Origin of the sequence: Bacillus sp. FSL K6-1000, from assembly GCF_038630785.1 — a bacterium.
Lineage (GTDB): Bacteria > Bacillota > Bacilli > Bacillales > Bacillaceae > Bacillus > Bacillus safensis.
In genome coordinates, this window is record NZ_CP152042.1 from 1,555,132 (window position 1) to 1,612,802 (window position 57,671).

At 41.6% G+C, this 57,671-nt stretch carries 56 protein-coding genes (2 of these 56 only partly in view); all 56 read left to right on the top strand.

Annotated elements, in window-relative coordinates; genetic code table 11:
• Positions 1–475: the end of an ADP-forming succinate--CoA ligase subunit beta gene (gene sucC / locus MHI46_RS07900; protein ID WP_024426972.1), read on the top strand. 686 nt of this gene lie to the left of the window's left edge; 475 of the gene's 1,161 nt are visible here — the last part of the coding sequence; its start codon lies beyond the left edge, outside the window; it ends in the stop codon at positions 473–475.
• A gap of 22 nt (positions 476–497) precedes the next feature.
• Positions 498–1,400: a succinate--CoA ligase subunit alpha gene (gene sucD / locus MHI46_RS07905; RefSeq protein WP_007499624.1), complete on the top strand. Its 903-nt coding sequence runs from the start codon at positions 498–500 to the stop codon at positions 1,398–1,400.
• Between the two features lie 63 nt (positions 1,401–1,463).
• Positions 1,464–2,366: a DNA-processing protein DprA gene (gene dprA, locus MHI46_RS07910; protein WP_251180742.1), complete on the top strand. Its 903-nt coding sequence runs from the start codon at positions 1,464–1,466 to the stop codon at positions 2,364–2,366.
• A gap of 193 nt (positions 2,367–2,559) precedes the next feature.
• Positions 2,560–4,635, top strand: coding sequence for a type I DNA topoisomerase (gene topA, locus MHI46_RS07915; protein ID WP_058837708.1), 2,076 nt, complete (start codon positions 2,560–2,562; stop codon positions 4,633–4,635).
• 70 nt (positions 4,636–4,705) lie between these two features.
• Complete coding sequence (gene trmFO / locus MHI46_RS07920; protein ID WP_034317774.1) at positions 4,706–6,010, top strand: FADH(2)-oxidizing methylenetetrahydrofolate--tRNA-(uracil(54)-C(5))-methyltransferase TrmFO; 1,305 nt, start codon at positions 4,706–4,708, stop codon at positions 6,008–6,010.
• 62 nt (positions 6,011–6,072) lie between these two features.
• Positions 6,073–6,990, top strand: coding sequence for a tyrosine recombinase XerC (gene xerC / locus MHI46_RS07925; RefSeq protein ID WP_058837707.1), 918 nt, complete (start codon positions 6,073–6,075; stop codon positions 6,988–6,990).
• Positions 6,991–7,004: 14 nt separating this feature from the next.
• Entirely contained in the window at positions 7,005–7,550 is a 546-nt protein-coding gene (gene hslV / locus MHI46_RS07930) for an ATP-dependent protease subunit HslV (RefSeq protein WP_024424181.1), read from the top strand.
• 16 nt (positions 7,551–7,566) lie between these two features.
• Positions 7,567–8,967: an HslU--HslV peptidase ATPase subunit gene (hslU, locus tag MHI46_RS07935; protein WP_039178511.1), complete on the top strand. Its 1,401-nt coding sequence runs from the start codon at positions 7,567–7,569 to the stop codon at positions 8,965–8,967.
• A 34-nt stretch (positions 8,968–9,001) separates the two neighbouring features.
• The gene (gene codY / locus MHI46_RS07940) at positions 9,002–9,781 is read left to right on the top strand and encodes a GTP-sensing pleiotropic transcriptional regulator CodY (RefSeq protein WP_007499612.1); all 780 of its coding nucleotides are present in this window, start codon (positions 9,002–9,004) and stop codon (positions 9,779–9,781) included.
• Positions 9,782–10,068: 287 nt separating this feature from the next.
• A complete protein-coding gene (gene flgB / locus MHI46_RS07945) occupies positions 10,069–10,458 on the top strand; it encodes a flagellar basal body rod protein FlgB (protein ID WP_039178512.1) in 390 nt (129 codons plus the stop codon).
• Positions 10,458–10,910, top strand: a complete 453-nt coding sequence (flgC, locus tag MHI46_RS07950) for a flagellar basal body rod protein FlgC (RefSeq protein WP_024424179.1) — start codon at positions 10,458–10,460, stop codon at positions 10,908–10,910. The genes flgB and flgC overlap by 1 nt, the downstream gene beginning before the upstream one ends.
• Before the next feature lie 11 nt (positions 10,911–10,921).
• Positions 10,922–11,239, top strand: a complete 318-nt coding sequence (gene fliE, locus MHI46_RS07955) for a flagellar hook-basal body complex protein FliE (RefSeq protein WP_039178515.1) — start codon at positions 10,922–10,924, stop codon at positions 11,237–11,239.
• A 49-nt stretch (positions 11,240–11,288) separates the two neighbouring features.
• Positions 11,289–12,881 (top strand): flagellar basal-body MS-ring/collar protein FliF, encoded by a 1,593-nt coding sequence (fliF, locus tag MHI46_RS07960; protein ID WP_039178517.1) that lies wholly within the window; start codon positions 11,289–11,291, stop codon positions 12,879–12,881.
• A gap of 11 nt (positions 12,882–12,892) precedes the next feature.
• Positions 12,893–13,909, top strand: coding sequence for a flagellar motor switch protein FliG (gene fliG, locus MHI46_RS07965; protein WP_039178520.1), 1,017 nt, complete (start codon positions 12,893–12,895; stop codon positions 13,907–13,909).
• Positions 13,902–14,666 carry a flagellar assembly protein FliH gene (fliH, locus tag MHI46_RS07970; protein WP_039178522.1) on the top strand — a complete coding sequence of 255 codons (765 nt, stop codon included), beginning with the start codon at positions 13,902–13,904 and terminating at the stop codon, positions 14,664–14,666. The genes fliG and fliH overlap by 8 nt, the downstream gene beginning before the upstream one ends.
• Positions 14,663–15,979 carry a flagellar protein export ATPase FliI gene (gene fliI, locus MHI46_RS07975; protein ID WP_047202160.1) on the top strand — a complete coding sequence of 439 codons (1,317 nt, stop codon included), beginning with the start codon at positions 14,663–14,665 and terminating at the stop codon, positions 15,977–15,979. Before fliH ends, fliI begins: the two co-directional genes overlap by 4 nt.
• Positions 15,980–15,987: 8 nt before the next feature.
• On the top strand, positions 15,988–16,431 hold the full coding sequence (gene fliJ / locus MHI46_RS07980; protein ID WP_024424173.1) for a flagellar export protein FliJ: 444 nt from the start codon (positions 15,988–15,990) through the stop codon (positions 16,429–16,431).
• Between the two features lie 12 nt (positions 16,432–16,443).
• Entirely contained in the window at positions 16,444–17,145 is a 702-nt protein-coding gene (locus MHI46_RS07985) for a MotE family protein (protein WP_342503212.1), read from the top strand.
• On the top strand, positions 17,146–18,474 hold the full coding sequence (locus tag MHI46_RS07990; RefSeq protein ID WP_251180745.1) for a flagellar hook-length control protein FliK: 1,329 nt from the start codon (positions 17,146–17,148) through the stop codon (positions 18,472–18,474).
• Complete coding sequence (gene flgD, locus MHI46_RS07995) at positions 18,474–18,920, top strand: flagellar hook assembly protein FlgD (RefSeq protein ID WP_039178531.1); 447 nt, start codon at positions 18,474–18,476, stop codon at positions 18,918–18,920. The genes MHI46_RS07990 and flgD overlap by 1 nt, the downstream gene beginning before the upstream one ends.
• Before the next feature lie 17 nt (positions 18,921–18,937).
• Positions 18,938–19,732 carry a flagellar basal body rod protein FlgG gene (flgG, locus tag MHI46_RS08000; RefSeq protein ID WP_039178534.1) on the top strand — a complete coding sequence of 265 codons (795 nt, stop codon included), beginning with the start codon at positions 18,938–18,940 and terminating at the stop codon, positions 19,730–19,732.
• 37 nt (positions 19,733–19,769) lie between these two features.
• Positions 19,770–19,985, top strand: coding sequence for a flagellar FlbD family protein (locus MHI46_RS08005; RefSeq protein ID WP_008344794.1), 216 nt, complete (start codon positions 19,770–19,772; stop codon positions 19,983–19,985).
• Complete coding sequence (gene fliL / locus MHI46_RS08010; protein ID WP_024424168.1) at positions 19,982–20,410, top strand: flagellar basal body-associated protein FliL; 429 nt, start codon at positions 19,982–19,984, stop codon at positions 20,408–20,410. The genes MHI46_RS08005 and fliL overlap by 4 nt, the downstream gene beginning before the upstream one ends.
• 32 nt (positions 20,411–20,442) lie before the next feature.
• Positions 20,443–21,441 carry a flagellar motor switch protein FliM gene (gene fliM, locus MHI46_RS08015; RefSeq protein ID WP_024424167.1) on the top strand — a complete coding sequence of 333 codons (999 nt, stop codon included), beginning with the start codon at positions 20,443–20,445 and terminating at the stop codon, positions 21,439–21,441.
• Entirely contained in the window at positions 21,431–22,549 is a 1,119-nt protein-coding gene (gene fliY / locus MHI46_RS08020) for a flagellar motor switch phosphatase FliY (protein WP_342503213.1), read from the top strand. Before fliM ends, fliY begins: the two co-directional genes overlap by 11 nt.
• A gap of 27 nt (positions 22,550–22,576) precedes the next feature.
• Positions 22,577–22,939, top strand: coding sequence for a response regulator (locus MHI46_RS08025; protein ID WP_007499584.1), 363 nt, complete (start codon positions 22,577–22,579; stop codon positions 22,937–22,939).
• An 18-nt stretch (positions 22,940–22,957) separates the two neighbouring features.
• A complete protein-coding gene (gene fliZ, locus MHI46_RS08030) occupies positions 22,958–23,617 on the top strand; it encodes a flagella biosynthesis regulatory protein FliZ (RefSeq protein ID WP_039178546.1) in 660 nt (219 codons plus the stop codon).
• Positions 23,610–24,275: a flagellar type III secretion system pore protein FliP gene (gene fliP, locus MHI46_RS08035; protein ID WP_008354479.1), complete on the top strand. Its 666-nt coding sequence runs from the start codon at positions 23,610–23,612 to the stop codon at positions 24,273–24,275. Before fliZ ends, fliP begins: the two co-directional genes overlap by 8 nt.
• Positions 24,276–24,291: 16 nt before the next feature.
• Positions 24,292–24,561: a flagellar biosynthesis protein FliQ gene (gene fliQ / locus MHI46_RS08040; protein ID WP_003211206.1), complete on the top strand. Its 270-nt coding sequence runs from the start codon at positions 24,292–24,294 to the stop codon at positions 24,559–24,561.
• Between the two features lie 6 nt (positions 24,562–24,567).
• The gene (gene fliR, locus MHI46_RS08045; RefSeq protein WP_024426982.1) at positions 24,568–25,347 is read left to right on the top strand and encodes a flagellar biosynthetic protein FliR; all 780 of its coding nucleotides are present in this window, start codon (positions 24,568–24,570) and stop codon (positions 25,345–25,347) included.
• Positions 25,344–26,432: a flagellar biosynthesis protein FlhB gene (gene flhB / locus MHI46_RS08050; protein WP_039178554.1), complete on the top strand. Its 1,089-nt coding sequence runs from the start codon at positions 25,344–25,346 to the stop codon at positions 26,430–26,432. Before fliR ends, flhB begins: the two co-directional genes overlap by 4 nt.
• Before the next feature lie 29 nt (positions 26,433–26,461).
• Positions 26,462–28,495, top strand: a complete 2,034-nt coding sequence (flhA, locus tag MHI46_RS08055) for a flagellar biosynthesis protein FlhA (RefSeq protein ID WP_039178556.1) — start codon at positions 26,462–26,464, stop codon at positions 28,493–28,495.
• Positions 28,495–29,613, top strand: a complete 1,119-nt coding sequence (gene flhF / locus MHI46_RS08060; protein WP_260775932.1) for a flagellar biosynthesis protein FlhF — start codon at positions 28,495–28,497, stop codon at positions 29,611–29,613. The genes flhA and flhF overlap by 1 nt, the downstream gene beginning before the upstream one ends.
• Positions 29,607–30,512 carry a MinD/ParA family protein gene (locus tag MHI46_RS08065; RefSeq protein WP_342503247.1) on the top strand — a complete coding sequence of 302 codons (906 nt, stop codon included), beginning with the start codon at positions 29,607–29,609 and terminating at the stop codon, positions 30,510–30,512. The genes flhF and MHI46_RS08065 overlap by 7 nt, the downstream gene beginning before the upstream one ends.
• Positions 30,509–31,582 carry a chemotaxis response regulator protein-glutamate methylesterase gene (locus MHI46_RS08070; RefSeq protein WP_327842465.1) on the top strand — a complete coding sequence of 358 codons (1,074 nt, stop codon included), beginning with the start codon at positions 30,509–30,511 and terminating at the stop codon, positions 31,580–31,582. Before MHI46_RS08065 ends, MHI46_RS08070 begins: the two co-directional genes overlap by 4 nt.
• A 5-nt stretch (positions 31,583–31,587) precedes the next feature.
• Positions 31,588–33,615, top strand: coding sequence for a chemotaxis protein CheA (locus MHI46_RS08075; RefSeq protein ID WP_268474374.1), 2,028 nt, complete (start codon positions 31,588–31,590; stop codon positions 33,613–33,615).
• Positions 33,616–33,639: 24 nt separating this feature from the next.
• Entirely contained in the window at positions 33,640–34,101 is a 462-nt protein-coding gene (locus tag MHI46_RS08080; RefSeq protein ID WP_024424157.1) for a chemotaxis protein CheW, read from the top strand.
• A 12-nt stretch (positions 34,102–34,113) separates the two neighbouring features.
• The gene (locus tag MHI46_RS08085) at positions 34,114–34,740 is read left to right on the top strand and encodes a chemotaxis protein CheC (protein WP_342503214.1); all 627 of its coding nucleotides are present in this window, start codon (positions 34,114–34,116) and stop codon (positions 34,738–34,740) included.
• Positions 34,740–35,240, top strand: coding sequence for a chemotaxis protein CheD (locus tag MHI46_RS08090; RefSeq protein WP_039178568.1), 501 nt, complete (start codon positions 34,740–34,742; stop codon positions 35,238–35,240). The genes MHI46_RS08085 and MHI46_RS08090 overlap by 1 nt, the downstream gene beginning before the upstream one ends.
• Positions 35,241–35,264: 24 nt before the next feature.
• Positions 35,265–36,032, top strand: a complete 768-nt coding sequence (locus MHI46_RS08095; protein WP_024424154.1) for a FliA/WhiG family RNA polymerase sigma factor — start codon at positions 35,265–35,267, stop codon at positions 36,030–36,032.
• 21 nt (positions 36,033–36,053) lie between these two features.
• Positions 36,054–36,593: a Swarming motility protein SwrB gene (locus MHI46_RS08100; RefSeq protein WP_342503215.1), complete on the top strand. Its 540-nt coding sequence runs from the start codon at positions 36,054–36,056 to the stop codon at positions 36,591–36,593.
• A 155-nt stretch (positions 36,594–36,748) separates the two neighbouring features.
• Positions 36,749–37,483 (top strand): 30S ribosomal protein S2, encoded by a 735-nt coding sequence (rpsB, locus tag MHI46_RS08105; protein ID WP_024426991.1) that lies wholly within the window; start codon positions 36,749–36,751, stop codon positions 37,481–37,483.
• Between the two features lie 91 nt (positions 37,484–37,574).
• A complete protein-coding gene (tsf, locus tag MHI46_RS08110) occupies positions 37,575–38,456 on the top strand; it encodes a translation elongation factor Ts (RefSeq protein ID WP_034281801.1) in 882 nt (293 codons plus the stop codon).
• Between the two features lie 135 nt (positions 38,457–38,591).
• Entirely contained in the window at positions 38,592–39,314 is a 723-nt protein-coding gene (gene pyrH, locus MHI46_RS08115) for a UMP kinase (protein WP_008344767.1), read from the top strand.
• 1 nt (position 39,315) lies between these two features.
• Complete coding sequence (frr, locus tag MHI46_RS08120; protein ID WP_024424150.1) at positions 39,316–39,873, top strand: ribosome recycling factor; 558 nt, start codon at positions 39,316–39,318, stop codon at positions 39,871–39,873.
• Between the two features lie 129 nt (positions 39,874–40,002).
• Positions 40,003–40,785, top strand: a complete 783-nt coding sequence (locus MHI46_RS08125; protein WP_039178577.1) for an isoprenyl transferase — start codon at positions 40,003–40,005, stop codon at positions 40,783–40,785.
• A 12-nt stretch (positions 40,786–40,797) separates the two neighbouring features.
• Positions 40,798–41,592, top strand: coding sequence for a phosphatidate cytidylyltransferase (locus tag MHI46_RS08130; protein WP_024424148.1), 795 nt, complete (start codon positions 40,798–40,800; stop codon positions 41,590–41,592).
• A gap of 39 nt (positions 41,593–41,631) precedes the next feature.
• On the top strand, positions 41,632–42,783 hold the full coding sequence (dxr, locus tag MHI46_RS08135) for a 1-deoxy-D-xylulose-5-phosphate reductoisomerase (RefSeq protein WP_342503216.1): 1,152 nt from the start codon (positions 41,632–41,634) through the stop codon (positions 42,781–42,783).
• A 6-nt stretch (positions 42,784–42,789) separates the two neighbouring features.
• Complete coding sequence (gene rseP / locus MHI46_RS08140) at positions 42,790–44,055, top strand: RIP metalloprotease RseP (RefSeq protein ID WP_087975441.1); 1,266 nt, start codon at positions 42,790–42,792, stop codon at positions 44,053–44,055.
• An 80-nt stretch (positions 44,056–44,135) separates the two neighbouring features.
• Positions 44,136–45,833, top strand: coding sequence for a proline--tRNA ligase (locus MHI46_RS08145; protein WP_342503217.1), 1,698 nt, complete (start codon positions 44,136–44,138; stop codon positions 45,831–45,833).
• Between the two features lie 133 nt (positions 45,834–45,966).
• Complete coding sequence (locus MHI46_RS08150) at positions 45,967–50,220, top strand: PolC-type DNA polymerase III (protein ID WP_235354813.1); 4,254 nt, start codon at positions 45,967–45,969, stop codon at positions 50,218–50,220.
• Positions 50,221–50,644: 424 nt separating this feature from the next.
• Positions 50,645–52,495: a glycoside hydrolase family 9 protein gene (locus tag MHI46_RS08155; protein WP_342503248.1), complete on the top strand. Its 1,851-nt coding sequence runs from the start codon at positions 50,645–50,647 to the stop codon at positions 52,493–52,495.
• A gap of 32 nt (positions 52,496–52,527) precedes the next feature.
• A complete protein-coding gene (locus MHI46_RS08160) occupies positions 52,528–54,633 on the top strand; it encodes a glycoside hydrolase family 48 protein (protein WP_260775935.1) in 2,106 nt (701 codons plus the stop codon).
• A gap of 91 nt (positions 54,634–54,724) precedes the next feature.
• On the top strand, positions 54,725–55,954 hold the full coding sequence (locus MHI46_RS08165) for an endo-1,4-beta-xylanase (RefSeq protein WP_260775936.1): 1,230 nt from the start codon (positions 54,725–54,727) through the stop codon (positions 55,952–55,954).
• Positions 55,955–55,978: 24 nt separating this feature from the next.
• The gene (locus tag MHI46_RS08170) at positions 55,979–57,112 is read left to right on the top strand and encodes a cellulase family glycosylhydrolase (protein WP_260775937.1); all 1,134 of its coding nucleotides are present in this window, start codon (positions 55,979–55,981) and stop codon (positions 57,110–57,112) included.
• Positions 57,113–57,419: 307 nt separating this feature from the next.
• A protein-coding gene (locus tag MHI46_RS08175) for a hypothetical protein (protein ID WP_059374830.1) crosses the window boundary here: on the top strand, positions 57,420–57,671 show its 5' portion. Its footprint extends 342 nt past the window's final position; the window shows 252 of its 594 coding nt (coding positions 1–252); it begins with the start codon at positions 57,420–57,422; its stop codon lies off the right edge, out of view.

The following is a 57,671-nucleotide window of genomic DNA, read 5'->3' on the forward strand; positions in this document are numbered from 1 at the left end:
ATTAGAATACCGTGACCTTGATGAAGAGGATCCAAAAGAAATTGAAGCATCTAAATATGACTTAAGCTACATTTCTCTAGATGGAAATATTGGCTGTATGGTCAATGGAGCAGGTCTTGCGATGTCTACAATGGATATCATCAAGCATTACGGCGGGGACCCTGCAAACTTCCTAGATGTTGGCGGCGGTGCAACAGCTGAAAAAGTAACGGAAGCATTTAAAATCATCTTATCTGATCAAAATGTAAAAGGGATTTTCGTGAACATTTTTGGCGGCATCATGAAATGTGATGTCATTGCAGAAGGTGTTGTTGAAGCGACGAAACAAGTCGGCTTAACATTACCACTTGTTGTACGTCTGGAAGGAACAAACGTTGAATTAGGGAAGAAAATCCTGAGTGATTCAGGCTTAAATATCACTTCTGCTGAGTCTATGGCTGACGGGGCAGAAAAGATTGTATCTTTAGTCAAGTAGAGCAGAAAGGCAGGGAACCTAAATGAGTGTATTTATTAATAAAAATACGAGAGTAATTGTTCAGGGGATTACCGGTTCAACCGCATTGTTCCATACAAAACAAATGATTGAGTACGGAACAAATATTGTTGGCGGTGTCACACCTGGAAAAGGTGGAACTGAAGTAGAAGGAGTTCCTGTATTTAATACTGTATCTGAAGCAGTTCAGACAACTGGAGCGAACGCTTCTGTTATCTATGTACCAGCACCATTTGCGGCAGATGCCATTTTAGAGGCTGTTGACGCAGAAGTCGATCTCGTCATTTGTATCACAGAACATATTCCAGTTCTGGACATGGTCAAAGTGAAGCGTTACATGGAAGGTAAGAAAACAAGACTTGTTGGACCAAACTGCCCAGGTGTCATCACACCTGAAGAATGTAAAATTGGTATCATGCCTGGCTACATTCATAAAAAAGGTCATGTGGGTGTTGTTTCTCGTTCTGGAACGCTTACATATGAAGCGGTACATCAGCTTTCAGAAGCTGGCGTTGGTCAATCGACAGCTGTAGGCATCGGGGGGGACCCGGTAAATGGGACAAACTTTATTGATGTGTTAAAAGCATTCAATGAAGATCCTGAAACGCATGCTGTGATTATGATCGGTGAAATCGGTGGTACGGCTGAAGAAGAAGCAGCTGAATGGGTAAAAGCAAATATGACTAAACCAGTCGTAGGCTTTATTGGCGGTAAAACGGCGCCTCCAGGAAAACGTATGGGACATGCTGGTGCCATTATTTCTGGTGGTAAAGGAACAGCTGATGAAAAAGTAAAAACAATGCGTGAATGTGGAATTGAAGTGGCAGAAACACCATCTGTCATGGGAGAAACGTTGATTAAAGTATTAAAAGAGAAGAATCTCTTCGAAGCTTGTAAAACGCATTAATGACACAAGAAGACTTGTTCTTTGACAAGTCTTCTTCTTTCTATCTTAAACTGGAGGAATGGTATGTACAACGTGTCCGAAAGAATGATTTTTCACCGCTTAAAAGGCCTCATCTCACCCTCATTACTTACAAAATGGTGGAAAGTCGATCCTGAGCTATATATAAATGAAGAAACACATCATTTTAAACAGGATCGATCATTACAAACGATCGACTTTACCCGCTTAAAACAAGCTGAAGAAAATGAATTCCCCATTTTTCAACACATCGTTCAAGCCTATTTAAAGCAAAACATTCACATGATTCCCATCACATCACCCTTATATCCAAGCACACTAAAAAATATTTATGATCCTCCCCCTGTGTTATTCCTAAAAGGAAACGTATCATATTTAAATGAAGAAAAAAGTTTAGGTGTAGTCGGCACGCGACTTCCATCGTCTTATGGAGAAGCATGTGTGAAAAAAATTGTTGGTGAGCTTGTCAAAGAAGAGTGGATGATTGTTAGTGGGCTAGCTAAAGGAATCGATGGACTGGCACATAAAGAGTGCATCAGGGAAAAAGGGAAAACGATCGGCATTATAGCCGGCGGCTTTCAGCATTTATACCCAAAAGAGCATGCGCAAATGGCTCAATACATGGGCGAGCATCATTTGCTTTTGTCAGAGCATCCGCCTTATGTCAAACCAGAAAAGTGGCATTTTCCAATGAGAAATCGTTTAATTAGTGCGTTGACGAGAGGAACCATTGTCATTCAGTGCAAAGAAAAGAGCGGTTCTCTTATTACAGCCTATCAAGCACTTGAGCAAGGAAAAGAAGTATTTGCGGTTGCCGGATCGATCTTTGATCCTAATTCCACAGGGCCGGCAAGACTCATTCAGCAGGGGGCAAAGCTTGTTCATTCCACAAAGGATATTTTAGATGAATTCTCCTTCCGCAGCGTTCAATATACTGAACTCTCATAAAAATATCGTTTGACAAAAGACATCGGAATATTTAATAATAGTGAGGATTTAAGTTTACACTTTGTTTTTCGTGTTTATAATGATGTTCATCATAAAGAATTTTTAACGATTGCCTGTTAGATAGGTGCAATTAACATAAATATGAATTGTGAAATGTATAAAGAGAGAACACCTCTTAAGGGGGATTTTGAGTATGGCTGATTATTTAGTCATCGTTGAGTCGCCAGCAAAGGCGAAAACGATTGAGCGTTATTTAGGAAAAAAGTATAAAGTAAAGGCTTCAATGGGACACGTAAGGGATTTACCGAAAAGTCAGCTCGGTGTTGACACTGAGCATGACTTCGAACCGAGATATATTACGATTCGCGGGAAAGGCCCAGTTTTAAAGGAATTAAAAACAGCGGCGAAAAAAGCAAAGAAAGTCTTTCTCGCGGCTGACCCCGATAGAGAGGGAGAAGCGATTGCTTGGCATTTAGCACATAGCCTTGACCTTGACCTCTCTTCTGACTGCCGTGTTGTTTTTAACGAGATTACAAAAGATGCGATTAAAGATTCCTTTAAGCATCCTCGTATGATCGATATGGACTTAGTTGATGCACAGCAGGCAAGACGAATTTTAGATCGTCTCGTTGGGTACAAAATCAGTCCGATTTTATGGAAGAAAGTGAAAAAGGGCTTAAGTGCTGGCCGTGTTCAATCAGTTGCACTCCGACTCATTATTGATCGCGAGAATGAAATTAATGAATTTAAACCAGAAGAATACTGGACAATTGACGGTACATTCCTCAAAGGAAAAGAAAGCTTCGAAGCAAGTTTCTTTGGCCTCAACGGGAAAAAGCATCCACTGAAAACAAAAGAAGATGTAAAAGAAATCCTTTCGAAATTAAAAGGAAACAAATTCTCTGTAGAGAAAGTAACGAAAAAAGAACGTAAACGTAATCCAGCTGTTCCGTTTACGACTTCTACTTTACAGCAAGAGGCTGCAAGAAAATTAAACTTCCGTGCAAAAAAGACGATGATGATTGCACAGCAATTATATGAAGGAATTGATCTTGGTAAAGAAGGTACAGTCGGTCTCATCACTTATATGAGAACGGACTCAACACGTATTTCAAATACGGCGATTGAAGAAGTATCTGCTTTCATTGATCAGACGTACGGCAAGAATTTCTTAAATACAACAAAACGAACGGCTAAAAAGAATGAAAACGCACAAGATGCTCACGAAGCCATCCGTCCGACTTCTACGTTAAGAAAACCGGCAGATGTCAAGCATGTGCTAAGCCGTGATCAGCTTCGCCTGTACAAATTGATTTGGGAACGATTCGTGGCAAGCCAAATGGCGCCGGCTGTTCTTGATACAATGAGTGTGGATCTTGATCATAATGGTCTTACTTTCCGTGCGAATGGAAGTAAAGTGAAATTCCCTGGGTTTATGAAGGTTTATGTAGAAGGGAAGGACGACCAGCTCGAGGAAAAGGACAAAATGCTTCCTGATCTGAAAGAAGGGGATACAGTCCTTTCAAAAGATATCGAACCTGAACAGCATTTCACACAGCCGCCTCCACGCTACACAGAGGCAAGATTGGTCAAAACACTTGAAGAGCTCGGTATAGGCCGTCCATCTACGTATGCACCAACATTAGATACGATTCAAAAGCGCGGTTATGTCGCGCTTGATAATAAACGATTTACTCCGACAGAGCTTGGAGAGATTGTACTCAACTTAATCATCGAATTCTTTCCTGAAATCATTAACGTTGAATTTACAGCGAAAATGGAAAAGGAACTTGATAGTGTTGAAGAAGGTACGATCGAATGGGTTCGTATTATCGACAGCTTCTATCAAGACTTTGCAAAACGGGTAGAAAAAGCTGAAGCAGAGATGCAAGAAGTTGAGATTGAGCCGGAATACGCAGGTGTTGATTGTGAAGAGTGCGGACATCCGATGGTGTACAAAATGGGTAGATACGGCAAGTTCATGGCGTGCTCTAACTTTCCTGACTGCCGTAACACAAAACCAATTGTCAAAGATATCGGTGTCAAATGCCCGTCATGTCATGAAGGAAACATTGTTGAACGAAAATCGAAGAAACGCCGCATTTTTTACGGCTGTGATCGTTTTCCAGAGTGTGAATTCGTTTCTTGGGACAAACCAATTGAAAGAAAGTGTCCAAAATGCGAAAATATGCTTGTAGAGAAAAAGCTGAAAAAAGGCGTTCAAGTTCAATGTGTGAACTGTGATTATAAAGAGGAACAACAAAAATAGCGGTGAGCAACCTTGTTCACCTGCTTTTTTATGTCATCAAACAGAACTTACGAAATAGGAGAGTTGTCCAATGAGTCAATTTGTAAATGTGATCGGAGCCGGTTTAGCTGGAAGTGAAGCTGCATGGCAAATCGCTAAACGAGGAATTAAAGTCAATTTATACGAAATGAGACCTGTGAAACAAACGCCGGCTCACCACACAGATAAATTTGCGGAGCTTGTATGCAGCAACTCACTGCGTGCGAACGCTTTGACGAATGCAGTAGGTGTATTAAAGGAAGAAATGCGTCATTTAGATTCAGCCATTATCGCAGCAGCAGATGAAAGCTCAGTTCCTGCAGGCGGCGCGCTTGCAGTAGACCGTCATGAATTTGCAGCAAACGTGACAGATCGCGTGAAAAATCATCCGAATGTTACGGTCTTTCAAGAAGAAGTGCAAAGCATTCCAGAAGGTCCGACAATTATCGCGACTGGCCCGCTGACATCAGAAGCACTTTCAAAAGAATTAAAATCGTTAACAGGAGAAGAATATCTCTATTTCTACGATGCAGCGGCACCTATTCTAGAGAAAGATAGCATTGATATGGATAAGGTGTATTTGAAATCACGCTATGACAAAGGGGAAGCCGCATATTTAAACTGTCCAATGACAGAAGAAGAATTCGATCGTTTTTATGAGGCGCTCATTTCTGCTGAAACTGTGCCATTAAAAGAATTTGAAAAAGAAATCTTCTTTGAAGGCTGTATGCCAATTGAAGTCATGGCGAAAAGAGGAAAGAAAACGATGCTGTTTGGCCCGATGAAGCCAGTAGGACTGGAAGATCCGAAAACAGGAAAAAGACCTTACGCTGTTGTTCAATTAAGACAGGATGATGCAGCAGGTACTTTATATAACATCGTTGGCTTCCAGACACATCTAAAGTGGGGCGATCAAAAGGAAGTATTCCGTTTGATTCCAGGCCTTGAAGAAGCAGAGATTGTTCGTTACGGGGTAATGCACCGTAATACATTTATTAACTCGCCAAGCCTTTTAAGACCGACTTATCAGTTTAAAAATAGAGATGATCTATTCTTTGCCGGACAAATGACAGGCGTTGAAGGGTATGTCGAGTCTGCAGCTTCCGGACTTGTGGCTGGCATTAACGCCGCTCGTTTTGTTAAAGGGGAAGAGCTTGTGACACTTCCTGAGGAAACGGCGATTGGCAGTATGGCTTATTACATCACGTCGACAAACAAGAAAAGCTTCCAGCCGATGAATGCAAATTTTGGTTTGCTGAAAGATCTAGGTGTTCGAATTAAAAACAAACAAGAACGTTATGCAGAGTACGCTAAGCGCGCAATCGAAACTATTCAAACTATTTCGAAATCTCTGTAGTAAAACATTGCACGGAAAGCAAGATATGTGATACCATTTAAAAGCCTTAAAGAGGTGTAAAAATGACGAATAAACAGCGTCTTGTCCACTTATTCATTGAATATCTGCAAATTGAAAAAAACTATTCAGCTTTAACGATCTCAGGATATACAGAAGCCATTGAAGAGTTTGTCAGATTTATGAACATTCAAGGAATAGACGGTTTTGAAGAGGTATCCTATCAAGATACGAGAATTTATTTAACAGAAGCTTATGAAAAAGGCCTGACAAGAAGAACGATTAGTAAGAAAGTCTCTGCGCTTCGCAGCTTTTATAAATTTTTATTAAGAGAACAGCTTGTGAAAGAAAATCCTTTTTTACTCGTTAGCTTACCAAAACAGGATAAGCGGATTCCTTCATTTTTGTATGAGGAGGAACTAAAAGAGCTTTTTACAGTTTCTGATGTCAGCACACCGCTTGGGCAAAGAAATCAAGCCATTTTAGAACTTCTTTATGCAACAGGTATGAGGGTCAGTGAGTTATGTTCATTAAAAGAATCTGATCTTGATTTATCGATGGATACAGTGCTTGTTCATGGGAAAGGCAGCAAGCAGCGGTATGTTCCTTTCGGGTCATATGCTCATGAAGCGCTCATTACTTATTTAGAGGATGGAAGGCAGAAGCTGAAATCTAAGGGGAAAGACCGCGCTGATGCACATGTGTTTTTGAATCAGCGCGGGGCGCCTCTTACAGACCGAGGTGTTCGATTCATTCTCACTGAATTAATGAAAAAGGCGTCAGGTACATTACATATCCATCCTCACATGTTAAGGCACACCTTTGCCACGCATCTCTTAAACGAGGGGGCGGATTTGAGAAGTGTTCAAGAACTTCTCGGTCATTCAAATTTATCATCTACACAGGTGTACACGCATGTATCAAAAGATTCTTTAAGAAACACGTACATGTCTCATCACCCAAGGGCTTTTAAACGATCCTAAAAGGAGGTTTTTTCATGTCATCATTTCATGCAACAACCATCTTTGCCGTTCAACATAAAGGAAAAAGTGCAATGGCTGGCGACGGTCAAGTTACTTTCGGGCAGGCTGTCGTGATGAAACACACAGCAAAAAAAGTGCGCCGTCTTTTCGGAGGCAAGGTGCTTGCAGGTTTTGCAGGTTCAGTAGCAGATGCTTTTACACTCTTTGAAAAGTTTGAAACAAAGCTTGAAGAATATGGTGGCAACTTAAAGCGGGCAGCCGTAGAACTAGCGAAGGAATGGCGAAGTGATAAGATGCTAAGGCAGCTTGAGGCCATGCTCATCGTCATGAACAAAGAAAGCATCCTGCTCGTCTCTGGAACTGGAGAGGTCATCGAACCAGATGATGGGATTTTGGCCATTGGCTCAGGCGGAAACTATGCGCTTAGCGCCGGGAGAGCACTCAAAACCCATGCAGGCGATCATCTCTCAGCGAGAGAAATTGCAAAGGCCGCTCTTGAAACGGCCGGAGAAATCTGTGTCTACACGAACGATCAAATCACTTTAGAAGAGCTTGAATAGAAAGGACATGAGACGTATGGAGAAAAAGCCGTTCACCCCAAGAGAGATAGTTGAAAAGCTCGATCAATACATCATTGGTCAGCTTGATGCGAAAAAAGCAGTGGCGGTGGCTTTAAGAAACCGTTACAGAAGAAGTCTTTTACATGATAAGCTAAAGGATGAAGTCGTTCCTAAAAATATTTTAATGATCGGCCCTACAGGTGTGGGGAAAACAGAAATTGCCCGAAGAATTGCTCGAATTTCTGGTGCGCCTTTTATTAAAGTGGAAGCGACGAAATTTACTGAAGTGGGTTATGTTGGCCGTGACGTAGAGTCAATGGTGAGAGATTTAGTTGAAACAGCGATTAGACTCGTCAAAGAAGAAAAAATGAAAGATGTTCAAGATGAAGCAGAAAAACAAGCAAATAAACGTCTAGTTCATTTACTTGTTCCTGGTAAGAAAAAAAGCCAGTCTGTAAAAAATCCTTTTGAGATGCTGTTTGGCGGTTCAGATGAAGATGACCGTGATCGAGATCATTCAAATGAAGAAGTGGAACTCGAATCGACAAGAAAGCGAATTGCTCATCAGCTGGCGATGGGAGAACTTGAAGATCATTACGTCACGATCGAAGTAGAAGAACAGCAGCCTTCCATGTTTGATATGCTTCAAGGCTCGGGTATGGAGCAAATGGGTATGAACATGCAGGATGCGCTCGGCAATCTCATGCCTAAAAAGAAAAAACGCAGAAAGCTGACTGTCAGAGAAGCAAGAAAGGCGTTAACGGCTGAGGAAGCTTCAAAACTGATTGATATGGATGAAGTCAGTCAGGAAGCGGTCTACAAAGCAGAGCAGCAAGGAATTATTTTTATCGATGAAATCGACAAAATCGCCAAAAGCGGCGGTGCATCATCTGCAGATGTTTCTCGTGAAGGGGTTCAGCGTGATATTTTACCGATTGTAGAAGGTTCAACTGTGATGACGAAATATGGTGCCGTTAAAACTGATCATGTGCTTTTTGTTGCAGCAGGTGCATTTCATATGGCAAAGCCATCAGATTTGATTCCCGAGCTTCAGGGGCGCTTCCCAATTCGTGTAGAATTAGATAAATTAAGTATAGAAGACTTTGTGAAAATCTTAACGGAACCAGATAATGCATTATTAAAGCAATATAAAGCTTTACTTGAAACAGAAGGTATATCTCTTGAATTTTCTGACGATGCTATTCATAAGATTGCCGAAGTGGCTTATCATGTCAATCAGGAGACAGATAACATCGGTGCAAGAAGGCTTCATACCATACTTGAGAAGCTGCTTGAAGAGCTTTCATTTGAGGCGCCTGATATTACGATGGAGACAGTGACCATTACCCCTCAGTATGTCGAAGAGAAGCTAGGAAAGATTGCAAATAACAAAGATTTAAGTCAATTTATACTTTAACAAATGAATAAAGTAATCTAGGAGGATCATTATTATGGCGTTACTACAAAAAACAAGGATTATTAACTCAATGCTGCAAGATGCAGCGGGGAAACCAGTTAATTTCAAAGAAATGGCAGAAACACTGAGAGATGTCATTGATTCAAACATTTTCGTATTAAGCAGAAGGGGAAAGCTTCTTGGTTACTCCATTAATCAACAGATCGAAAATGCACGTATGAAAAAAATGCTTGAAGATCGTCAGTTCCCTGAAGAATATACAAAGAGTCTATTCAATGTCCCAGAAACGTCTTCAAACCTTGATATTAACAGTGAATATACAGCTTTCCCGATTGAGAACCGTGACTTATTCCAATCAGGTTTAACAACAATTGTTCCAATTATCGGCGGAGGAGATCGTTTAGGTACGTTAATCCTGTCCCGCTTACAAGATACATTCACAGATGATGATTTAATTCTTGCTGAATACGGGGCAACAGTTGTTGGAATGGAGATTCTTCGCGAGAAAGCAGAGGAAATCGAAGAAGAAGCAAGAAGTAAAGCGGTTGTCCAAATGGCGATTAGCTCTCTATCATACAGTGAGCTTGAAGCGATTGAGCACATTTTTGAAGAGCTTGATGGAAACGAAGGTCTTCTTGTCGCAAGTAAAATTGCAGACCGTGTAGGGATCACTCGTTCAGTGATCGTAAACGCCTTACGTAAGTTAGAAAGTGCAGGCGTAATCGAATCTCGTTCTCTTGGAATGAAGGGAACGTACATCAAAGTGTTAAACAACAAATTTTTAATTGAACTCGAAAATTTAAAATCTCATTAATCAAAAACCCTTTTTGGCCGAAATAAATGCTGAAAAGGGTTTTTTATGTGAAAAAATGAGGATTTGTCCGAAAAATGTCACTCTTTTTTCCAAGAAACCCCTTACAAATCTGTAGTGCTTTGAATCTAGGCCTTTATACCTATTCGTAAAATAGATATATATTACGAGTTTTTTTTACATATACATCATAGACTTTAATCCTATTATTTCTTACAATGAACATATGGTTTTACAAATCTCGACATGATTAAATGGAATGAAATACATATGATTGGAGGTATATGGTTTTGGATATATTTTCTGGAACGATAAGCAACCTTGAGAATGCCTTGGGCAGAGCGAATGTTAAGCAAAAAGTCATAAGCAATAATATCGCGAATATAGACACACCGAACTACAAGTCGAAAAACGTCGCATTCCATGACATGCTAAATGATGCATCGAACAAATTAGATGCTAAAAAAACATACCAAGGTCACATTGATTTTTCGAAAACAGGGTCTAATTATTCAGTTGTTTCTAGTAACCGTACTTCATATCAAGAAAACGGAAATAATGTCGATATTGATCAAGAGATGAGTGAACTCGCTAAAAACCAAATTCAGTATAATGCTTTGGTGGAAAGAATGAGCGGGAAATTTAATTCTCTTAAAACAGTTTTGACAGGAGGTAAGTGATGTCGATTTTTTCAGGAGTGAACGCTTCGGCCTCAGCATTAACGGCACAGAGGCTCAGAATGGACGTTGTATCCTCAAACCTTGCAAATATGGATACAACAAGAGCTAAACAGGTTGATGGCAACTGGGAGCCTTATAGACGTAAACTTGTCACATTACAGCCGTCAGGTGAATCATTTTCATCTATATTGAACTCAAGTATGAATTCGAGCGGCAAATTAGGAAACGGCGTCAAAGTAACAAAGATTACAGAAGACGAAACTCCATTCAACCTTCAATATGATCCTACAAATCCCGATGCCAATGAAAATGGATATGTTCAAACACCAAATGTCGATCCATTAAAAGAAATGGTCGACCTCATCAGCAGCTCAAGATCATATGAAGCAAACGTGACTGCTCTAAATGCGAACAAAAGCATGCTGATGAAAGCTTTAGAAATAGGAAAGTAAGGTGAAAAGAATTGGTTAATGCAATATCTCCTTTCCAGCTTCAAACCGCTCAGCAAGCAAGTGAATTGACGAATGCATCGTCCTTGCAGGCGGCTGCACCTAAAAGTCAAACGAATTTCTCTGATGTGCTGAAGAATTCCATTGAGGCATTAAATCAATCACAGCTGAAATCAGACCAGTATACAAATGCGCTTGCACAAGGAAAAGATGTCAATCTCGATGAAGTCATGATTGCCTCGCAGAAAGCGAGTGTCACACTCACAGCTGCGACAGAGTTTCGAAATAAAGCAGTCGAAGCGTACCAAGAGATTATGAGAATGCAGATGTAGGAGGTGCTGGTGGACAAAAAAAGACTGAATGGAATGACCGGGGGTTAAGATGAATCGTACTTTAATGCAATTAAGAACAAAAACAGTTGAGTTTTGGCGAAATCGATCAAAATTACAAAAAATACTCATGATTGGCGGCGTTGCTGCCCTAGCAATCATTATTACGGTTGTTAGCATCTTTGCTTCTTCTGAAAAAATGGTTCCGCTCTTTAGAGACTTGTCTGAGGCAGAAGCTGGACAAATCAAACAGGAACTAGATGGCAAAAACGTTAAATCGGAACTTGCAAACAATGGAACAACGATTCTCGTTCCAGAAAAGCAAGCAGACTCTTTAAAAGTAACACTCGCATCTGAAGGGCTTCCTAAGACAGGCAACATTGATTATTCCTTCTTTGCAAACAATTCAGGCTTCGGTTTAACAGATAATGAATTTGATGTTCTGAAAGTAGACGCAACTCAGACAGAACTATCCAATCTGATCAATACAATTGATGGGATTAAAGATTCAAAAGTGATGATTAACCTGCCAAAAGATTCCGTTTTTGTTGGAGAAGAGCAAAGTAATGCATCAGCATCCATTGTGCTGCAAGTTGAGCCTGGCTACACGCTTACGCCGCAGCAAGTAAAAGGCCTTTATCATCTTATTTCAAAAAGTGTGCCGAATTTAAAAACAGAAAACATTGTCATTATGGACCAAGATTCCAACTACTACGACTTAAACACCAGTTCCGATTCTTATGCAAGTGGAATGGATGCACAGCAGCAGAAAAAAGAGGAAATCGAAAAGAATCTTCAAAGAAAAATTCAGCAGCTGCTCGGAACAATGATGGGTCAAGATAAAGTGGCTGTATCGGTCACAACAGACATTGATTTTACTGAAGAAAAAAGAAAAGAAGACCTTGTAGAACCTGTTGATAAAGAAAACATGCAGGGGATTGCTGTCAGCGCTGAAAAGATTGCTGAAACATATTCAGGCAATGGAGCAGCAGCTGGAGGCACCGCTGGAACAGGTGACGATGATGTCACAAATTATCAAGGTGCCGATGGAGCGAATGGAAGCGGAGATTACGAAAAGAGTGAAGATCGTATCAATTATGAAGTCAACCGCATTCATAAAGATATCAAAGAAAGCCCTTATAAAATTAGAGATGTTGGCATTCAAGCGTTGGTCGAACCACCAACTGCAAACGATGCAAACTCTTTAACAGCTGAAAGACAAGATGATATCAAAAAGATTCTTTCAACGATCATTAGCACATCGATTGATAAAGAATACACAAATGGTCAAGCGCTCACTCAAGCAGACTTAGATAACAAAATCGTTTTATCTGTATCAAAATTAGACGGTAAACAGCAAACTGCGGCAGATAACCCTTCAAACAATATTCCAATCTGGGTTTATATTGTAGGCGGTGTGCTCCTACTTGCAATTATCGCTCTTATCATTCTTCTTGTACGTAAGCGTAGAAGAGATGAGGAAGAAGAGTTTGAGTTTGATGAACGTACACCAATCGATGTTCCTGATATCGACACTGAACCAGAAACAGAAGAAATGGTGAGAAAAAATCAGCTTGAAAAAATGGCAAAAGAAAAACCAGAAGACTTTGCTAAATTGCTACGCAGCTGGCTGTCCGAGGATTAGGAGGAATACACATGTCGAGAAAAGATCCAAATCGACTAACAGGCAGACAAAAAGCAGCAATCCTAATGATTTCCTTAGGGCTAGACGTGTCAGCATCTGTATACAAACATCTGTCTGAAGACGAAATAGAAAAATTAACATTAGAAATTTCCAATGTACGAAGTGTAGATACTGCTAAAAAAGATGAAATCATCGAAGAGTTTCACAGCATTGCCATCGCGCAGGACTACATATCGCAGGGCGGTCTTATGTACGCAAGACAAGTGCTTGAAAAAGCGCTTGGTGAGGACAAAGCGGACAGCATCTTAAACCGGTTAACATCCTCTCTTCAAGTAAAACCATTTGATTTTGCTCGAAAGGCTGAACCAGAACAAATTTTAAACTTTATCCAGCATGAGCATCCACAAACGATTGCGCTCATCCTTTCCTACCTGGATCCAGTGCAGGCTGGGCAAATTTTATCTGAATTAGGCGAGGAAGTACAAACTGAGGTTGCAAGACGTATTGCCTTAATGGACCGCACATCTCCAGAGATCATCAATGAGGTGGAACGCATTCTTGAACAAAAGCTGTCTTCAACCTTTACGCAGGACTACACGCAAACAGGCGGAGTCGAAGCGGTTGTGGAAGTGCTAAATGGTGTAGACCGTGCTACGGAGAAGACCATTTTAGACACACTTGAAATTCAAGATCCTGAACTTGCTGATGAAATTAAGAAACGTATGTTTGTCTTTGAAGATATTGTCACTCTTGACAGCAGAGCGATTCAGCGCGTCATCAGAGATGTTGAAAATGATGACTTATTGCTCGCACTCAAAGTGGCAAGCGAAGAGGTCAAAGAAATTGTCTTCCGCAACATGTCACAGCGGATGGTCGAAACATTCAAAGAAGAAATGGAGTTTATGGGGCCTGTCCGGCTTAGAGATGTCGAGGAAGCACAAACCCGTATTGTCAGCATCGTAAGACGACTTGAGGAAGCTGGAGAAATCGTCATAGCTCGAGGCGGAGGAGACGATATCATTGTCTAGGATTATCAAACATGAAACATCTGTTATTCCTGAACAAGGACGGCAAACGATTCCTTTACAGCAAGTGGAGTTTAAAAGAGAACATCACGAAGAAGAGCTTGTCAATGAAACCGAAGCATCGCAGCTTGTACTTAGTGATGCAGAAGATCAGGCGAGCCGCATCTTAGACCAAGCAAACAGTGAGCTGGAAAAAACAATGGCTGAAATCAATCAGCGCAGAACTGATTTTGAAGAAGAAAGAATACAGCTCATTGAAGAAGCGAAACAAGCAGGTTATCAAGACGGCTTTCAAAAGGGCGAAGCAGATGCAAATTTGCAGTACCAAGCTATTCTTGATCAAGCAAATGACATCGCCGGTCTTGCAAGGCAGGACTACGAAGAAAAAATTGAAAGCTCTGCTGAGCAAATTGTGGAACTTGCTTTTGAACTCGCTAAACGCGTTTGGAATGCAGCTGAGGAGACGAAAGATCAATTTTTGGCTCTTGTGAAGCAGGTCATTTCAGAAGTGAAAGAATATGACGATATTTCCATCTATGTTGACCCTGAACATTACGAGCATGTGATGGAATATAAAGACGAATTGATTAGAATCCTTCAAAAGGATACACATCTTGCCATTTACTCGGATGAAAAAGCGCCAAAAGGAACTTGTTACGTAGAAACAAGTTTTGGAAAAGTGGAAGCGAGTGTTGATACCCAATTGAATCAGCTGAAAGAAAAATTATTAGAAGTCATTGATTCAGGTGATCACAAATGAAAATGGATGTGTTAAAAGAAACGATTGAAACCGCTGATCCTTATAAACGATTTGGAAAAGTCAACCGAGTGGTTGGGCTGATGATTGAATCTAAGGGGCCGGAGAGTTCGATCGGTGACGTGTGTCTCATTCATAAAAAAGGGAGCAAGCACCATCCGATAAAAGCAGAGGTCGTAGGGTTTAGAGATGAAAACATTCTGCTCATGCCTTATGTAGAAGCATCCAATATTTCACCAGGAAGTCTTGTGGAAGCGACGGGTGAGTCGCTGAAGGTCAAAGTAGGGACTGGATTAATAGGTGAAGTCGTTGATGCCTTCGGTGATCCGCTTGATGGCAGTATGCTTCCAAAGGGACTTGCACCTGTTTCGACAGATCAATCACCCCCAAATCCGATGGACAGACCGCCTATTCGAGAAAAGATGGGTGTCGGCGTTAGAGTCATTGATAGTTTGCTCACAGTTGGCACTGGTCAAAGGATCGGGATTTTTGCCGGAAGTGGTGTTGGAAAAAGTACCTTAATGGGGATGATTGCAAAGCAGACAGAAGCAGACCTCAATGTCATTGCCCTTGTTGGAGAGCGTGGCCGTGAAGTTCGTGAGTTTATTGAAAAGGATTTAGGTGCTGAAGGACTGAAGCGATCAATTGTTGTCGTCGCAACTTCTGACCAGCCTGCACTGACGAGACTGAAAGCTGCCTATACTGCAACAGCCATTGCGGAATATTTCAGAGACAGAGGCAAAAATGTCATGTTCATGATGGATTCTGTTACGAGGGTTGCCATGGCGCAAAGGGAAATAGGTCTTGCAACTGGCGAGCCGCCAACAACAAAAGGATATACACCATCAGTGTTCGCTATACTGCCAAAATTGCTCGAACGAACTGGGACAAATCAGCTTGGTTCGATCACAGCGTTTTACACAGTTCTTGTTGATGGGGACGATATGAATGAACCGATCGCTGATACAGTGAGGGGGATCCTGGATGGCCACATTGTCCTTGATCGTGCTTTAGCCAACAAAGGACAATTTCCCGCTGTTAATATTTTGAAAAGTATCAGCCGTGTCATGAGCAATATCGCAAGTCATGATCACAAGGAAGCGGCTAACCGGTTCCGCCAGCTTTTATCCACTTATCAAAACGCTGAAGACCTCATTAATATAGGAGCATATAAAAAAGGCTCCTCCAAAGATATTGATGAGGCCATGCAGGCTTACCCTCATCTGATTTCATTTTTGAAGCAGGATGTAGATGAGGCTGTATCTATTGAAGACAGTGTGAGTTTATTGCTCAGTTTGATGAATAGAGAGGATTGACAAAAACAGTGAGATATCAATACAAATTTCAAAAGCTCTTAGAACTGAAAGAAAGTGAAAAAGACAAGTCACTTGCAGCGTACCAACAATCCGTTTCGGCATTTGAGCAAGTCGCTGAAAAACTCTATGAAAATATGAGTAAAAAAGAGCTAATGGAAAAAAGCAAAGAAGAAAAGCTGAGAAGTGGAATGAGTGTTCAAGAAATGCGTCATTACCAGCAATTTGTGACCAACTTAGATAACACCATTCAGCATTATCAGCAGCTTGTGATCATGAAACGTCATCAAATGAATGAAAAACAATCTGATTTAACTGAAAAAAACATTGAGTTTAAAAAGTTTGAAAAAATGAAAGAAAAGCAATTTGAAAAGTTTTCCCTTGAACATAAGGCAATTGAAATGAAAGAAATGGATGATATCTCTATCAGCCAATTCATGTTTCAAGGACATTAGGAGTCGAGATGAATGCCTAAGAAGGAAAAAACGAAGGAATCAGGCGGCGGGAAATTTCAATGGATCTTGTTTATTGTCATCATCCCATTGATTGTGCTTGTGATTGTCACTGGCACGATCCTTTATATGGCAGGTTTTGATCTAAAGAAACCGCTCCAAAACATTCCGGTGATCAGCAGCTTAGTTGGTTCAGATGACACCTCAAAAACGTCATCTTCACCTAATGATCAAAACGATGCAGAGTTGAAAGAACTGAAAAAGACCATTAAAGAGCAAAAAAATGAGCTCGAAATTGCACAAAAAGATTTGAAAACAAGTGATGAAGAGATTAAAAGACTGAATCAAAAAATCAACTCACTTGAAAAAACATCTGAAAATGATGCAAAGAATACGTCAGCCAATGACAGTTCATCGAATAACAGCTCATCAAATAATACGTCAGGTAATAACTCGGCAGAAGAGTCCTCTGATGCAGCGGCATCCTCTAATCAGCAGACAAAAGGAAAGATCGCCAGCATTTATGAAAGCATGGACCCAGGGAAATCCGCCAAAATTTTATCAGAACTAAGTGATAAAGAGGCATTAAAAATCCTTGAAGAGCTGAGCAAAAATAAACTGACAGACATTTTAGCAAAATTGACACCTCAGAAGGCAGCAACGTTTACAAAAGAGCTTGCCAAAAAAGAAGAACGTGAAAATGGGGGTGGACAATAAGTGAAGCTATTGGATATTGCAGCCTTACAGCAATCTTCTCAAGGTCTCTCGGGACTAAAGGGAGGCGGCGGCGCGGCAACTGCCAGCGGTTTGTTTAAACAATTACTTAGCGGAGCAGGTGCCCAAAGCGGTCCTGTTGATGCTGAGACAGCCGCTTCTGCCTCTCTTTCTATCAATGATGCGATGCAGATCATTGAAAAATGGATGCAATCACCTGAAGAAGGAATGAGCGAAGACCTACTAAGTGCGCTTCAAACACTACAAGGTCAAACACTTGAAGCAACTGATCTCAAGTCACTTGAAGAATTATTTCAAAAAATGGAATCTTCCATGTACGGTGATCAAGCTGAAAAGCCAGGTTCTGAACATAGTGAACAACTCATACAAGTCCACTTTTTCATCTATCAATTGCTCAATCAACAGCCGCTCAGCTTTGATGCGAAACTTGTACAGGATATTGAAGGAAAAGGTCAAGACTTCATCGACTTTCTTTCGAAAAACGGGGTAGATGAGAAACTCATTCAGCAAGTAAAAGAGCAGTTCTTCTCGCAGGGTTCAGCACCAAAACTGAATTCGATGACTCAAAGTGAGCTAAAGCACTTTAATCAGTTAATCGATCATATGATGGCGAGTGCGAAAGGATCTGACAAAGAGTGGAAAATTTCATTAGGAGAGTTGAAGGAACTGGTCTCTCCAAAACAAGAATCTACTCTCGCTTCTCCGGCAAAAGGGAATGCATCTCTTGAGTGGCTCATCAAAAAAGAAGTCGTGAAAGGACAAAGCACTGCTGCGCCAGCTTCTGAAAAAATAATGACCCACTCGCTTCTGCCAGGTCATAAGCAGTTTTTCCATCTGCAGTCAGCGGCTCCTGTTCAGCAGACACAAACGACTGATGAAAAGCCAGGAACAGTTGATCAGCAAATTCTAAACACGTGGAAGCAAATGAAATTCACGCCGTTTGGCAATTCAAGCGGACGGTTTACCGTTCGATTAAATCCTGAAAATCTTGGATTTATTACCATTCAGCTAACGAAACAAAACGGTATGTATGCGAGTAAAATTACTGCCTCGACGCAAGCAGCAAAAGAGCTGTTAGAGCATCACCTTCCGCAGCTCAAGCAGGCGCTTCCGAATATGTCGGTTCAAGTGGACCGTTTCCATATACCGCTTCAATCAAATGAGCAGCCGTTATTTGGACAGTTTAGTGAAGAAAACAAGCAGCAGCAGCCAAAAGGACAAAATTTCCAGCAGACTGATGAACAGGAAGCAGAATTCCAAGATGTTCTGGATGCTCTTGTTGGGTCAGATGAAGAAGAGGAGGAGATTTAATGGCAACAGTTGATGCTACGAATAGAACAGCCGCACAAACAGACACTTCTTCAAAAGCAGAAAAGAAAACAGATACGCTCGGCAAAGATCAATTCTTGAAAATTTTGCTCACACAGCTTCAAAACCAAGATCCGACAAATCCGCTTGATGACCGTGAGTTTGTCACGCAGCTTGCCACTTTTTCATCTTTAGAACAGCAAACCAATATGAACGATTCGATCACTAAGCTGAATCAGCTCATGTCTACATTTGTTGCACACCAAGATCCGTTTACGACGTATGTAGGCTGGATTGGTAAAGAAGTATCGGGCAAGCTGGATGATAAAGAGATATCGGGCACTGTGAAGTCTGTTAAAAACATAGACAATGAATACTTGCTTATTTTGGAAGATGGAACGAAAATCAGCCCTTGGGACGTTACAGCAGTTGGAGAAAAAACGAAGTAATTCGAGGAGGAAAATAAATGTTACGCTCACTTTACTCAGGAATTAGCGGAATGAAAAACTTCCAAACAAAATTAGATGTGGTAGCCAATAACGTAGCCAACGTCAATACACACGGATACAAAAAAAGCCGTATCACGTTTAAAGATATGGTCAGTCAAACCATTTCAAGCTCAGGTGGACCGACGAACAATTCTGGTTCGATCAACTCAAAACAAGTTGGTTTAGGATCATCTTTATCTTCTATTGATAAAATCATGAAACCAGGCTCTTCTCAAAATACAGACGAACCATATGATTTCTATATTAATGGAGATGGATTTTTCCGTATTCAAAAGCAAGGTGAAATCCTATTTACAAGAACAGGGAACTTCAAACCTGATTCAAATGGGGATTTGGCAACACCTGATGGAAACTATCTACTTGGCATGGATGGACAAAGAATCAACATTCCAAGCGACAATGTGTCAAGTGTCAGTGTTGGGCCAGATGGGACCGTTTCTGTTGTTGAGAACAACGTTTCTCGTACTGTTGGGCAAATATCACTTGTGTCATTCAGTAATGCAGGAGGATTAGATAAGATTGGGGATAACCTATATCGCCAAACGCTCAGTTCCGGTGCACCAAGTAATGCCATCGCTCCTGGAACTCAAGGAACAGGTGAACTTCAAACAGGGAAACTTGAAATGTCAAACGTTGATTTAACAGACGAGTTTACCGAAATGATTATCGCGCAGCGCGGATTCCAATCGAATGCAAAGACGATCACAACTTCTGATGAAATTCTGCAAGAGCTTGTGAATCTGAAACGATAGGAGGTAGGGGGAGCGGATGATCGCTTCTCTGCTTAATATGATTGAAGTGACAAGATTAAATGGCAAAGGATTTATGCTGAACGCTCTCCATATCGAGCAAATCGAAAGTTTTCCAGACACGACCATTACTTTGGCCAATGGAAAGAAATTCGTTGTGAAAGAAGATGAAGAGCAGCTTCAAGAGAAAATCATTTCTTTCTACAGAAAAATCCAAGTCATTTCATTGAATCAAGGAATAGAGGAATTTGAATGAAGAAGAAATTAGTCGTAGTAATGCTAATCATGATTATTGCCATCGTCGGAATTGGAGCAGGCATCTTTTTTCTGCTGAATGGGTCAGACGAAGCAAAAGCTGAAAAAGAGCCAACAGCAGATGAAGTCGTAAAAGCTTCTGTTGAAATTCCTGAGATTATCACCAATTTAAAATCTGAAGGAAATGCTGTCAAACTTGTCCTGAATATTGAAACGGACTCTGAAAAGGCAAAATCAGAGCTTGAGAAAAGAAGTTTCCAAGTAAAAGATGCTGTAATCGACATTTTATCAGACACGAATGCAGATGAACTTGATGGCAAAAAAGGCAGAGAACATTTTAAAACACAAGTCAAAAACAAAGTGAATAACTATTTGCAAGATGGCAAGGTGAAAGAAGTATATATAACCTCCTTTAATCTGCAATAGAGGCGATTAATTAACGCGACGGAGGTGAAGAAATGTCAGGAGAAGTGCTTTCCCAGAATGAGATCGACGCATTATTATCCGCCATCTCAACAGGCGAAATGGATGCAGAAGAGCTGAAAAAAGAAGAAACGACGAAAAAAGTGAAAGTGTATGACTTTAAACGTGCACTGCGCTTTTCAAAAGACCAGATTCGAAGTTTAACAAGGATTCACGATAACTTCGCTAGACTGCTCACCACGCATTTTTCAGCGCAGCTAAGATCATATATTCAAATTACTGTCAGCTCGGTTGACCAAGTACCATACGAAGAATTTATTCGTTCGATTCCTAATATGACATTATTAAACTTATTTTATGTCAGCCCGCTTGAAGGAAGGATCATGCTTGAAGTAAACCCAACAATCGGCTATGCGATGATGGACAGGCTGATGGGCGGGATTGGCATTAGTCATAATAAGACAGAATCACTTACAGAAATTGAAACAAAGATTATCTCAAACATGTTTGAGGGAGCTTTGGAAAATTACAGAGAAGCGTGGCAGTCCATAACCGACATCGAGCCTGAAATGGCAGATTTCGAGGTAAATCCCCAGTTTGTTCAAATGGTGTCACCAAACGAAACAGTTGTCGTCATTTCGCTTAATACACAAATTGGCGAGGTAAGCGGGGTTATTAACCTTTGTATTCCTCACGTTGTATTAGAGCCTATTATTCCGAAGCTGTCTGTACACTACTGGATGCAGTCTGAACGAAATGAACCAAAACAGCAAGAGACAAAGGCCATTGAAAAACGGATTATGAAGGCAAAAATACCGGTAGTCGCAGAGCTGGGACAATCGGAAATGACGGTGGAAGAGTTTTTGAATTTGGAAATTGGTGATTGTATTGCCTTGGACAAACCAGTAAATGCGCCTCTTACTGTTATGGTCGGAAATAAACCGAAATTCTTGGGACAGGCCGGCCGCGTGAATCGGAAACAGGCGATTCAAATTCTAGATCACGACATAAGAGGTGAAGAAGATGGAGAATAACGGAAGTAAATTATCACAAGACGAAATCGATGCGCTCCTTAAAGGAGGCAGCAATGACGATATAGAGCCTGATACAATCCTTTCTGCAATGGAGCAAGATGCCATTGGAGAAATCGGTAATATTTCATTTGGCAGCTCTGCAACAGCACTTTCAACCCTATTAAATCAAAAAGTGGAGATTACAACTCCAACGGTTACAGTAATTCAAAAAAGTAAGCTGAATGAGGAATTTCCTCATCCGTATGTCGCTATTGAAGTGAATTATACAGAGGGCTTCAGCGCAAGTAACCTGCTTGTTATCCAGCAAACAGATGCAGCAGTCATTGCGGACTTAATGATGGGCGGAGACGGCACAAATGCTGACCCTTCTTTAAGCGAAATTCATTTAAGTGCAGTGCAAGAAGCGATGAACCAAATGATGGGTTCTGCTGCGACGTCTATGTCGACAGTCTTTAATAAAAAGATTGATATTTCTCCGCCGCGCGTCGAATTACTTGATGTGAAAGAAGGAGAAGGGACAGACCGCATTCCAGCTGAAGAAATGCTTGTCAAAGTATCCTTCAGATTAACAATAGGTGAACTGATCGATTCAAATATTATGCAGCTTTATCCTATTACATTTGCGAAGGATTTAATCGCAGAATTAACAGTCCCTGCGCAAGAAGAAGAGCCTGTTCAAGAAGCTCAAGTGAGCACACCTGAACCTCAGCCGGCAGCACCGCAAACGCAGTCTGCCCCAGTGCAGCAAGCAGCACCGCCGAAAAGACAGGCGAAGCCGGCAGCACCTGTAAATGTGGCGCCAGTCGAATTTGAAGCGTTCAGTGAGCCTCAGCATACAACAAGCCAGCTTGGAAATCTTGATATGCTGATGGACATTCCGCTTTCCATTACGGTGGAACTTGGAAGAACTCAGCGCAGTGTGAAAGAAGTTCTTGAGCTTTCAGCTGGAAGTATCATTGAACTGGACAAACTTGCTGGTGAGCCAGTAGACATTCTAGTTAACAAACGAATCGTCGCCAAAGGGGAAGTCGTTGTCATTGATGAGAACTTTGGTGTTCGTGTGACTGACATTCTAAGCCAGTCAGAAAGACTTTCTAATTTAAAATAAACAAACATACAGGGAGAGAATAAGTAAATGGCTACTAAGGTATTAATCGTAGATGATGCAGCATTCATGAGAATGATGATCAAGGATATTCTTGTAAAAAACGGATTTGATGTAGTAGGAGAAGCAGAAAACGGCGCACAAGCAGTTGAAAAATACAAAGAAACATCTCCTGATCTTGTCACAATGGATATCACAATGCCAGAAATGGACGGAATCACTGCACTAAAAGAAATTAAACAAATCGATGCTTCTGCAAAAATCATCATGTGTTCTGCAATGGGACAGCAGTCAATGGTTATTGACGCGATCCAAGCAGGCGCAAAAGACTTTATCGTGAAGCCATTCCAGGCAGACCGTGTACTTGAAGCAATTAATAAAACGTTAGGCTAAAAAAGGGTGTAAGATTTGTTGAAAAAACGTTTGATATGTATAGCAATGATCAGTTTTATGCTTTTCTTGACGATGCAGCCTGCCTCACTGTTTGCTGAAACGAAAGATCCTGAGAATGGCACAGTGAATGACTGGCTCAAAGATGAGAAAGAAAGCAAAAAGGATACAGAGAAGAAAACCACTGACAATCAAACGAATCCGGCAGAAGAAGTTCCCTCTTCTTCTGTCTCCATTATGGATTTTGTCAAAATGATTGGTGCCTTACTATTTGTCATCCTGCTTATTTATGGATTGGTGAGATTTGTTGGTAAGCAAAACCGCTTACTCAAACCATTTCGCTATGTTGAAAATATTGGCGGAACGACAGTCGGACAAAACCGTTCAGTCCAGCTGATCAAGGTGGGCAAACGAGTATTAGTTGTCGGCGTAGCAGATTCAATCCAGCTGCTAAAAGAAATTGATGATGAACAAGAATGTGAAGCAATCGTAAAACAATATGAAGAAGCGATGGAGAGTAAGACCGATTTACCAAAAATGGTTCAAAAATTCACCTCGCAGGTAAAGAAACATGATCAGCCGACCACTTCTTCTTTTTCAGCCAATTTAAAGGCGCAGCTAGCCGAATTGAAAAAGACCCAATCAGAAGTCAGAAAGAAAGGCCCGAAACAAAATGAATGAGTTTATCGATTTATTTAATTCCAGCGGTGCAGGAAATATTAGCACATCTGTCCGTCTTCTATTACTTTTAACTGTATTTTCGGTTGCACCGGGCATTCTCATTTTAATGACGTGTTTTACACGGATTGTGATTGTTCTTTCATTTGTCAGAACATCACTTGCAACCAACTCAATGCCGCCAAACCAAGTGCTTGTTGGACTTGCTTTGTTTCTCACATTTTTTATCATGGCACCCACGTTCTCACAGATTAATAAAGAGGCGCTCACGCCGCTTTTAAATGATGACATCACGTTAAATCAGGCATATGAAAAAGCCGAAGTGCCTATTAAAGAGTTTATGAGTAAACATACAAGACAGAAAGATTTGGCTTTATTTCTTAGCTACGCAAAAATGGATACACCTGAATCGATTAAAGATATTCCATTAACGGCGATGGTTCCCGCTTTTGCCATCTCAGAATTAAAGACGGCATTTCAAATTGGTTTTATGATCTTTATTCCATTTTTAATTATTGACATGGTGGTCGCAAGTGTTCTGATGTCAATGGGGATGATGATGCTTCCGCCGGTTATGATATCACTCCCTTTCAAAATATTGTTATTTGTTTTAGTCGATGGATGGTATTTGATAGTTAAATCTTTGCTGCAAAGCTTTTAGAGTAGGTGCTTAAAACATGAGTTCAGAATTTGTCATTACGATGGCTGAAAGATCAGTGTATGTAGTATTGCTTGTGAGTGGGCCGCTTCTAGCGCTCGCACTCATTGTGGGACTGATTGTCAGTGTGTTTCAGGCGACAACCCAAATTCAAGAACAGACGCTTGCGTTTATTCCTAAGATTGTTGCAGTACTCATTGGACTCGTTGTGTTTGGTCCATGGATGCTTTCAACAATTGTGTCTTTTACGACAGAACTGTTCTCGAATTTAGATCGATTTGCAGGTTAAGCAGAGATGTCAATCATAGAATTATTCCCTGCTTTTCTTTTAGTTTTTATTCGGATCACCGCTTTTTTTGTGACAGTACCGCTTTTAGCGCATAGAACGATCCCAGCTGTACACAGAGTTGGATTCTCACTGTTTTTAGCTGTCATTAGTTTTAGCACCATAAAAGAACCGCCAGCACTTGACATCGACGGTCTTTATATGATGCTTGCGGTGAAAGAAGCAATGGTCGGTCTGCTGCTTGGGCTGATTGCATACATCATGGTGTCCGCTGTTCAAATTGCCGGCTCATTCATTGATTTTCAAATGGGTTTTGCGATTGCCAATATTATCGATCCGCAAACAGGGGCGCAGACGCCGCTGATGGGACAGTTTTTTTATACGGTCACACTGCTGTTGATGCTGGCAACAAACGCACATCACCTGCTGCTTGATGGAATCTATTACAGCTTTCAATACATTGCAGTTGATCAATACGCGCTGAATTTCGGCAGTGAATCCTTTGCTTACTTTATCGCAAAGAGCTTCAACCAAATGTTTATCATTGCCTTTCAAATCTCGGCACCTGTAGTGGCAAGTCTGTTTTTAGTCGATTTGGCACTGGGGATTGTGGCACGTACAGTTCCGCAAATGAACGTTTTTGTGGTCGGACTTCCTATTAAAATGGGTGTGAGTTTTATTATGATCATCATCTGTATGGGCGTCATCTTCGGTGTTGTCCAAAATACATTTGAAACGATTGTACTCACCATGAGGAATTTCTTAGCATTGGTCGGTGGTTCGTCATGATGACAAGGCTTAGACTAGACTTGCAATTTTTCGCAGGTGAAAAAACAGAAAAAGCAACGCCGAAAAAAAGACGGGATTCACGTAAAAAAGGACAGGTTGCCAAAAGTACCGACGTCAATACAGCCATCTCATTTCTATTAATCTTTTTATCATTCTTTTTTATTGGGCCTTTTATGAAAGAGCGGATTATCGCGCTCATTGAACGTTTTTATTCAACAACTATGCTAATGAAGGTTAGCACATCTAATATTCATCAATTATTCTTGGAATTGCTTCAGGAAACAGGGATCCTCCTTATGCCAATCCTTGGTGTTGGTATGCTGGCAGGCGTTCTCAGTAACTATTTACAAGTCGGCTTTCTCTTTTCGACAGAAGTGATTCAACCGAAATTAGAAAAGCTTGACCCAATCAAAGGATTTAAACGAATATACAGTATTCGAGCCCTCGTAGAGCTATTAAAATCCATTTTGAAAATTGGCTTTGTTGGCTTTGCGACATTTATTGCTCTTTGGATGCACTTTGATGAAATTCTGCGGCTTCCTTTATTAACAGCAGAGGAAACCCTTCATTTCGTCGCAAATATGACCTTGATTATGGGGCTGTATGCTGCTGGTGCTCTTCTGATCTTGGCAGGGCTTGATTATATGTATCAGAAATTTGATTATGAAAAAAACTTGCGGATGTCCAAACAAGACATCAAAGATGAGTATAAAAAATCAGAGGGTGACCCGCTCATCAAATCAAAGATTAAACAGCGTCAGCGGGAAATGGCCATGAGACGGATGATGCAGGAAGTCCCAAAAGCGGACGTCATCATTACAAACCCAACCCACTATGCCATTGCTTTAAAGTATGACGAAGAAAAAATGGACGCGCCCTATGTTGTAGCAAAGGGAACGGATATTTTGGCTTTGAAAATTAGAACGATTGCGAAAGAACATGATGTCATGACTGTAGAGAACAGGCCGCTTGCCCGCGCGCTCTATGATCAGGTCGACATCGACCAAGCGGTGCCAGAAGAATACTTTAAGGCTATCGCAGAAATTTTAGCTTACGTCTATAAAACGAAACAAAAGATTTTATGAATTTTTGGTTTTAAAAGGAGAGAACAGGCATGTCAGCAAGAGATTTATCTGTTTTATTCAGTGTTATTTTAATTGTGGCGATGCTGGTCATACCGTTTCCGCCCGTTTTATTAAGTATTTTAATCATTATTAATATTTCTCTTGCGCTTATCGTGCTTCTCACCACAATGAACATGCAAGAACCACTGCAATTTTCAATTTTTCCATCATTGCTTTTGCTCTTAACGCTGTTTCGTTTAGGGCTTAACATCTCTACAACACGTTCTATTCTTTCAACAGGAGATGCTGGGAAAGTTGTCGAAACGTTCGGTTCATTTGTTGTTGGAGGAAATATCCTCGTTGGTCTTGTTGTTTTCCTTATCCTGATCATCATTCAGTTTATTGTTATCACAAAAGGGGCAGAGCGTGTATCAGAGGTTGCGGCAAGATTTACACTCGATGCGATGCCTGGTAAACAAATGAGTATTGACGCAGATTTAAATGCAGGAATGCTGACAGAAAGTGAAGCAAGAAATCGCCGTGAAAAAGTAGCGAGAGAAGCAGACTTTTATGGAGCGATGGATGGTGCCAGTAAGTTCGTTAAAGGGGACGCCATCGCAGGTATTATCATCGTCATCATCAATATTATATTTGGAATCATTATCGGGATGCTTCAGCAAGGCATGTCGATTCAAGAATCAGCTTCACACTTTACCCTATTAACGGTAGGAGACGGAATCGTTTCGCAAATTCCGGCACTCCTCATTTCAACGGCGACAGGGATTGTTGTGACTAGAGCAGCTTCTAATGGAAACCTTGGGTCAGACATTACAGGTCAGCTCTTCGCATTCCCAGCCATGCTTTATGTGACAGCGGGCACGATCTTCCTTCTTGGGCTGTTTACGCCAATCGGCATACTTTTGACAGGGCCGATCGCAGGTTTACTTGCACTTGGCGCATACATGATGTCGAAAAACAAACAAGACCAAGAAGAAATTGAAGAGGTACTGGAGGAACAGGCAGAGGTAGAAGAGATGAAAAGTCCAGAAAGCGTTATTCATCTCCTGCAAATGGATGCCATTGAATTTGAATTTGGCTACGGCCTCATCCCGCTCGCTGATGCAAACCAGGGCGGTGACCTGTTAGACCGAATTGTGATGATCCGAAGGCAGCTTGCCCTCGAACTGGGTCTTGTCATTCCAGTCGTCCGGATCCGGGACAATATTGCACTGAACCCAAATGAATACCGATTGAAAATTAAAGGGAACGAAGTAGCAAAAGGGGAGCTGCTGCTTGATCACTACTTAGCGATGTCCCCAACGCCTGATGATGATCCAATTGAAGGGATTGAAACAATCGAACCATCCTTTGGACTGCCGGCTAAATGGATATCCGAAGCAGAAAAAGATCAGGCTGAGATGCTAGGCTATACGGTTGTGGACCCAGCATCTGTCGTGTCTACTCACATCACAGAGAAGATTAGACAAAACACACACGAACTGCTCGGACGCCAAGAAACGAAGCAATTAATCGATCATCTGAAAGAAAGTTATCCTGTCTTAGTGGATGAGGTAACGCCAAATCCGCTGGCAGTCGGTGATATTCAAAAAGTACTGGCGAAGCTGCTGAAAGAAAAGGTCTCTATCCGAAACCTTGTCACCATTTTTGAGACGCTTGCAGACTACGGAAAATTAACGACTGATACAGATTTATTAACAGAGTATGTCAGACAGGCCCTGGCAAGACAGATTACCGCACAGTATGCAAGAGAAGATGAATCACTCAAAGTCGTGACATGCTCAGGCCGAGTAGAAAAGGTGATTGCAGACAGCGTTCAGCAAACAGAGCATGGCAACTACTTATCGTTAGATCCAGAATCCTCTGAAAGTGTGATTCAATCAGTGGCGAGAGAAATTGAACAGCTTTCGCTTCGTCAGGAAACGCCGGTTCTATTATGCTCTCCTCCTATAAGAATGTACGTGAAGCAGTTGTTAGAAAGATATTTCCCAGATTTACCGGTACTATCTTATAACGAACTAGAAGCGAATGTGGAAGTACAGAGCATCGGAGTGGTGGATATCTAATGAAAATGAAAAAAATCACAGCAAATTCTATGCAGGAGGCAACGATTCAAATCAGGCAGCAGCTTGGGAAAGATGCCGTTATTTTAAATTCCAAAACCGTTGTCAAACGCAAACTGTTTGGTTTAAAGAAACAGCAAATGGTCGAAGTGATTGCAGTGCTGGATCAAGATTTCGAAGAAAGAGCTGGTAAAGGGTTAAACCCTGTGCCGCCTCTTCCAGTGTTACCAAAAAAGGAACAAGTTCAAAAGCAGCCCGAAGAGCCATCCTTTGCTCCCAAAGCGGCGAAACCAGCGCATACTCATACTCAGCCTTTAGAATATGTGAGGAATGAACGGCATGCTGGTATTCTGCCTGAACCTCTCGTAGCAATCGATCAAAAGCTAAAGGATCAAGGTCTTGATGATGCCATTCGAGACGAATGCCTGAAAGGTCTTTTAACAAAGGGCGCGGTTAAAGAAGATCACATAGAAAAAGAACTTGAACAACTGCTGACAGATATGCTGCCAGCTAAAACCTCTGATGAGCCGATGATTTCTTCAAAATACATTGTACTGTTCGGTTCAACTGGAGCTGGTAAAACGACAACGATTGCAAAGCTGGCTGCTAAAATGGCCATTCAGCAGCAAAAAAAGATCGCTTTTATTACAACCGATACGTACCGCATTGCTGCGATCGAACAGCTGAAAACATATGCTGAACTGCTGAATGCACCGCTTGAGGTTTGTTATTCGAGAGAGGATTTTGTAAAAGCGCAAGAGACCTTTAAAGAGTATGATCATATTTTCATCGATACAGCAGGCCGTAACTTTAAAGAAGAAGCGTATATCAAAGAGCTGACCGACATTATTCCATTTGATGAGAGCATTCAAAGTTTTCTCGTGATGAGTGCTACATCAAAATATCAAGACATGAAAGCCATGGTCAAGCGCTTTGAACACGTTCCAATCGATCAATTCATTTTTACAAAAGTAGATGAAACGGACACGATGGGAACCATTTTTCAAATCATTGCTGACTCTCAAATCAAACTTGGTTTTTTAACAAATGGCCAAAATGTGCCTGAGGATATTCTTGAAGGTTCTCCCCGTGAACTTACAAGGATGGTTTTACAATCATGAAGCCCGACCAAGCAGAAGGGTTAAGAAAACTAGTTCAGCAGAGTCAAATGATCACACCGGCTCCTCTTAACGTCAGCGGACAGGCAAAAACCATTGCCGTTATGAGCGGCAAAGGCGGGGTAGGTAAATCAAATTTGACACTGAATATGGCACTGTCTATCGCAAGCACAGGCAAAAGAGTGTTAGTGATCGATCTTGATTTTGGGATGGGGAATATTGATATTTTACTAGGGAAAACATCGACTAGTTCTATATTAGATGTTCTCGTTAGAAAAAAATCCTTCCAAGCAGCTATGACAAAAGGAACGGATAACCTATATTACATTTCTGGCGGAAGCGGCCTTGAACAGCTGTTTTCTTTAGATAAAGATCAATGGTCGTTCTTTTTGGAAGAGATGGAAAAAATGATCCAGGGCTTCGATTGTATTTTCTTTGATATGGGTGCCGGCCTGTCAAAAGATCAGCTGCCATTTGTCTTATCAGCAGGAGAAGTAGTCGTTGTGACTACGCCAGAGCCAACATCCATCATGGATGCCTACAGCGCGATTAAACACTTAGCTATTCATCAGTTTGAACGGTCTGTGCAAATCATTGTCAACCGGTGTAAAACCCCGTCAGAAGGGTCTGAAACCTACCGGAAATTAGCAGGAGTGGTCACAAGTTTTCTTCACAGAAAACTTGTATTCGCTGGCGCTGTGCCTGATGATCCTGCGGTTCCTAAAGCAGTATCAGAACAAATTCCATTTTATATGAAGCAGCCTCATTCAAGGCTGAGTAAAACCATTAAGATGCTGGCAGAAACACTATATCATCAGCAGATAAGAGAGGCACGGAGAGAACAGCATACGTTTATAGATAAGTTGTCCTCTTTTTTTAAAAGGAGGAAGGTGGACTCATGATTAGAGTGCTAGTAGTAGATGACTCGGCCTTTATGAGAAAACTCATTAGTGATTTTCTAAGTGCTGAGCAAGAAATTGAAGTCGTCGGAACGGCGCGAAATGGGGAAGATGCCTTAAAACGGATCAAGGAACTGAATCCAGATGTTGTCACATTAGATGTGGAAATGCCTGTTTTAAATGGAACAGAAGCATTAAAACAAATTCTGGCTGAACACGACCTTGCCGTAATTATGGTGTCAAGCCAGACAAAACAAGGAAAAGATTTAACCATCCATTGCTTAGAACTCGGTGCTTTCGACTTTGTGACAAAACCTTCGGGAAGTATTTCGCTCGATTTGCACAAAGTGAGAGGGCAAATTGTAGAGCGGGTACTTGCGGCAGGACTGTCAAGGAAACGCACTGAAGAGAAGGTGTCTCCTAAGCCGGTGATAAAGCCGCCAAGTCCAGTGGCTGCACCCCGTCTGCAAACAGTAAAAGGCGCCTCACTCCGAAAGATTATTTCTATTGGAACATCTACAGGAGGGCCAAGGGCACTTCAACGAGTCGTAACGAAGCTGCCTAAGGACATAGAGGCACCTATATTGATTGTGCAGCATATGCCGGCAGGATTTACGGCATCACTTGCTGCTAGGTTAGACCATTTATCACAAATTACGATTAAAGAAGCGCAAGATGGAGACATCGCGAAAAATGGAGTGGCTTACATAGCTCCTGGTGGATTGAATATGTCACTTCATGACCAAGGGGGATCACTTGTTATCAGGCTGTCCCCTGAAGACACGGAAAGCCGGCACAAACCATCTGTTAACTATTTATTTGAATCCATCAGCAATATAAAGGGTTACGAGAAAATCGCTGTCATTATGACAGGCATGGGCAGTGACGGTACGGAAGGTGTCAAAAAAATGGTCGCAAGCGGTCATACGAAAGTCATTGCAGAAAAAGAAGAATCATGTGTTGTTTTCGGAATGCCTAAATCAGTCATTAAAGCAGGCCTTGCACATGAAACAAGGCATGTGGATGACATCGCACATGCAATTATAAGCTCCATGAAAAAAGAGAGGGCGTGAACACGTTGGATGTAAACCAATACTTAGATATCTTTTTAGATGAAAGCAGAGAACACTTACAAACTTGTAATGAAAAACTTCTTGATTTAGAAAAGAACCCAACCGACTTGCAGCTAGTGAATGATATATTCAGAGCAGCTCATACATTGAAAGGCATGAGTGCAACGATGGGCTTTGATGATATGGCTCACTTAACGCATCATTTAGAAAACATGTTTGATGCTATACGTAATGAACAAATGATTGTCACTCCTGAGTCAATGGATACGATGTTCGAAGCACTCGATCATCTTGAAGCAATGGTTCAATCGATTGCAGAAGGAGGAGACGGGAAACGTGATGTCACTGAGATTAGTAAAAAGCTAGATGTGACAGGAAGCCATGCTGAGGCAGCTTCTAGCGTTGAAACAGCAGATGCATCAGCAGCTGCTAATGACTTAGATTATAACGAATTTGAACGAACGGTTCTTGATGAAGCGAGAGAGCAAGGCTTCAAATGCTATGAACTCAACGTGACATTAAGCGAAGCGTGCTTACTAAAAGCCGTTCGTGTCTATATGATTTTTGAAAGACTAAATGAAGCAGGCGAGGTTGTCAAAACCGTTCCGAATGCAGAGCTGTTAGAATCAGAAGATTTCGATTCAGAATTCAGCATTTCTTATCTTTCTAAACTGCCGATGGACGAAGTGCAGAAAATCGTCACGGCGATCTCAGAGGTTGAGAAGGTTGAGATCTCTGAAGTCTCCGCATTTGATGAAGCAGCTCCGGCTGAAAAACAAGAGGCGCAGCCTGAACAGAAAAAAGAAGAAGTCTCCGTTCCTGCTGCGAAAGCGCCAGCAAATGATGCACCAAAAGCAAATGGCAATAACGGTGCAGCTGCCGGCGGAACAAAAACAATTCGTGTCAACATCGACCGTCTAGATTCTCTAATGAATCTATTTGAAGAACTTGTGATTGATAGAGGCCGATTAGAACAGATTGCCAAAGAACTAGAAAATAACGAACTCACAGACACAGTCGAAAGAATGACACGTATTTCTGGAGACCTGCAATCAATCATCCTGAACATGAGAATGGTACCTGTGGAAACTGTCTTTAACAGATTCCCGCGTATGATTCGTCAATTGACGAAAGAGCTTAATAAGAAAATCGAACTTATTATTGAGGGTGCTGAGACAGAGCTTGATCGAACAGTGATCGACGAGATTGGAGATCCGCTCTTGCACTTACTTAGAAACAGTCTAGATCACGGGATTGAATCACCAGAAGAACGTGTGAAAAAAGGCAAGCCGGAAAAAGGTACGGTTCTATTAAAAGCGTATCATAGCGGAAACCATGTCTTCATTGAAGTAGAAGATGATGGAGGCGGGATTAACCGTAAAAAGGTGCTTGAAAAAGCATTAGAGCGCGGAGTTATTACAGAAAGAGAAGCAGAAACGCTTGAAGATCATCAAATTGATTCATTGATCTTTGCAGCAGGATTCTCTACAGCTGACACGATTTCTGACATCTCAGGCCGCGGTGTAGGTCTTGACGTTGTGAAAAACAAACTGGAATCACTTGGCGGATCTGTGAGTATTAACTCAACAGAGGGACAGGGCTCCCTATTCTCGATCCAGCTTCCGCTGACACTATCGATTATTTCCGTTCTTCTTGTAAAACTGGAAGAGGAAACATTTGCGATTCCGATTTCTTCTATTATTGAAACGGCTGTCATTAAGAAAAGTGACATCTTGCAAACGCATGATCGTGAAGTGATTGATTTCCGCGGATTTATCGTACCGGTCGTGTACTTGAAGAAACAATTCCACGTACCAAATGCGAATGAATTAGAGGAAGAGCTGCACATCATTGTTGTTCGTAAAGGAGACAAGCTGACAGCATTTGTGGTCGATTCATTTATTGGTCAGCAAGAGGTTGTGTTGAAATCACTAGGAGATTATCTGCCAAACGTATTTGCGATATCCGGCGCAACGATCCTAGGTGACGGTCAAGTTGCACTCATCGTTGACTGTAATGCACTGATCAAGTAAAAAACAATAGAGGAGCGGTCTGAAATGAGTACAGATATCAAAACTGGCGAAAAGATGATTGTGTTTATCGTAAACAAAAAAGAATACGCCATTTCAGTATCAGAAGTAAAGTCCATTGAAAAATGGCAGCAGCCGACAAGAGTTCCTGGCGTTGCCCCTTATATATGCGGTGTTATTAATTTACGCGGTGTCGTGACACCTGTCATTGACCTGAGAGTCAGACTTGGTTCTACTGACAACGAGATTACAGATGAAACAAGAATGATCATTGTACAAGTAGGTGACATTGAAGTCGGCTGGATTGTTGATGAAGCAAATGATGTCATAACCGTCCATCAGGAAGAAGTAGAATCTTCTCCTGAATCTGCTGAAAAAGAAGGACAGTCATGGGTGACAGGTATTATTAAGCATGATCAGCGTCTTTTCAATATCATTCATGCCGGTGCTGTCCTCGACAAGAGCGTTCAAGGTGCACCTGTTCATTAAGGGGGATGTGAAATGAGCATTTTCAACGAAATTAAAGATGAACAGCTAGATATTTTAGGAGAGGTTGGGAATATCGGGGCAGGCCACGCAGCGTCTGCTCTTGCCAACCTATTGGATCGTAAAATTGATATGGCTGTTCCTTTTGTTAAGGTTCTCTCGTTTGAAGATTTAATGGATTTCTTTGGCGGTGCAGACCTTCCCGTTGCAAGCATTTTCCTGCGAATGGAAGGAGATTTAACCGGGTCAATCTTTTTCATTATGCCGTTTGAGCAAGCGGAGCAATTTGTAAGAGAGCTTGTCCAGGATCCGGCATTTGATATTGATACGATTCATGAACATGAGATGGGGACGTCAGCACTTCATGAACTCGGAAATATTTTAGCGGGCTCTTATTTATCAGCCCTTGCAGATTTAACAAAATTGCAGCTTTACCCAAGTGTTCCAGATGTCACGCTCGATATGTTCGGTGCTGTCATTAGTGAAGGGTTAATGCAATTCAGTCCTCTTGGTGATCAGGCGATTGTGATTGATACATCTATTTTTGATGATCAAAATAAGCAAGAGCTGAAAGGAAATATGTTTCTATTACCAGAGTTTGAATCGTTTGAAAAACTTTTCAAAGCATTAGGTAACCTATAATGAACGTGCAAATTCCGGCAGTTGTAAAGGTTGGTATTGCGGATGTTCAGCTTGTCAAAACACCGGACCGCATTCGGACATCCGGTCTTGGTTCTTGCGTAGGGCTTGTCTTGTTTGATCAAGAGAAAAAGCTGGCAGGCCTTGTCCATGTTATGCTGCCAGACTCCTCTCTTTCAAAAGGGACGGTGGAGAACTTGGCTAAATATGCAGATACAGGTGTCAAGCATACAATTGATCTGCTCCTAAAAGCAGGCGCACGCAAACATGCGCTAAAGGCAAAACTTGCTGGCGGGGCGGAAATGTTTAAGTTTAAGTCAACCAATGATCTTATGAGAATTGGACCTAGAAACGTTTCAGCTGTGAAAGAACATCTGTCTCTTCATCATATCCCGATTATTAGTGAGGATACAGGCGGGAACAGTGGCCGTACGATTGAATTCGATCCGCTTACGGCAGAGCTTGAGATCCGTACTGTGAAGCAAGGCATTATGAAGATATAACTAAGGAAGTATAGGGGGATAAAGATGCAATCCTTAAATTACGAAGATCAGGCGCTATGGGCTAGATGGAAAGAGTGGAAAGACCCTGCTGCTGGAGATGATCTTATGCGCCGCTATATGCCGCTCGTCACATATCATGTTGGAAGAATTTCCATCGGTCTCCCGAAGTCAGTGCATAAAGAAGACTTGATCAGTCTAGGAATGCTCGGTTTATATGATGCCCTTGAAAAATTTGATCCCGGAAGAGATCTGAAGTTTGATACATATGCATCCTTCAGAATCCGCGGGGCCATCATCGACGGTCTTCGTAAAGAGGACTGGCTGCCTCGTACATCAAGAGAAAAAACAAAAAAAGTAGAAGCGGCTATTGAAAAGCTTGAACAGCGTTATTTGCGTAATGTGACGCCGACAGAGGTGGCTGAGGAACTCGGCATGAGTGAACAAGATGTTGTCACAACGATGAATGAAGGATTCTTTGCAAATCTGCTCTCAATCGATGAGAAGCTGCATGATCAAGAAGACGGAGAAAACGTCCAAGTCATGATTCGCGACGAGAAGTCTGTGACTCCAGAAGAGAAAATGCTGAAAGATGAATTAATTGAACAGCTTTCTGAAAAAATCACTGAGCTTTCAGAAAAAGAAAAGCTCGTGATCAGTCTTTTCTATAAAGAAGAACTGACATTAACGGAAATCGGTCAAGTGCTCAATTTATCTACCTCGCGCATTTCGCAAATTCATTCAAAGGCCTTGTTCAAGCTTAAGCATCTGCTTGATAAAGCCATTCAATCTTAAAGAGTTAGTGAGTGAAAAAATATGTTATGGCTGATTAGCTTCATGCTTCATGCTGCACTTATTTATTTTGTGATTATTTTATATACGAGAATGAATTCGCTGAAGGCAACAGAACAAAAACAGCGAGAACTTCTAGAAGAAACGGAAAATACCCTGGCTGCATTTTTGATGGAAGTCAAAGAAGAGAATGACAAACTAACAAAAGTGGCAGCCGCTTCCCCTGATTTTTCTGCTGAAGAGCTGAAATCGGATCTTCAGACACCAAAGCAGCCACAACCACCAATTGAATCCCAGCAATCGGTCGAAAGTGAAGATCCCGTACCAGAGCACCTGTCGGCTCTCCTTAGCGAAGTTGAGGTGCAGGAAGAGAAGGTAAACGAACCCGTTCCACAACTTGAAACAGAGACTTCTCTGCCTTCTGAAAGTGAAATAGAAGAAACATTCGAAGATCAAGTGAAGACCCTATATGATGAAGGGCGATCACTAGAAGAAATAGCGAAAAAAATGAAAACTGGTAAGACAGAAATCGAGCTTTTATTAAAATTTAGCGGAAAGCTGTAAAGGATTCTTGATTGTCAGTCCATCATGTGTTATATTATTTCTTGGTGTTAAATACACACGCTTAATGATTCGTATGAAGGTGCTGCCGTGGCGCAGTTTTATGTGAACATGACTTAAGCGGAGGAAAAAAAACCATTATATTAGGAGGCAACAAAATGTCAGTTATTTCTATGAAACAATTGCTAGAAGCTGGTGTTCACTTCGGTCACCAAACTCGCCGTTGGAACCCAAAAATGAAGCGTTACATCTTTACAGAGCGTAACGGTATCTACATCATCGACCTTCAAAAAACGGTGAAAAAAGTAGAGGAAGCTTACAACTTCACGAAAAACCTTGCTGCTGACGGAGGAAAAATCCTTTTCGTTGGTACGAAAAAGCAAGCACAAGATTCAGTGAAAGAAGAAGCAATCCGTTCTGGTATGTTCTATGTGAACCAACGCTGGCTTGGTGGAACTTTAACAAACTTTGAAACAATCCAAAAACGTATTAAACGTTTGAAAGATATTGAAAAAATGCAAGAAAACGGTACATTCGAAGTTCTTCCTAAGAAAGAAGTCGTTCAACTGAAAAAAGAACTAGAGCGTCTTGAAAAATTCCTAGGCGGAATCAAAGACATGAAGAGTCTTCCGGATGCACTTTTCATTATCGACCCTCGTAAAGAGCGTATTGCAGTTGCAGAAGCTCGTAAATTGAATATCCCAATCATCGGTATCGTTGACACAAACTGTGATCCAGACGAAATTGATGTTGTGATCCCTGCAAACGATGATGCAATCCGTGCTGTAAAACTTCTAACTGCTAAAATGGCAGATGCGATTCTTGAGTCTAAACAAGGCGAAGAAGAAGCTGTTGTAGAAGAAACGACAGAAACTGAAACAACAACTGCGTAACCTATTCAAAAGGTGATAAGAGGGAAATGCCTTTTATCACCTTTTTTTCACCTAGTAATCCGTGTTTTAACATAGAAGGAGGAAATGTAAAATGGCAATTACTGCTCAATTAGTTAAAGAACTGCGTCAAAAAACTGGTGCAGGTATGATGGACTGTAAAAAAGCGTTAACAGAAACTGATGGTGACATCGAGAAAGCAATCGACCTTCTAAGAGAAAAAGGAATCGCAAAAGCTGCGAAAAAAGCAGACCGTATTGCGGCAGAAGGATTAACTCTTATCAAAACTGACGGCAACACAGGCGTCATCCTAGAAGTGAACTCTGAGACTGATTTCGTTGCAAAAAACGAAGGATTCCAAGCACTTCTTAACGAACTTGCTGATCATTTGCTTGCTGCTAAACCTGCAACAATTGAAGAAGCTCATGCTTCTAAAATGGAAAACGGTTCAACAGTTGAAGAGCATATCACATCTGCAATTGCGAAAATCGGAGAGAAAATCACTCTACGCCGTTTCTCTGTCATCACAAAAGAAGATAATGCTGCATTCGGTTCTTACCTGCACATGGGCGGACGTATCGGTGTGTTAGCTGTTCTTAACGGAACAACTGACGAAGAGCTTGCAAGAGACATCGCAATGCACGTTGCAGCTGTAAACCCTAAATACATTTCTCGTGACCAAGTGTCAGAAGAAGAAGCAAACCGTGAGCGTGAAGTATTAACTCAGCAAGCGCTTCAAGAAGGAAAGCCTGAAAACATCGTAGCTAAAATGGTAGAAGGCCGTCTAAACAAATTCTTCGAAGAAATTTGCTTACTTGACCAAGCGTTTGTTAAAAACCCAGATGAAAAAGTGAAACAAGTTGTAGCTGCGAAAAACGCAACTGTTCAAACTTATGTTCGCTATGAAGTGGGCGAAGGTATCGAAAAACGTCAAGACAACTTTGCTGAAGAAGTTATGAGCCAAGTGAAAAAATAATGTTTGAAAAGCTCTCTGGGGCTTTTTTAGGGGAGCACAAGCACTGTGTTCCCTATTTTTTAGAGGATATTGATTTACAAAAGGCAGTTTCTTACGCATAATAAGAGACGGTATAGTTTACACTTGGAGGTTATCATGAGCAAACCGAAATATAATCGCATTGTACTGAAGCTAAGTGGCGAAGCACTAGCGGGTGATGCTGGAAATGGAATTAACCCAACTGTCATTCAATCCATTGCAAAGCAAGTAAAAGAAATTGCAGAGCTTGATGTTGAAGTTGCAGTCGTTGTAGGCGGAGGAAACCTTTGGCGCGGAAAGACAGGCAGTGATCTAGGAATGGACCGTGCAACAGCAGACTACATGGGGATGCTGGCAACAGTGATGAACTCACTGGCGTTACAGGACAGCCTAGAAACGCTTGGCATTCAGTCTAGAGTGCAAACCTCTATCGAAATGAGACAGGTTGCAGAACCATACATAAGAAGAAAAGCGATCCGTCATCTTGAGAAGAAACGTGTCGTCATTTTTGCTGCTGGAACAGGTAACCCTTATTTCTCTACAGATACTACGGCAGCACTTCGAGCAGCAGAAATTGAAGCAGATGTCATTTTAATGGCGAAAAATAATGTAGATGGTGTCTACAGTGCTGATCCTCGTACAGATGCGGATGCAGTAAAATATGATAAGCTTTCATATCTTGATGTACTTAAAGAAGGGCTTGCTGTAATGGATTCTACTGCGTCCTCATTATGTATGGACAATGACATTCCATTAATCGTCTTCTCTATTATGGAAGAAGGAAATATTAAACGTGCCGTAAATGGCGAATCAATCGGAACGATCGTGAGGGGGAAATAACGTGTCAAAAGAAGTGTTGAACCAAACGAAAGAAAAAATGGAAAAAGCTGTACAGGCATACGGACGTGAGCTTGCAACTGTTCGTGCAGGCCGTGCAAATGCTTCACTGCTTGATAAAGTGACAGTTGATTATTACGGTGCACAAACACCTCTTAACCAAATTGCGTCAATCACAGTGCCAGAAGCACGTATGCTGATTATCACACCTTACGATAAAACAGCAATCGGTGATATCGAAAAAGCGATCCAAAAGTCTGATCTTGGCATCACGCCAACAAGTGACGGAAATGTGATCCGCATTGCGATTCCTGCGCTGACAGAAGAAAGACGTAAAGAGCTTGTGAAAGTAGTGAAAAAATACTCAGAAGAAGCAAAAGTAGCTGTTCGTAACGTTCGTCGTGATGCAAACGATGATTTGAAAAAGCTTGAGAAAAATGGGGAGATCACTGAAGATGAATTAAGATCATCAACAGAGGATGTCCAAAAATTGACAGATGAATATGTCGCTAAAATTGATGACGTGACGAAAGATAAAGAAAAAGAAATCATGGAAGTTTAAGAAAAAACTATGTACAATAGATAATAGTGAAAAGACCCTCTTCATGTTTACAGGGGGTTTTTTTGTTAATACTGTTGATGACTATATTATTAGCGGGAACGCAACCTTTTTGGGTGATGGAGGAATCTCATGCTCAATATACTCAAAAATTGGAAGAATCAGCAAACAGCAGCTTCCAACTTAGAAAGCCTGACAAAAGAAGACATATTAAATGGAGAAATTCCTGAACATATCGCCATTATCATGGATGGGAACGGAAGATGGGCGAAAAAACGTGCTCTTCCACGGGTAGCAGGTCATCATGAAGGAATGAAAGTCGTCAAGCGCATGACAAAGCTTGCAAATGAGCTAAATGTCAAAGTGCTGACTTTGTATGCTTTCTCTACGGAAAATTGGAAACGTCCAAAACTAGAAGTAGACTTTTTAATGAAACTTCCTGAAGAATTTTTAAACATCTACCTGCCTGAACTCATCGAGGAGAATGTCCGTGTGCGTTTAACAGGTGATCCAGACGGCCTCCCGCAGCATACGAAAAAAGCGGTAGAGAATGCAGTAAAGAGTACGGCAAATAACGACGGACTCGTTTTGAATTTTGCGCTCAACTACGGGGGGCGCACAGAAATCGTCTCCGCATGCAGACAAATTTCTGAAATGGTCAAAGAAGGTAAGCTTCAAGCAGAAGACATCACAGAAGAGATGTTTTCAGCTTATTTAATGACAGAATCTCTTCAAGATCCGGATTTGCTCATTCGCACGAGTGGAGAAATTAGATTAAGCAACTTTATGCTTTGGCAAATTGCTTACAGCGAGTTTGTCTTTACGGATGTGCTTTGGCCTGACTTTTCTGATGAGCACCTTATAGGCGCTATTGGAGAGTACCAGCGCCGCGGCCGGAGGTTCGGTGGAATTTAGAGGGTGGTGCAGATGAAACAAAGAATTTTGACGGGTGTTTTGGCAGCTGCAGTCTTTTTACTTGCTGTGATATATGGACAGATGCCATTTACCCTGCTGATTTATTTAATGGGAAGTGTCGCTCTCTTTGAGCTTTTAAGAATGAAAAAAATCTCGATTTTCAGCTTTCCTGGTATTGTCAGCTTAATATTGCTTTGGCTTTTAATGGGCGGAGACAACAGTTTCTTCCCAAACGTGGACGCATCAAAAATGCAGATTGCTTTATTCGCAGTCTTAATACTTTTAACTTATACAGTTTTGAGCAAAAACTCTTTCACATTCGATGAGGTTGCTTTTGTTGTATTAGCCACATTATATATTGGCGTTAGTTTCTATTATTTTATCCAAATTAGAGGCTTATATGGCATGAGTGCGATCTTCTTCGCAGCAGTGATTATTTGGTCTACTGACTCAGGAGCCTACTTTATTGGGAAATCTATGGGGAAACGAAAGCTTTGGCCAGAAATCAGCCCAAACAAAACAGTAGAAGGATTTATCGGCGGAATCGTCACAGCGGTCGTGTTGTCACTTGTGTTTCAGGCGGTTACAGGATTTTTGCCATCATATCTGCTTGTGATGTTTATTACTCTTTTACTCAGTATCTTTGGACAGCTTGGCGACCTAGTGGAATCTGCTTTAAAGCGTCATTATCACGTGAAGGATTCAGGGACAATTCTCCCTGGCCATGGCGGAATTTTGGACAGGTTTGACAGCTTTTTATTCGTTCTGCCGTTTTTATACTTACTGCTCGCAACGTTTGCCAGCTAACCTCATAGAAACTTATTGAACGAGAGAAGGAGTGGCAATTTGAAATATATTTCGCTATTAGGCGCAACAGGATCAATTGGAGAACAAACGTTAGATGTGATCAGGCAGCACCCTGACAAATTTAAGCTGAAAGCCATGACCTTTGGCAGAAATATAACAAAAGCGATTCCGATCATTGAGCGCTTTCAGCCTGAATTCGTTGGCTGTGTAGACGAAGAAACCTATCACATGCTAAAAAATCATTCATTTGCATACGGTGTGAAGCTGGCTGCTGGTGATGAAGCCAACATCGAGGCAGCGACCTATGATGCAGTGGACGTAGTGGTTAATGCACTTGTAGGAAGTGTTGGACTTGTTCCAACATTAAAGGCCATTGAACAAAAAAAGACGATTGCACTCGCAAATAAGGAAACACTTGTAACAGCTGGTCATATAGTAAAAGAGTACGCTAAAACATATGATGTACCTTTACTTCCTGTCGATAGTGAGCATTCCGCTATTTTTCAATGCCTGCAAGGTGAACAAGCTAAAAATATTGAACGCTTAATCGTGACAGCTTCAGGTGGTAGTTTCCGAGATAAAAAACGAACTGAACTTGAAGGTGTTACGGTTGAAGAAGCGCTGAACCACCCGAACTGGTCGATGGGGGCGAAAATCACCATTGATTCAGCGACGATGATGAATAAAGGGCTCGAGGTGATCGAGGCACATTGGTTGTTTGATATCCCTTATGAACAAATTGATGTGCTGCTACATAAAGAGAGCATTATCCATTCGATGGTGGAATTTCACGACAAAAGCGTCATGGCTCAGTTAGGGACACCTGACATGAGAGTGCCTATTCAATATGCACTCACATACCCTGACAGGGCGCCGTTACAAGAAGCGAAATCATTGAACCTTTGGGAGATTGGACAATTGAATTTCCAAAAAGCGGATTTTGACAGGTATCGCTGCTTACATTTTGCTTATGAATCAGGTAAAATAGGAGGGACAATGCCTGCTGTACTTAATGCAGCAAATGAAATAGCAGTCGATGCATTTCTGAAAGGCAAAGTAACGTTCCTTCAAATTGAAGAATTGATTGAAAAGGCACTAATTAGACATCATGTGATTTCAACGCCTAGTTTGCAAGATATCCATGAAGTGGACAAAGATACACGAGACTTTGTTCAATCAATCCTCACATAAGGTGGTATGTTCGTGAATACAGTGATTGCGTTTATTATTATTTTTGGAACGCTCGTTTTTTTCCACGAGCTTGGCCATTTAATTATGGCGCAGCGCGCGGGGATTTTATGCCGCGAGTTCGCAATTGGTTTTGGGCCGAAGATTTTCTCCTTTAAACGAAAGGAAACCGTTTATACCATTAGACTCCTCCCTATTGGCGGATTTGTGAAAATGGCTGGAGAAGACCCAGAAGTCATCGAAATTAAACCAGGTCATACAGTGGGGCTCTTATTCAATGAGCAAAATGAAGTAGAAAAGATCATTTTAAATGATAAAGAAAAATATCCTGATGCACTTGTCATCGAAGTGGAGCAGATCGATTTAGATCATGCCATGAGAATCTCGGGATATGAAGCTGGAAATGAAGATATTCTGACTGGCTACAATGTCAGTCAAACAAGCTTCTATATTGCAGATGGTGAAGAAATTCAAATTGCACCATACAATCGTCAATTTGGTTCAAAAACGGTTTGGCAGCGAATTAAAGCCATCGCAGCTGGACCAATTATGAACTTTATCCTGGCGTATGTGATTTTGGTTGCTTTAGGCTTTATCCAAGGGGTAACCGTTGATGACCCTGTACTCGGTAAGCTGACGAAAGACGGCCGAGCGGCGGAAGCTGGACTGATGCAGGGAGATCACATCGTGTCGATTAACGGCGAGAAAATGAATTCTTGGACAGACGTCGTTCAAACAGTTCAAAAGAACCCTGAGAAAAAAATGAATGTCGTCATTGACCGAGACGGCAAAGAAAGCACTGTACAGGTTGTACCAGAAGCTGTGAAAGCTGACGGAAAAAGCATTGGCCGTTTCGGATCATATCCGCCAACGGAAAATGGATTTTTGAAAGTCATTTCATCTTCAGGCACAACCGTCATTTCAACGGCAGGTCTGATCTTAACGAACTTGCAAAAAATTGTCACAGGACAATTTTCACTAGATATGTTAGCAGGTCCTGTTGGAATTTATGACATGACAGGAGAAGTAGCCAAACAAGGTGTATTAACATTAATGCAGTTTGCGGCGTTCCTCAGTATCAACCTAGGCATCGTGAATTTGTTACCGATTCCTGCATTAGACGGAGGACGTTTACTATTCTTATTTGTTGAAGCCATTCGCGGTAAACCAATTAATCGTGAGAAAGAAGCACTTGTTGTCTTTATTGGTGTTGCTTTCCTCATGCTGTTAATGTTAGTGGTAACGTGGAATGACATCCAGCGGTTATTTTTATAAAAACCATTCTCTCTTGTTTCTCATTCCGGGAAACAAGAGTTTTTGTGAGAAGTCCTATTTCATAAATGAGGTGTAACGACATGAGACAATCCCTGACTTTCATTCCAACTCTTCGAGAGATGCCGGCAGATGCTGAGGCAAAAAGCCATCAACTCTTAGTAAGAGCTGGATTTATTAGACAAAATACAAGTGGAATCTATCATTATCTGCCGCTTGCGCATAAAGTCATTCAGCATATTCAATCCATCGTCCGCAAGGAAATGGAAAAGGCAGGCGCAGCTGAGCTGTTAATGCCAGTGCTTCAGCAGGCAGAAATGTGGCAAGAGTCAGGAAGATGGTATACATACGGTCCAGAACTGATGCGTATGAAGGATCGCCATGGCCGCGAATTTGCGCTTGGTCCAACCCACGAAGAAGTGATTACATCACTAGTACGCAGCGAAGTGAAATCGTATAAGAAGCTACCTTTAACTCTATATCAAATTCAATCAAAATTCCGTGATGAACAGAGACCACGCTTTGGACTGCTGCGCGGACGTGAATTTATTATGAAGGATGCATACTCATTCCATTCTTCACCAGAAAGCCTTGACGAGACATACAACAAAATGTTTACAGCTTACTCTAATGTGTTCTCAAAAGTAGGTCTCAATTTTAGACCAGTCATTGCAGATTCTGGGGCAATGGGCGGAAAAGATACACATGAGTTCATGGCACTCTCAGAGGTTGGAGAGGATACCATCGCTTATTCTGATACTTCCTCATATGCTGCAAACATTGAAATGGCTGAGGCTGTATATCACGGAGATGAAGCAAATCCTGCGGACTTCAAAGAGCTTGAAAAAGTCCACACGCCGCAAGCGAAAACAATTCAAGATGTGGCTGGATTTTTAGAAGTTGATCCTTCTGCATGCATGAAATCTGTTTTGTTTAAAGCAGATGATGCGTATGTTCTCATCCTTACTAGAGGCGATCATGAAGTAAATGATGTGAAAGTGAAAAACTTAGTAGGAGCACAGCTTGTCGAACTAGCATCACGCGAAGAAGTGCTAGAAGTCATTGGAACTGAGCCTGGATTTGTTGGACCTGTTAAACTGGAAGCAGAAGTCGATATTTATGCGGACCTTGCTGTGAAGGGAATGACAAATGCAGTCGCTGGTGCAAACGAAGCGGATTATCACTATGTCAATGTCAACCCTGCACGTGATGTGTCAGTGAAAGAATTCATAGATCTTCGCTTGATTCAAGAAGGAGATGTTTCTCCAGACGGGGAAGGCACCATCCAGTTTGCAAAAGGGATTGAAGTAGGACAAGTCTTTAAACTCGGCACTCGTTATTCTGAGTCAATGGATGCAACGTACCTTGATGAGAATGGACGGGCGCAGCCAATGATTATGGGCTGCTATGGCATCGGCATCTCTAGAACTCTTTCAGCGATTGTTGAACAGCATCATGATGAGAAAGGAATCATTTGGCCGGAAACAGTGGCACCATATGACCTTCACCTCCTTGCATTAAATATGAAAAACGATGCGCAAAAAGAACTGGCTGAAACGTTGTACGAGCGCTTAGAAGATGAAGGCTTTGACGTACTTTTCGATGACCGCCAGGAGCGTGCAGGAGTGAAATTTGCAGACAGTGATTTAATTGGACTGCCAATTCGCATTAGCTGCGGTAAACGTTCAGAAGAAGGTATTGTTGAAGTGAAGTTTAGAAAATCAGGTGAATCACATGAAGTATCTGTTGATGATCTGATTTCATTTATACGCCAAGCATAAAACGAACAAAAAAATGAAGGTACCTCCTGTAGAAAAGAGGTACCTTTCTGATTGACAAAAGGAGGGTCCTGTCTTGGATGAACAATTACCGATCACACGGCGGCAATTTCATATATTACTCAATCAGATTCAAATGACAGATGATGACCTCAGTCGTTACTTTGAAGAAGGAGAAATCGTCAAATTGACGGTGCACAAAGCGACGAAAACATGGCATTTCCTTTTTAAATTTAAGGCTCTTTTGCCTTACAAAGTATACGCCATGTTTCTCAGCAGACTGACAAATGCATTTTCTCATATTGCACAAATTACTTGTACGATTGAAGTGAGTGATCCGCACATCTCTGAAGAACTCGTACAATCGTACTGGTCACATTGTGTGGAAGAACTTCAAGGAATTTCTCCCCCAATCATCAGTTTGCTTCAGCAGCAAAAGCCATCGCTGTCTGGTCATAAAATCATCATTAAAACGAAAAGCGAAACAGAGGCACTCGCTATTAAGAAGAAGTACAGCCCGATGCTCCAGGCCGCATTTAAACAAGTAGGTTTTCCAGAGCTGCAATTCGATACAGAAATTTTTGTATCAGATCAAGAGATTCAGAAGTTCAGAGAACAAAAGCTTGCTGAAGATCAAGAAAGAGCCATGCAAGCCCTCACTGAGATGGAGAAGAAAGAAAGTGAGGAGCAGGATGAAGCTCCGTCAGGCCCTCTGATGATTGGCTATCAAATCAAAGACAATGAAGAAATTCGTACGCTTGACAGTATCATGGACGAGGAAAGAAGAATCACCGTTCAAGGCTACGTATTCGATGCAGAAACGCGTGAGCTGAAAAGCGGGAGAACGCTTTGTATCTTTAAGATCACTGATTATACAAATAGTATATTGATCAAAATGTTTGCAAGAGAAAAAGAAGATGCTCAGCTGATGAAATCATTGAAAAAAGGCATGTGGGTGAAAGCAAGAGGAAGCATTCAAAATGATACGTTTGTCAGAGATCTTGTCATGATCGCTAATGATGTCAATGAAATGAAACCGCAGCTGAAAGAAGATACAGCACCTGAGGGTGAAAAGCGTGTGGAGCTTCATTTACATTCACCTATGAGCCAAATGGATGCTGTCACTGGCATCGGCAGGCTTGTTGAACAAGCAAAAAAATGGGGACATGAAGCCATTGCCCTGACAGATCATGCCGTTGTACAATCCTTCCCGGATGCGTATGCAGCAAGTAAAAAGCATGGCATCAAAATGATGTACGGTGTGGAAATCAATTTAGTGGACGACGGGGTACCGATTGCATATAACCCAGAGCACCGCTTGTTAGAGGATGCGACATATGTCGTATTTGACGTAGAGACAACTGGACTTTCAGCCGTTTATGACACGATCATTGAGCTGGCAGCAGTGAAAATCAAAGGCGGGGAAATCATTGACCGCTTTGAGGCGTTTGCAAATCCCCATCACCCGTTATCAGCGACAACCATCGAATTAACAGGTATCACCGATGATATGGTGAGAGATGCACCAGATGTCGTCGACGTCGTACGGGATTTCAAAGAATGGATTGGACAAGATATTCTTGTTGCGCACAATGCGAGCTTTGATATGGGCTTTTTAAATGCAGCGTATAAACGCCTCTTAAAAACAGATAAAGCGTCAAACCCTGTCATTGATACACTTGAACTTGGCCGTTTCCTTTACCCAGAATTTAAAAATCACCGGCTGAACACCCTCTGTAAAAAGTTTGATATTGAACTAACGCAGCATCACCGGGCGATTTATGATGCAGAGGCGACAGGCTATCTCATGCTGAAGATGCTAAAAGATGCGGCTGAAAAAGAGATTGCCTATCACGATCAATTGAATGAAAACATGGGGCAGTCGAATGCTTACCAGCGCTCACGTCCTTACCATGCAACTTTGATTGCTCAAAATGAGACAGGTCTTAAGAATTTATTTAAGCTTGTTTCACTTTCTCATATTCATTATTTCTACCGTGTCCCGCGTATTCCACGCTCCCAGCTTGAGAAATATCGAGAAGGTTTAATTGTTGGGTCTGCTTGTGATAAGGGTGAGGTATTTGAAGGAATGATGCAAAAGTCACCTGATGAGGTGGAAGACATTGCAGCATTTTATGACTATTTAGAGGTACATCCGCCAGAAGTGTATCAGCACCTGCTGCAGCTTGAGCTAGTTCGAGATGAACGTGCGTTAAAAGAAATCATCACAAACATTGTCAAACTTGGCGAAAAGCTGAATAAACCAGTTGTGGCGACTGGGAATGTACATTACCTGCATCCAGAAGACAAAATTTATCGTAAAATCTTAATTTCATCACAAGGTGGAGCGAATCCGCTGAACCGACATGAACTGCCAAAAGTTCATTTTAGAACGACAGATGAAATGCTTGAAGCGTTCTCCTTCCTAGGAGACGAAAAAGCGAAAGAGATCGTCGTAACAAATACGCAAAAAGTATCTGAGATGGTCGAAAGCATTAAACCTATCAAAGATGATCTTTACACACCAAAAATTGAAGGTGCAGATGAAGAAATACGGGAAATGAGCTATCAAATGGCGCGCAGTATCTACGGAGATGACCTGCCGAAAATCGTAGAAGACCGCATTGAGAAAGAATTAAAAAGTATTATCGGTCATGGTTTCGCCGTTATTTACTTAATCTCTCATAAGCTCGTAAAAAAATCACTTGATGATGGATATCTTGTTGGTTCAAGGGGATCTGTCGGATCATCTCTTGTTGCGACATTAACAGAGATTACTGAAGTAAATCCACTTGCACCTCATTATGTATGCCCAAGCTGTAAGCACTCTGAGTTCTTTAATGACGGATCTGTTGGTTCAGGCTTTGACCTTCCAGATAAAGACTGTCCTGAATGTGGAACGCCGTATAAAAAAGACGGACATGATATTCCGTTTGAAACGTTCCTAGGTTTTAAAGGAGACAAAGTTCCTGATATTGACTTGAACTTCTCAGGCGAATATCAGCCGATCGCGCATAACTATACGAAAGAGTTGTTCGGAGAAGAGTATGTATACCGAGCAGGTACGATTGGCACCGTTGCAGAAAAAACAGCATACGGTTATGTGAAAGGCTATGCAGGGGATCATAACCTTCATATGAGAGGTGCTGAAATCGACCGGCTTGTACAAGGCTGTACAGGGGTAAAACGGACAACGGGCCAGCATCCAGGCGGGATTATCGTTGTGCCGGATTATATGGATATTTACGATTTCTCACCTATTCAATACCCAGCAGATGCGACAGGTTCTGATTGGAAGACGACACATTTTGATTTCCATTCGATTCACGATAACTTGCTCAAGCTGGATATTCTTGGGCACGATGATCCAACGGTCATTCGTATGCTTCAAGATTTGAGCGGAATCGATCCAAAAACGATTCCAACAGATGACCCTGAAGTCATGAAGATTTTCCAAGGGACAGAGCCACTAGGTGTAACAGAAGAGCAAATAGGCTGTAAAACAGGTACACTCGGTATCCCGGAATTTGGAACAAGATTTGTTCGGCAAATGTTAGAGGATACAAAACCAACGACCTTCTCAGAGCTTGTTCAGATTTCTGGACTCTCACACGGTACGGATGTATGGCTCGGAAACGCACAAGAGCTCATTCACAATAAAACGTGTGAACTAAGTGAAGTCATTGGGTGCCGTGATGATATTATGGTCTATCTCATCTATCAAGGCTTAGAGCCGTCACTTGCCTTTAAAATCATGGAATCTGTTCGTAAAGGAAAGGGGCTTCCTCCTGAATGGGAAGAAGAAATGAAGAATAATAATGTACCAAACTGGTATATTGATTCTTGTAAAAAAATCAAATACATGTTCCCTAAAGCCCACGCGGCTGCATATGTATTAATGGCTGTTCGTATTGCTTATTTCAAGGTGCATCATGCACTTCTGTACTATGCGGCTTACTTTACCGTTCGTGCGGATGACTTTGATATTGAAACGATGACAAAAGGATCGAATGCGATTCGAGCCGTTATGGACGATATTAATTCAAAAGGTTTAGATGCATCACCGAAAGAAAAGAACCTATTAACTGTACTAGAGCTTGCCCTTGAAATGTGCGAAAGAGGCTACCATTTCAAAAAAGTTGACCTCTATCGCTCAAGTGCAACAGAGTTTATCATTGATGGAGACGGACTAATTCCACCATTCAACTCGATCCCTGGACTCGGAACAAACGTTGCGTTAAATATTGTTCGCGCGCGGCAAGATGGGGAATTCCTTTCAAAAGAAGATTTACAAAAGCGTGGAAAAGTCTCAAAGACTATTCTTGAGTATTTAGATCGTCAAGGCTGTTTAGAAGCACTTCCTGATCAAAATCAGCTTTCTTTATTCTAATGTGATGAATAAGAGCGCCCTTAAAAGGGCGTTCTTTTCTATGTATACAATAATATTATTATGTTAACTAATAAAGATTTTTCATCAACTGGAATTATTTTCATATCCATTCATATATCTTGATTTAGTGTGATGTTTTAAGAGAAGAGATTGTATGTCATTCTTTCTACCCAAATAGAGCTCAAAAGAGAATTTCGCCGTCTGAAATGTTCTTAAGCGACATATGATCATTCTGGGTACAGTCAGAAGGAGAATCAAGAGAAAACTTCGATGAGCGTAAAGCTGATTGCTGTTTACTATGCTTATTTTTGAAACATATTTGATTCTTTTCAAAACTGTACAGATCACGAAACGAAGTATCAAAAGGAGGCGGTGCGTCTATTGATCAATGTTTCACTAAAAAGAAGGGGTGAGCAATAGAGAAATGGCATCTTACAACTATGTAGAGGTTTTACAAAAATCCATGCTTTTTTATGAAGCGCAGCGGTCAGGCCGGCTTCCGGAAAACAATCGTCTTAACTGGCGGGGAGATTCTGGGCTAGAGGACGGGAAGGATGTTGGGCATGATTTAACTGGCGGCTGGTATGATGCAGGAGATCATGTGAAATTTGGACTTCCGATGGCTTATTCAGCAGCCGTGCTTGCATGGACAGTATATGAATACCGGGAAGCTTATGAAGAGGCGGAGCTGCTTGATGAGATACTAGATCAAATCAAGTGGGCAACGGATTATTTTTTGAAAGCACATACGGGCCCGAATGAATTTTGGGCGCAAGTAGGTGATGGAAATGCTGATCATGCTTGGTGGGGACCAGCAGAAGTGATGCCGATGAACCGGCCAGCTTTTAAAATTGATGAACATTGTCCTGGAACAGAAGTAGCTGCACAAACTGCGGCGGCTTTAGCAGCAGGTTCTATCATTTTTAAAGAAACAGATGCGTCTTATGCGGCAAAGCTTTTGACGCACGCTAAACAGCTATATGCATTTGCTGACAAGTATCGCGGCAAATATTCAGATTGTGTCACCAATGCGCAGCCATTTTACAACTCCTGGAGCGGCTATGTTGACGAACTGATTTGGGGCGGAATCTGGCTGTACTTGGCGACAAATGAAGAAACTTATTTAAACCAAGCATTAAAAGCGGTAGAGGAATGGCCGGAGGATTGGGATTATACGTTTACCATGTCATGGGACAATACTTTTTTTGCTTCACAAATCTTACTTGCAAGAATCACGAAAGAGAACAGATTTATAGAATCCACTGAGCGCAATCTTGATTACTGGACCACAGGTCTCGTTCAAAATGGAAAAGTAGAAAGAATCACCTATACGCCTGGTGGTTTGGCATGGCTAGATCAATGGGGTTCACTTCGTTATGCCGCCAATGCAGCATTTTTAGCCTTTGTTTATGCTGATTGGGTATCTGATCAAGAAAAGAAGAATCGATACCAATCGTTTGCGATCAAGCAAACTCACTATATGTTAGGTGATAATCCGCTGAATAGAAGCTACGTCGTTGGGTTTGGCCAGAATCCGCCGAAGCACCCGCACCATCGTACTGCACATGGCTCATGGTCTAACCAGCTGACAAACCCTCCAAATCACCGGCACACACTTTATGGAGCGCTTGTTGGAGGTCCTAATGCACAGGATCAATATGACGATGACATCTCTGATTATATATCTAACGAAGTGGCGACTGATTATAATGCCGCCTTTACTGGAAATATCGCCAAAATGGTGCAGCTCTTTGGTCAAGGCCAATCAAAGCTGCCAAATTTCCCGCCTAAAGAACAGGTGGAGGATGAGTTTTTTGTAGAGGCAGCTGTGATGCATAACGATACAACATCTACTCAAGTGAAAGCAGTGCTGTACAACAGGTCCGGCTGGCCGGCAAGAACCAGTCAAACACTCTCCTTCAGGTATTACGTTAATCTGAGCGAGGTCTTTGCAAAGGGATTGACTGAAAAGGATATTCAGGTGACAGCAGCCTACAATGAAGGCGCTTCCTTATCGCCTTTAAAGGTATATGACGCATCAACCCGCGTCTATTTTGCAGAAATCGATTTTACCGGTGTAGCTATTTCTCCTAGAGGAGAATCTGAGCATAAGAAGGAAATACAATTTCGAATATCTGCTCCAAATGGATCGAATATATGGGATGCCTCAAATGATTATTCCTATCAAGGATTAACATCCACTATGCAAAAAACAACGAAGATTCCTGTCTTTGACGATGGTGCTTTAGTATTTGGCACACTACCAGACAAATAAAAATCAACGATTTTATTGAAAGGGTGAAGGTCTTGTCAAATAAAGAACGGTTTTTAACGCTTTATCATCAAATCAAAAGCGATGCGAATGGATATTTTTCACCAGAAGGAATTCCGTATCATTCAATCGAGACGCTCATTTGCGAAGCGCCTGATTACGGACATATGACAACTTCAGAAGCGTATAGCTATTGGCTATGGCTTGAGGTGCTGTACGGACATTACACAGGGGATTGGAGCAAATTAGAGGCAGCTTGGGACAATATGGAGAAGTACATCATCCCAGTCAATGAAGATGGGCATGATGAGCAGCCGCATATGAATGCTTATAATCCGTCCAGTCCAGCCACATACGCAGCAGAGAAACCATTTCCGGATCAATACCCAAGCCAATTAACCGGTGCCCGTCCTGCTGGTCAAGATCCAATTGATGGTGAATTAAAATCAACCTATGGCTCGAATGAAACGTATTTAATGCACTGGCTCCTTGACGTAGATAACTGGTATGGCTATGGGAACTTGCTCAACCCATCACATACAGCCGCATATGTGAACACATTCCAGCGTGGTCCACAGGAATCTGTATGGGAGTCCATCCCTCATCCATCACAAGACGATAAATCTTTTGGTAAGCCGAATGAAGGCTTTATGAGCTTGTTCACAAAAGAAAATCAAGATCCAGCTGCTCAGTGGCGTTATACGAATGCAACAGATGCTGATGCACGTGCGATACAAGCGATGTATTGGGCGAAGGAGCTCGGCTATAATCAGACAGCTTATCTTGATAAAGCGAAAAAAATGGGGGATTTCCTCCGTTACGGTATGTACGATAAATATTTTCAAACGATTGGAAGCGGGAAGCAGGGGAATCCGTATCCTGGAAACGGAAAGGGTGCCTGTCATTACTTAATGGCTTGGTATACCTCTTGGGGCGGAGGACTCGGGGATTATGCAAACTGGTCATGGCGTATCGGCGCGAGCCATTGTCATCAGGGATATCAAAATCCTGTTGCTGCTTATGCTTTATCCTCAGATAAAGGAGGCCTAAAGCCATCTTCTGCTACTGGGGCAAGCGATTGGGAAAAAACATTAAAGAGGCAGCTTGAATTTTACGTATGGCTTCAATCGAAAGAAGGAGCCATAGCAGGAGGCGCAACCAATAGCTGGAATGGAGACTATAGCGCTTATCCGGCGGGAAGAAGTACTTTTTACGATATGGCATATGAAGATGCGCCTGTTTACCTTGATCCGCCATCAAATAACTGGTTTGGGATGCAGGCATGGCCAATGGAGCGCGTAGCAGAGCTTTATTATATTTTTGTAAAAGATGGCGACAAAACATCTGAAAATGTCCAAATGGCCAAATCTGCCATAACAAAATGGGTCAACTATGCATTAGATTACATTTTTATCGGCAGCCGTCCTGTATCGGATGAAGAGGGTTATTTCTTAGATGAGCAAGGAAAAAGAATTCTAGGAGGAACAAACGTTTCGGTTGCTACAACAAGTGCGCCTGGAGAGTTTTGGCTTCCTGGAAATATTGCTTGGAGCGGACAGCCTGATACTTGGAATGGGTTCCAGTCTGCAACAGGAAATCCAAATTTAACAGCTGTCACAAAAGATCCGACTCAGGATACGGGCGTATTAGGAAGTCTTGCCAAGGCTTTGATATTCTTTGCTGCAGCCACAAAGCTGGAAACAGGTGATTATACAGCGCTTGGTGCAAGAGCGAAAGATGCAGCCGCGCAGCTTCTAGAGGTTGCATGGAATTACAATGATGGCGTCGGCATAGTGACCGAGGAAGATAGAGAAGACTATGACCGTTTCTTTAGAAAAGAAGTGTATTTCCCAAATGGATGGAACGGAACATTTGGTCAAGGAAATCAGATTCCTGGAGCCAGCACCGTTCCTTCTGACCCGCAGCGAGGAGGGAATGGGGTCTATACGAGTTTTGCTGACCTTCGTCCGAAGATTAAACAAGATCCAGCGTGGTCTTCACTCGAAAGTAAATATCAGTCTTCATTTAATGAAGCTACAGGCAAATGGGAGAATGGCGCACCAGTTTTCACTTATCACCGCTTCTGGTCTCAAGTGGATATGGCCACTGCCTATGCTGAATATCATCGTCTGATCAACTAAGAGATCAAAGGTCAAATTCAAGCTGTCGGCTTCTAGTCGGCAGTTTGAATAGAAAATATTAACAATCCAATGAAGATAAGGGTGAGTTTACATGGTCAAAGAAAGAAGCTTTCTTCATCATTCATTCAATAGGGGCGAAAATGGGCAGGAAAATCTGTTGTGGAAAAAAGAGGCGGATGATCGAATCTCAGAGCATAGACAAAGAGATCTTGTGATCAACGTGACAAACGGTGAAAAAAAGCCAATAGCAGGTATAGAGGTTGAAATAAAGCAAATCAGACATGAATTCGCCTTTGGTTCAGCGATGAATGATCAAGTGTTATTTAATCAACAATATGCTGATTTTTTCGTGAAGTATTTTAATTGGGCTGTTTTTGAAAATGAGGCAAAATGGTATGCGAATGAGCCACAAAGAGGGAGAATCACCTATGAAAAAGCAGATGCCATGCTGAATTTTGCAGATCGACATCAGCTTCCAGTGAGAGGGCACGCTTTATTTTGGGAGGTAGAGGATGCGAATCCAAGCTGGCTAAGGTCACTGCCAAATCACGAAGTATATGAAGCCATGAAAAACCGGCTTGAGCATGCGGGCAATCACTTTAAGGGAAAGTTCCGTCATTGGGATGTAAACAATGAAATGATGCATGGTTCATTTTTTAAAGATCGCTTTGGGAAAAATATTTGGAAGTGGATGTATGAAGAAACGAAAAAAATTGACCCTCAAGCACTATTGTTTGTAAATGATTATAATGTGATCTCATATGGTGAACACCATGCCTATAAAGCTCATATCAATGAACTGCGTCAGTTAGGCGCACCTATTGAGGCGATTGGGGTTCAAGGCCATTTTGAAGAACGGGTCGATCCAGTCATTGTCAAAGAGAGACTCGATGTGCTTGCTGAGCTAGGTCTTCCAATATGGGTCACAGAGTACGATTCTGTTCACCCTGACCCTAATAGAAGAGCGGATAACCTGGAAGCTTTATATCGCGTCGCATTTAGTCATCCAGCCGTAAAAGGAGTGCTGATGTGGGGATTTTGGGCAGGTGCCCATTGGAGAGGGGAAAATGCAGCCATCGTGAATTATGATTGGTCTTTAAATGAAGCAGGAAGACGTTATGAAAAGCTTCTAAATGAGTGGACGACCCAAAGAGTTGAAAAAACAGATGCTAATGGCCATGTGAGATGTCCAGCATTTCACGGAACATATGAGATTCGAATCGGTAAAGAAAGTAAAATGTTGAAACAGCAGACGATAGAACTTGATTCAAATGAACAAACACCGCTTCAACTAGATGTGATCCTACCTCAAGAAGGATAGAGATAGATTGTGAGGAGAATATAAATGAAAAAGTGGGCTCAAAGAGTGTCTTGCTTCATACTTGTGGCCGCTATTTGGTCCGGCTGGTTTTCGCTTACGATTAAAGCCGGCGCTTATGTGCAGACGTCTGGTACACAATTTACGCTGAACAATCAACCATTTTACTTCGCCGGCACAAATAATTACTATTTCCATTACAAATCTAAAAAAATGGTAGATGCTGTGTTCGATGATATGAAAGCAATGAATTTAAAGGTCATACGGATTTGGGGCTTTCACGACGGGGCCCCTCAAGAAAACTCAGTCTTACAATCTAGTCCAGGGGTCTATGAAGAATCGGGATTCCAAAAACTAGATTATGCCATTTATAAAGCAGGACAGGAAGGAATAAAGCTTGTCATCCCACTAGTGAACAATTGGGATGACTTCGGCGGTATGAATCAATATGTGAAGTGGTTCGGGGCAGGATCGCATGATGCCTTTTATACAGATCCTCGTATTCAAAAAGCTTACAAAAATTATGTCCGCTATGTATTAGAAAGAACCAATACGTATACAGGTGTTCAATATAAAGACGATCCTGCTATTATGACTTGGGAGTTAGCCAACGAGCCGCGGATGCAGTCAGATCCAACGGGAAATGTACTAGTCAAATGGGCAGATGAAATGAGTACATGGATCAAATCGCTTGATCGTCACCATCTTGTTGCAGTAGGAGATGAAGGATTCTTTCGTATACCAGGACATGAAGATTGGTTTTACGGAGGAGGGGAAGGCGTCGATTGGGACCGTCTAACATCTCTTCCTAATATCGATTATGGAACCTATCATTTGTACCCAGATCACTGGAACAAGTCGGCTGTCTGGGGAGTGAAATGGATCGAAGACCATATCACCCGCGGAAATTCAATCGGAAAACCAGTTGTGTTAGAAGAGTTTGGCTACCAAAATCAATCAGCTCGTCCCGACGTATATCAAAGCTGGCTGTCAGCGGTAGAGCGGCTTGGAGGTGCTGGCAGTCAATTTTGGATTTTAACAAGCATTCAGGATGATGACTCGCTCTATCCGGATTATGACGGATTCCGCATCATAAAAGGGAGCAGGGAGGCAGCACTTATCAGTGAACATGCGAAAAGAATGAATGAAAGAAACCGATGATAAATGCCTGCTGAAAAAAGCTGTGTATATAACTAACTTTACTTAGTATGTTCACTATCCAAGTAAAGAATGAGAGTACTATATTTAAATTTTTTGAAATATGAACCGGTTATGAGACCAACCAATGAACAAGGTTTTCAGAAAAAATCAACAAGCAGAAGGTATTTATGAGATTGCGTTGAGGAAGGAGGTGGTTATTTATTTTTAATCTTAATTCATAAAAAATGTATTTCCAATAACTTGACTAAATGGAAATTTAATTCTATACTCTGTAGTACAGAGTTCTTTGTGAAAGAGGAGTTTATTTATGTCTAATGAAAAAATTAATAATTCAGAAATATTAGAGAATTTATCTCATATCAAGACGATTACAAATTATAAAACAGAGTATTGTAAACAAACAAGTATTTATTTTATCATTTGGGGCCTTATTTGGATAATGGGATATTCAATCCCTTTACTTTTTGCTAATTCAATAACTACAGGTGTCTTTTGGCTTATTTTAGGCATTGCGGGCTGGGTTATCACTTTAACTACATATTTTAAACAAAAGAAAATG

Excerpts from the sequence above, each read along its gene's own strand:
- sucD (WP_007499624.1), top strand. The coding sequence starts at position 498 with ATGAGTGTATTTATTAATAAAAATACGAGAGTAATTGTTCAGGGGATT.
- dprA (WP_251180742.1), top strand. The coding sequence starts at position 1,464 with ATGTACAACGTGTCCGAAAGAATGATTTTTCACCGCTTAAAAGGCCTC.
- topA (WP_058837708.1), top strand. The coding sequence starts at position 2,560 with ATGGCTGATTATTTAGTCATCGTTGAGTCGCCAGCAAAGGCGAAAACG.
- trmFO (WP_034317774.1), top strand. The coding sequence starts at position 4,706 with ATGAGTCAATTTGTAAATGTGATCGGAGCCGGTTTAGCTGGAAGTGAA.
- xerC (WP_058837707.1), top strand. The coding sequence starts at position 6,073 with ATGACGAATAAACAGCGTCTTGTCCACTTATTCATTGAATATCTGCAA.
- hslV (WP_024424181.1), top strand. The coding sequence starts at position 7,005 with ATGTCATCATTTCATGCAACAACCATCTTTGCCGTTCAACATAAAGGA.
- hslU (WP_039178511.1), top strand. The coding sequence starts at position 7,567 with ATGGAGAAAAAGCCGTTCACCCCAAGAGAGATAGTTGAAAAGCTCGAT.
- codY (WP_007499612.1), top strand. The coding sequence starts at position 9,002 with ATGGCGTTACTACAAAAAACAAGGATTATTAACTCAATGCTGCAAGAT.
- flgC (WP_024424179.1), top strand. The coding sequence starts at position 10,458 with ATGTCGATTTTTTCAGGAGTGAACGCTTCGGCCTCAGCATTAACGGCA.
- fliF (WP_039178517.1), top strand. The coding sequence starts at position 11,289 with ATGAATCGTACTTTAATGCAATTAAGAACAAAAACAGTTGAGTTTTGG.
- fliG (WP_039178520.1), top strand. The coding sequence starts at position 12,893 with ATGTCGAGAAAAGATCCAAATCGACTAACAGGCAGACAAAAAGCAGCA.
- fliI (WP_047202160.1), top strand. The coding sequence starts at position 14,663 with ATGAAAATGGATGTGTTAAAAGAAACGATTGAAACCGCTGATCCTTAT.
- MHI46_RS07985 (WP_342503212.1), top strand. The coding sequence starts at position 16,444 with ATGCCTAAGAAGGAAAAAACGAAGGAATCAGGCGGCGGGAAATTTCAA.
- flgD (WP_039178531.1), top strand. The coding sequence starts at position 18,474 with ATGGCAACAGTTGATGCTACGAATAGAACAGCCGCACAAACAGACACT.
- flgG (WP_039178534.1), top strand. The coding sequence starts at position 18,938 with ATGTTACGCTCACTTTACTCAGGAATTAGCGGAATGAAAAACTTCCAA.
- MHI46_RS08005 (WP_008344794.1), top strand. The coding sequence starts at position 19,770 with ATGATTGAAGTGACAAGATTAAATGGCAAAGGATTTATGCTGAACGCT.
- fliL (WP_024424168.1), top strand. The coding sequence starts at position 19,982 with ATGAAGAAGAAATTAGTCGTAGTAATGCTAATCATGATTATTGCCATC.
- fliM (WP_024424167.1), top strand. The coding sequence starts at position 20,443 with ATGTCAGGAGAAGTGCTTTCCCAGAATGAGATCGACGCATTATTATCC.
- fliY (WP_342503213.1), top strand. The coding sequence starts at position 21,431 with ATGGAGAATAACGGAAGTAAATTATCACAAGACGAAATCGATGCGCTC.
- MHI46_RS08025 (WP_007499584.1), top strand. The coding sequence starts at position 22,577 with ATGGCTACTAAGGTATTAATCGTAGATGATGCAGCATTCATGAGAATG.
- fliP (WP_008354479.1), top strand. The coding sequence starts at position 23,610 with ATGAATGAGTTTATCGATTTATTTAATTCCAGCGGTGCAGGAAATATT.
- fliQ (WP_003211206.1), top strand. The coding sequence starts at position 24,292 with ATGAGTTCAGAATTTGTCATTACGATGGCTGAAAGATCAGTGTATGTA.
- fliR (WP_024426982.1), top strand. The coding sequence starts at position 24,568 with ATGTCAATCATAGAATTATTCCCTGCTTTTCTTTTAGTTTTTATTCGG.
- flhB (WP_039178554.1), top strand. The coding sequence starts at position 25,344 with ATGATGACAAGGCTTAGACTAGACTTGCAATTTTTCGCAGGTGAAAAA.
- flhA (WP_039178556.1), top strand. The coding sequence starts at position 26,462 with ATGTCAGCAAGAGATTTATCTGTTTTATTCAGTGTTATTTTAATTGTG.
- flhF (WP_260775932.1), top strand. The coding sequence starts at position 28,495 with ATGAAAATGAAAAAAATCACAGCAAATTCTATGCAGGAGGCAACGATT.
- MHI46_RS08070 (WP_327842465.1), top strand. The coding sequence starts at position 30,509 with ATGATTAGAGTGCTAGTAGTAGATGACTCGGCCTTTATGAGAAAACTC.
- MHI46_RS08080 (WP_024424157.1), top strand. The coding sequence starts at position 33,640 with ATGAGTACAGATATCAAAACTGGCGAAAAGATGATTGTGTTTATCGTA.
- MHI46_RS08085 (WP_342503214.1), top strand. The coding sequence starts at position 34,114 with ATGAGCATTTTCAACGAAATTAAAGATGAACAGCTAGATATTTTAGGA.
- MHI46_RS08090 (WP_039178568.1), top strand. The coding sequence starts at position 34,740 with ATGAACGTGCAAATTCCGGCAGTTGTAAAGGTTGGTATTGCGGATGTT.
- MHI46_RS08095 (WP_024424154.1), top strand. The coding sequence starts at position 35,265 with ATGCAATCCTTAAATTACGAAGATCAGGCGCTATGGGCTAGATGGAAA.
- MHI46_RS08100 (WP_342503215.1), top strand. The coding sequence starts at position 36,054 with ATGTTATGGCTGATTAGCTTCATGCTTCATGCTGCACTTATTTATTTT.
- rpsB (WP_024426991.1), top strand. The coding sequence starts at position 36,749 with ATGTCAGTTATTTCTATGAAACAATTGCTAGAAGCTGGTGTTCACTTC.
- tsf (WP_034281801.1), top strand. The coding sequence starts at position 37,575 with ATGGCAATTACTGCTCAATTAGTTAAAGAACTGCGTCAAAAAACTGGT.
- pyrH (WP_008344767.1), top strand. The coding sequence starts at position 38,592 with ATGAGCAAACCGAAATATAATCGCATTGTACTGAAGCTAAGTGGCGAA.
- MHI46_RS08125 (WP_039178577.1), top strand. The coding sequence starts at position 40,003 with ATGCTCAATATACTCAAAAATTGGAAGAATCAGCAAACAGCAGCTTCC.
- MHI46_RS08130 (WP_024424148.1), top strand. The coding sequence starts at position 40,798 with ATGAAACAAAGAATTTTGACGGGTGTTTTGGCAGCTGCAGTCTTTTTA.
- rseP (WP_087975441.1), top strand. The coding sequence starts at position 42,790 with ATGTTCGTGAATACAGTGATTGCGTTTATTATTATTTTTGGAACGCTC.
- MHI46_RS08145 (WP_342503217.1), top strand. The coding sequence starts at position 44,136 with ATGAGACAATCCCTGACTTTCATTCCAACTCTTCGAGAGATGCCGGCA.
- MHI46_RS08150 (WP_235354813.1), top strand. The coding sequence starts at position 45,967 with ATGACAGATGATGACCTCAGTCGTTACTTTGAAGAAGGAGAAATCGTC.
- MHI46_RS08155 (WP_342503248.1), top strand. The coding sequence starts at position 50,645 with ATGGCATCTTACAACTATGTAGAGGTTTTACAAAAATCCATGCTTTTT.
- MHI46_RS08165 (WP_260775936.1), top strand. The coding sequence starts at position 54,725 with ATGGTCAAAGAAAGAAGCTTTCTTCATCATTCATTCAATAGGGGCGAA.
- MHI46_RS08170 (WP_260775937.1), top strand. The coding sequence starts at position 55,979 with ATGAAAAAGTGGGCTCAAAGAGTGTCTTGCTTCATACTTGTGGCCGCT.